Source organism: Bacteroides sp. 43_46, from assembly GCF_001915455.1.
GTDB lineage: Bacteria > Bacteroidota > Bacteroidia > Bacteroidales > Bacteroidaceae > Bacteroides > Bacteroides caccae.
The window spans coordinates 1-57,671 of record NZ_MNQN01000015.1 but is presented as its reverse complement, the minus strand read 5'-3'; the positions used below and the strand labels follow the sequence as shown (position 1 = coordinate 57,671).

Sequence of the window (57,671 nt, the reverse complement as noted above, 5' to 3'; positions counted from 1 at the left end):
TGTCAACGTATTTACAGGCATAGGAATGAAATTGGACAACTACCAAAACGCTACGCTGGGCAATTGGTCTATGTTAGGCTACTTTATCGGCGGTATCGCAACAATCTGGCTCAGCGTAAAAGGAGTGCACTTCAAATACCTCTTTGCCGCCGGATTCCTGTTTTTGGGATTATCCGCCATGTTTATGTATTTCGAGGTACAGGACGCGGGATTATACGAACGGATGAAATATCCCGTCATTATCCGCTCCACGGGTATGATGCTCCTATACTCGCTGATACCGACTTTTGCCACCCAGCGTATGCCCTACAAGTTCCTGTCCTCGTGGATTTGCACGATGCTTACCGTACGCATGGTGCTCGCTCCCTGCATCGGAACCGCCTTATATAGTAATGTGTTGCAGGAACGGCAGCAATACTACATCACCCGTTATGCGCAGAATGTGGATATGATGCATCCCGAAGCGTCCGCCTCGTTTACGCAAACCGTGCAAGGAATGCAATATCAAGGAAAAAGCAAACAGGAAGCCGTCCACATGGCAGCCATGTCCGCTAAAGGACGCATTCAGGTGCAGGCCACCTTATCGGCGGTCAAGGAAATGGCGGGTTGGACGCTGTACGCCTGCCTTTTTTGCATGATATTTGTCGTGATACTGCCCTATCCTAAACGGAAATTATTAACTTAGCGCTGTTTTCAAACGAAACCTGTAATCTCTATCATCATGGATACCCAGCAAGAACGTTTATCGCACCTTGACAATGCGCTATCGAGCAAACAACAAATTTGCAGTTCGGAAGGCGTGCTCCGCTCTTTTCCGTCTGCTTTGCAAAGCCCGTTTATGATAGACGGGGTGGGACTGGTGATTTGCCGCCGGGGAAGTTTTACCTTCATCCTCAATCAGAAATCGTTTTCCGCCAAAGACGGCGATACGCTCTTTCTTCCGAAAGACTCCCTGTTTCAAGTACTGTACGCATCCGACGACGTGGAAGTAGTCATCTTCATTTATCAGACCGATCCCATACGGGATATTATGGGAAATTCGATAGTATCCATGAACCTGTATTCACATCTGGCCACCGAACCGTGCTATGTATGGAACACCGGAGAGGAAGAAGAGGTCTTGAAATACCTGTCGCTACTGGACAATACGCTGAAAATAGAAGAGAACACGTTCAACCGATACGAGCAGAAACTGCTCCTGCTGGCATTGACATACAGGCTTTGTTCGGTCTACACCCGTAAACTCATTGCGGAGAAAGCATCCGTAAGCCACAAGCATGACATCTTTATCCGCCTGGTTCAGTTGATAGAACAATACTATACGAAAGAGCGGGGAGTGGACTTCTATGCGGACAAGCTGTGCCTGTCGCCCAAATATCTTTCGGCTCTGTCCAAGTCTATCTGCGGGTATACGGTACAGGAGTTGGTGTTCAAATCCATCATCCGCAAAAGCATTTCATTGCTCAAGAATACACAGAAGAACGTACAGGAAATCTCCGATTTCTTCAACTTCCCGAACGCATCCTATTTCGGCACTTTCTTCAAAAAACAGACAGGGATGTCGCCCCAACAGTACCGCAGAAAATAGGCAAACGGCAAACCGCCACTACGCTTTCAGCCGAATGACGAAACGGCTGCCTTTTCCCAACTCGCTCCGGACAGTCAGTGTGCCTCCATGAGCCTCTACAAAATCTTTGGATATGGAAAGCCCCAAGCCGCTTCCCTGCACTTTCGTACCGGGTACGCGGAAGTAGCGGTCGAAGATACTTTGGTGATAACGCGGGTCGATACCTTTGCCGAAGTCCTGCACATAGAGCTCCACAAAATTATCTTCCTGCTTTGCACCGATAACGACGCGGCCGTTTTCTTTGGAATAACGAATGGCATTGCTCAATAAGTTAGTGAGCACCCATGCTATCTTCTCGCTATCCACAAACAGCTTCGGCATCTTCTCTTCCGGATATTCCACCTCAATCTGGATATTGAACTTATCAGCCTGTACCTGATTCGCCTTGATGGCATACTCTATCAGTTCGATAGGTTTCGTTATCTTCGGTATCATCTGCAATTTGCCGGCTTCCACTTGCGTCATGTTAAGAAGCTCGCCCGTAATACCCAGCAGGCGGTCGGCGTTCTCCCTGATGCTCTTTGAAAGCTGTTCCTGTTCCTCGTTCAAGGCGCCCACACGATTGTCTTCCAAAAGCTGCAGACTCATAAGGATGGCGGAGATAGGGGTTTTCAGCTCATGCGAAATCGTAGAGATAAAGGTTGTTTTCGCCGTATCCAGTTCTTTAAATTCGGTGATATTCTTCAACAGAATAACATCGCCCAGATTATGGGATTCATCCGTATCGGCATCCGTATTCATAATGGTAATATAGGATGCCTGAAAATAGCTTTCCTTATTATCCGCATAAATCTTCAAAGGCTCTTTCTTCTCGCCCGGATTGATTAATTCCCTCACCAGCCGCCGGAGCAGGTCGTTTTTCAGCGACAGTTCCTCGGCAGAACGACGTATGACATCTTCACGTTTCAGATTCAGTACGGTCAACGCTTCTTTATTGATGAAAAGGATTTCGTGCCCGCGGTTTAAGCCGATAATAGGCTCATGGATGCTGTTTACAATGGCTTCCAGGAACTTTTTGGCAGATAAAATATCATTCAGCGTACTGGTACGATATTCCGTGAGGTGTTCCGCCATGCTGTTAAAGCTATCGGCCACTTCGCGAAATTCTTCGTGCTCGCTCATATCAAGGCGCTTTTCATAGTTATGGTTGGCTATTTCGAGGATGCCTTGCGTCAGTTCCCTGATAGGTTTATTTATGGAACGGGGCAACCATACCAGCAGCACGATACTGGCAAGAATGCAAATGCCGCCCGTTACGGAAATCCACAGCAAGGCGCGCTGCAAGCCGGGCATGGCGGCAGGGCTATCCGGCTCCGTAGCCGTCAGTATCTGGAGATTCACAACCGAGAGGGCTACCAGCAGGATTATCATACCTGCGAGAATGCCTACACTGAGTATCAATTTAGTACGAATGTTCATAACGCTCAAGGAATTAAATTTTATGCAAGTATAATCAAATCTATGTTTGCTTGCGCCAGTTCGCTCACAAATTTTCTATATCTCAGCACCATAAACAAAGATTGCGGCAAAGCGAACGAGGGACTGCCCATACAAACGGTCGTTATCTGTTTCTCTCTGCAAGCCGTAACGATACTGCCCGGCACGTCTTTGGACTGCACCTGCATAACCTCTCCGCCCAATTCGGTCACCAGTTTGAAATGATTCAGCAGATGCCGCTGATTCGCAAGCGCGATGCGGTCGGCGCTCTCCCGGGGAGTCTGTACATAGAGAGCCACAAATGATGTATTATAACGGGTTGCCAGCCGCGCCGCCTTACGGATAATACGGCGCGGCGTCTTTTCATGGCTGCTGATACACGCCATGAACTTCTCATGCCGCACACCGACACTGGAAACCACCACTTCATTCTCCACTTTCTTCTCCACCCTTAACGCCACTTCTTTCAGAGCCAGCTCACGCAGTTGCAGAATATTTTCCGTCTTGAAGAAGTTGTTCAACGCAAGGGCTACTTTATCCGGCTTGTATATCTTGCCGGCTTTCAGGCGGGTTATCAGTTCTTCCGCCGTCAGGTCGATATTCACCACTTCATCCGCTTCTTCCAGCACACTGTCGGGAATGCGCTCCTTTACCTCGATACCGGAAATACCTTGCACTTCTTCATTAATACTCTCGATATGCTGTATGTTGACGGCGGATATGACATTGATACCCTCATCCAGCAAATCCATTACATCCTGCCAACGCTTCTCATTCCGGCTGCCTTCTACATTGGTATGCGCCAGCTCGTCCACAATAACGATTTCCGGATGGATACGGATGATGGCGTCAAGGTCCATTTCCTCGAGTTCCTTGCCCTTATAGAATATCTTACGCCGGGGAATTACGGGCAGTCCGGCCAACACCGCCTCCGTACCGGCGCGTCCATGCGTTTCCACATAACCGATATTCACGTCTACCCCATTATCCAGCAAGTCATGGGCTTCCTGAAGCATACGATAAGTTTTGCCTACACCGGCAATCATGCCGATGTAGACCTTAAACTTACCGCGACGTGATTTCTTAATCAGGTCGAGGAAATGTTGTACGCTCTCTTCCCTGCTCATGGCTTCAGAGTTATACCGAACACCAGGTGCGCATCTTCCATACGGGGATTCCAAATAGCCTGCGCAAATACCGGTATAGCGAACCTATCCGTTACCTTGATGTCTTTCGTGGCTTTCAGCGCCAGATTGGTTACGGCAAAGCCGCTGTTTGGAACTCCGTAAACACCCGAGCCGGCTTCGTAAGGCAGAAAACCGCAAGTGGCATTCAAATCGACGGACTTGATGCTGAACGGATAGTTCAACTCTACATAAGAAGAATAATTCTGTTCTCCCTTCTCATTCTTATCCGCGCCGGCAAACATCGTGTACCAGGCTATTGACAGCGGAAACTTCTCCAACGGCAGCGTATAGGCAAGCCCCGCTTCAAAATGATGGGCCGTCTCATGGCTTTTGAAATTAAAGTACTTATTGCTTCCCTGACCTGCCCACCAAAGACTGGCAACGGACAAGGTCAAACCGGAATCACCGAACGTATAAGCTGCCGTCAAATCTATTTCTTTTGCAGCCTCACCGTCCGAGGAGCTTGTTCCGTCAAAATCGGTAGAGCCCCATGCCGTCAACGAAAAGCCGCCTATCCCAAATCCTAAAGTCGGCTGGAAGCTAACCCCGGTTTGATAAAAGCCGCGCCACACATAGGAACTGACTAAATCACCCTGTATCTTAAACTCCTGCGCCTGTACCTTGTCCACTCCCATAACACTTGCCGCCAAAACGGCGATAAAACCTATTACTGTTACTCTTATCCTATTCATATCTTTCATTATTTTCTTATTTTCCATTTGTTTCTTCCAATGCGATATTCAACTTCAACACATTCACTTTCGCCGTACCGAACAACCCCAGCAACGGTTTTTCAACAGCCTTGTCAACGATGCTCCGGACAGTAGCCTCATCCAGTCCCCTCGCCTCAGCCACACGCTTTACCTGTACATAAGCGCTGGCAGGCGTAATGTCAGGGTCAAGTCCCGAAGCGCTGGCCGTTACCATTTCGGCGGGAACCTCTTTGCGTTGCAAATAAGGATGATGCAGCAAGAATGTATCTATGCGCGCTTCCACCTCCGCAAGGTATTCTTCGTTTGTAGGACCTTTGTTACTACCTGCCGAACTGCTCGCGTCGTAACCGTCACCTGCACAGGAAGGCCGTCCCCAGAAAAAAGTGTCTTCCGTAAACATCTGCCCCACATTGGCGGCGCCCACTACCTTGCCGTTCAGGGTCAAGACCTCGGCATTACCTTTATTCGGTCCTGCAAATTGCGCGAATATCCATAAGACAAGGATATAGAACACGGAAAAGAATACGCAGAAAGCAATGGTTATTTTAACTGATTTCCAAAGAGTTTTCATTTTCTTTCTATTTTAAATTAAAAAAACAAACTGACAAACATATCTATTAACTTGATACCTATGAACGGCGCTATGACACCGCCCAAACCATAAATCAGCAAGTTGCGGCGAAGTAGCGCGCTTGCGCCGATCGGTTTGTACCGGACACCCTTCAATGCCAACGGTATCAGTATGGGGATGATGACGGCATTAAAGATGATAGCCGAAAGAATGGCCGTCTCAGGGCTATGCAACCCCATGATATTCAACGGAGCCAACTGAGGAATGGCCGCCATGAACAGCGCGGGAATAATGGCAAAGTATTTGGCCACATCATTCGCGATGGAGAACGTGGTGAGCGTGCCGCGTGTCATCAGCAACTGCTTGCCTATCTCTACAATTTCAATCAGCTTGGTCGGGTCGTTGTCAAGGTCTACCATATTACCGGCCTCCTTTGCAGCCTGCGTACCGCTATTCATGGCGACACCCACATTTGCCTGCGCCAGCGCGGGGGCGTCATTGGTTCCGTCGCCCATCATGGCAACCAGTTTGCCGGCCTGCTGCTCTTTCCTGATATATTCCATTTTATCCTCCGGCTTTGCTTCGGCGATGAAATCATCCACACCGGCTTTTTCGGCAATGTATTTGGCGGTCAACGGGTTGTCACCGGTTACCATCACTGTCTTCACCCCCATTTTGCGCAGACGCTCAAAGCGCTCCTGAATACCCGGCTTGATGATGTCCTGCAATTCAATGACTCCCAGCACCGCTTTATTGACACATACCACCAACGGAGTACCGCCGTTGCCCGAAATGGCGGCAATCGCTCCTTCCACTTCCTTCGGGAACTTATTCCCCGCGCTTTCCACAATCCGACGAATCGCGTCGAACGCGCCTTTACGTATTTGAGTACCGTCTTGCAGGTCGACACCGGAGCATTTGGTTTCGGCTGTAAACTTAATCATGTGAGCGCCCGCTGTGTTGAGGTCGCGCATACGATGTCCGTTCTCACGTCCCAGCTCGATAATGGATTTCCCTTCCGGGGTTTCATCGGAGAGCGAGGACAGCAGGCAGGCCTCCACAAACACCTTTTCATCAATGCCCGGAGCCGGGTGGAACTTGGTAGCCTTACGATTACCGATAGTGATTGTACCGGTCTTGTCCAGCAGCAACGTATCAATGTCACCGGCAGTCTCAACGGCTTTACCCGACTTTGTAATCACATTGGCACGCAGGGCACGATCCATACCGGCAATACCGATGGCCGAAAGCAGACCGCCGATGGTTGTCGGTATCAGGCAGACAAATAATGAGAGTATGGCCGCAATGGAGATATACGTACCCGGATGGTCGATAGCGGTATAGTCCGCCATCGGAATCAACGTAATACATACGATTACGAACACCAACGTAAAACCGGCCAATAAGATAGTCAGCGCTATTTCGTTCGGTGTTTTCTTACGGGTGGCGCCCTCTACCAGCGCAATCATCTTGTCGAGGAAACTCTCGCCCTGTTGCTGCGTAACCAACACCTTTATCTTATCCGACAGAACCTTTGTGCCGCCGGTGACGGAGCTTTTATCACCGCCCGCCTCACGGATTACCGGAGCGGACTCACCGGTAATGGCGCTCTCGTCAATAGAAGCCAACCCTTCCACAATCTCTCCATCGGCAGGAATCGTATCGCCGGCTTCGCAAATAAAGAAATCTCCCTTTTTGAGACGCGCGCTGCTGACGGTACGCAACTTACCTTCCACCAAGACCTTGGCGGGAGTTTCCTCACGCGTCTTACGCAGGCTGTCCGCCTGTGCCTTGCCACGGGCTTCGGCAATGGCCTCGGCAAAGTTGGCAAACAATAAAGTTACAAACAATATCACAAACACCAGGAAGTTATAGCCGAACGTCCCATATTCCGATGTTCCCAAAGAGAGGATGCAGACCACCAGCATCACCAGTGTCACCAGCTCCACGGTGAACATTATCGGATTCTTTATCATCACCCGCGGATTCAACTTCACGAATGACTGTTTCAAACTTTCCATTACTTGCTCCTTCTGAAACAAAGAAGCTGATTTTTTATCTTTCATAAACATATCTAATTATTCTTATCTCGTTACAAACTGAAGTGTTCGGCAATGGTACTCAACGCATGTGCCGGGAAGAAAGACAGCGCTGCCACGATAAAGATTACGGCAAAAGTCATTACGGCAAAGGTAAACGTATCGGTTTTCAGCGTACCGGCGCTTTCGGGCACAAACCTCTTCTGCGCCAGCAGACCTGCAATGGCGACCTGTCCCACAATAGGAAGAAAACGGCTCAGAATAAGTACCCAGCCGCAGGCATAGTTCCAAAAATAAGTGTTGTCGCCCAAACCTTCGAAACCGGAACCGTTGTTGGCAGCGCACGAGGTAAACTCATAGAACTGCTCGCTCAGTCCGTGGAAACCGGGATTATTCAGCCAACCGCCCTCACTCTCCACAAACCCCGGATGATGCGCAAAGAGATAACAAGACAAAGCCGTACCCACCAGTATCACAAACGGATGAAGCAGCGCGACGATTGTCGCTATTTTCATCTCCCGGGCTTCCACCTTCTTTCCTAAGAATTCCGGTGTACGTCCCACCATCAGTCCGCTGATAAAGACCGCGATAATAATAAACGTATAATAGTTCATCCACCCTACTCCGACACCGCCGAACCAAGTGTTTATCTGCATGTTCAGCATCTCCATCATACCGGACAACGGCATCGTGGAGTCGTGCATACCATTGACGGAACCGTTGGAAGTAACCGTGGTCGTAATGCTCCACAATGCAGTGGCGCCCGCTCCCAAACGGATTTCCTTGCCTTCCATCGCTCCATTGTCCTGTGCGATGCCCATATCATCGATGCGCGGATTACCGTTCATCTCCTGATAGACATTGATACCGACACCCACCAGATAAGCGCAGAGCATTACGCCGTAAATACTATAAGCCAGTTTCATGCGTTTTGTATAGAAGCCCAACGCAAAAACCATAGCCATAGGTATAATCAGGATAGACCAGCACTCGGCGATATTGGACAAGTAGGTAGGATTTTCCAACGGATGGGACGAATTTACGCCGAAGTAACCGCCGCCGTTCGTACCCAACTGCTTGATAGGAACGATGGCCGCCACAGGACCTTGTGAAACGGTTTGTTCTTGTCCTTCGAGCGTAGTCACTTCCATCTTACCGTCAAAGCCCATCGGAGTGCCTTGCGTAATAAGGATAAAGCCGACTATCAGGGAAAGCGGCAACAGAATACGCGTGCAACTCAATACAAGAAAGTTCCAGAAGTTACCGATTGTACTCGTTGTTTTACGGCTGATGGACTTCATAATACCTGCCATAGCCGCCATACCTGTCGCTGCGGTAATAAACTGGAAGAGCATGATGACGAACAACTGAGTGAAATACGTCAGTCCGCTCTCACCGGAATAATGCTGCAAGTTGCAGTTTACCATAAAGCTGATGCAGGTATTGAATGCCTGGTCGGGAGTTTGCGGGCCATTACCGTCAGGATTCAATGGCAGCCACCCTTGACTGACCAACAGCACCATTCCCCAAACAAACCAGAACGCATTCAATATCAGCAATGCCTTGAGGAACTGCTTCCAGTTCATTTCTTCATCGGGATTAACCCCCACTGCCTTAAATATCAATCTCTCTACCGGTTTCATAAAGTCCGACCATGTCTTCTCTCCTTTATAAACCTTTGCAATATACTTTCCCAGTGGATAAGAAATCACCACCAACAGGAAAATCTGTAAAACTACACCTAAAATTTCCGTATTCATTTCTTTAATCTTTTAGAACTTTTCGGGTCTCACCAGAACATACATCAGGTACCCGAACACTGCAACACCTAATACAAATAATACTGTGTACATAATCTTTTCTCTCCTCTTTAAATCTTCTCAAACCAATCCACACATTTCCAGAATAGCCAGAAAGCGAGAAACCCGCTTAACAGGCAGAAAATAAATGAAATCGTTACTCCCATGTTTTTACTTTGTTAAATTAATATTCATGTTTTACCGCCCTCATAATCGCCAAATGCGTGCCAAAAGAGAAGCTAAAAAGATAAGATTCTGATTTCTAAAGGAATAAAACAAAACAGGGACTTACAGAAAAAGAAAACACCCTTCCAAAATGAAAGGGTGCTTATCAAAATAGAAAAGGAATACTGCATGATTCGGGGTTCATCCGGCGGAACCATTTGTTCCAACGGTTGGGAACGAGAGTTCCCCGGCATGAAACGGAGTGTTTCACGGCATGGAACACTTTGTTTCCCGCTGCGGAACACTTTGTTCCATGCCGGGGAACTTTCGGTAAGCTATGGGAAAGGAACAGATTATATCCCGTACTCTTCGATTTTACGGTAGAGGGTGGTCAGTCCGATTTTGAGCAGACGGGCAGCTTCGGTCTTATTACCTTTCGTATATTCCAATACACGGGCGATGTGACGACGCTCCATAGCCGAAAGTTCAAAACTGTCGGGACTGGTTTCATCGGATTGTTCGTAATGTGCGTTCTGTATATCGAGCGGCAAGTCGGCCACGTCCAGCCGTTCACCTTCGCTAACAATCAGACTGCGCTCTATCACATTACGCAGTTCACGGATATTGCCTTTCCAGGGTTGTTGCTCGAGAGCTTCGAGAAAGGCGGGCGTAATTTCCGTAACGGGACGCGCCAACCGGGCGGAGAAGTTCTTCACAAAGGCTTTTGCCAAAAGACGCACATCGCCCGCCCGTTCTCGCAACGGCGGCAGATGTATTTGGAATACGGAAAGCCGGTAGAATAAATCTTCGCGGAAACGTCCTGCGGCAATCTCTTCCGGCAGATTACGGTTGGTTGCGGCAATGATACGCACATTCACGCGGGTAGGTTTGGTATCGCCAATCTTTATATATTCACCCGTTTCGAGAATACGCAGAAGCTTGGCTTGCAGTTCAAATGCCATTTCACCGATTTCATCCAGAAAGATTGTACCATTGCTGGCCTCTTCAAACAATCCTTTCTTGTCTTTCAATGCGCCTGTAAACGAACCGGCCTTATGACCGAACATCTCGCTTTCCAGCAGCTCTTTACTGAAAGAAGAGCAGTTGACCGCCACAAAATTCTGCCCGGCACGCTTACTATTATAATGTATGGCTTGCGCAAAGACTTCCTTTCCCGTACCCGTTTCGCCCGTCAGCAATACAGGCACGTCCGTTCCCGAGACTTTCCGTGCCAGTGAAACGGCATCTTTCAATGCTTTCGAATCACCCAAAACAGAATCGAAAGAATACGTCTGCCCTACTTTCTTTTCCAGTTTCTCCAAGCGGACGTTCATGCGCGCCTTTTCCACGGCACGGCTGACAAGCGGTATAATCTTATTGTTATCATCACCTTTGGTGATATAATCGAAAGCGCCGTTCTTAATGGCCTGTACCCCGTCCGGGATATTGCCGTGCGCCGTCAATAGGATTATCTCGACGTTAGGGGCCGTTTTCTTGATAGACGACACAAGGTCTACCCCATTACCGTCAGGAAGGAATACATCGCACAAGGCCACATCCGGGCTCTGAAGTTCCAACTGCTTCAAAGCAGTCCTGCAATCACCGGCCTGACATACTTCATATCCTTCCAACTCCAACATACGCGACAGAAGGGTACGAATCTGTACTTCATCGTCAACGACTAAAATCTTGCTCATATTTCTCGGATAAGTTTAAAGTGATAAATGGTAAAAACAGGGGATGCGCAAATATAAATGTTTTCCGGGAAACGAACGGCATGTCTTTTGAACTTTTATAAGTGAAGGGGGGCTACATAAGGCTACGGAAAAGTAGTAAATCGCCTTACAATGCATCCTCGGGGGCATTGCAAGAGAACAGAAAAAGAAACTCTCCCTTTCATTTTGGGAATGAGCCTTCTAAAACGAAAAGGCGTACGGTGGCTCCACCCGGCAACGGAAAAAAGAATAACTAAAAAAGAATTAAAAATGAAAGTTTACAAATTCGGCGGTACTTCCGTCGGCACAGTAGAGAGAATGAAACACGTGGCGGAACTCATTTCAGAGTCCGCAACGAAGATTGTAGTCCTGTCCGCAACGGCAGGTACCACCAATCATCTGGAAGAAATCGCAGCCAACCTCTTCAGCCGTGATATAGAACAGGCACACGAGAAAATAACTCGGCTGGAATTCCAGTTCATAGACTTCGCCAACGAACTGTTGACAGACGAGTCCATAAAGCGGGAAGCGATAGATTATATTCTTGACCGTTTCCAGCGGCTCTGGCAATTTATCAACGATGAATTTACCTCGGTCGAGGAAAAAGAGGTACTGGCGCAAGGGGAACTTATCAGTACAGCCCTGCTCCACTTCTACCTGCGGGAACGGAAGATTGCCAATATCCTGCTCTCTGCTTTCGACTTTATGCGTACCGGAACGGAAGGGGAACCGGACTTGAAGTATATAGAGGAAAAACTGCAAGCGCAATTGGCACAGTACCCCGGCATCAATCTTTTTATTACTCAAGGGTACATCTGCAAAAACGCTTATAATGAAACGGATAATCTGAAACGGGGTGGCAGCGACTATACGGCATCACTCATCGGAGCCGCTATCCGCGCAGAGGAAATACAGATATGGACGGACATTGACGGAATGCACAATAATGACCCGCGTGAAGTATCGGGAACCCGTTCCGTAAAACATCTCAGTTTCAACGAAGCCGAGCAACTGGCCTTTTACGGAGCGAAAATATTGCACCCGTTTTGTATCGCTCCGGCACGCAAACGCAATATTCCGGTACGATTGCTCAACTCGATGAATCCTCAGGCAGAGGGGACATTGATTTCGGATTTGCAGGACGATAATATCATCAAGGCCATAGCCGCCAAAGACAATATCTTCTACGTGAAATTCGAATCGAAACACAGTCTGTGCCCTTATCAGTTTATCAGTAAGATTTTTGATACGTTTGCCAAGTACAGAACCCCGCTTTGTCTATTGGTTTCATCCAATCAGGGCGTGTCCGTCGCCATAGACAATAGCGAACGCTTATGCAAAATCCTTGCGGAACTGGAGCAATATGCAAAAATTCTGACGGAAGACCGCATGTCTATTGTATCCGTAGTGGGAAACATACGCTGGCAGTATGCCGGTGTCGAGGCGCAGATTATAGAAGCGCTGGCGGATATTCCGTTACGGATGATTTCGTATGGAAGTAATGACAGCGACGTGGCATTCGTCATTAAGACGGAAGATAAGAAAAAGGCTTTGCAGGCGCTCAGCAATAAGCTCTTTGAGCCGGAAACAGATAAAATCATCAAATAGCAACCCGCCCCTATACATAATGGAGAGGCTATATCAGAATGGATATTCATCAGTACCTCATTCTAATATAGCCTCAACCTGAAAACAACTAACCTATTTTTTACGAAAAGCGTTCAAGCATCTCCATACACATGCGCCCGTTATGATAGGGGCATTTCCAGAAACCCGCCTTATCATCGGCGGTGTTTACCGTTCCGTCGGCACGAACGCTCCAATACCATTCTCCGTTTTGATAATCTATCAGATGTTTCTTGATATACTCCCAGCAGCGGAATGCCTTTTGAAGAGCCACTTCATCATCGAAATGCTGATAGAGATTAATGTGGCCTACCACATTTTCGGCTTGCACCCACCAATGGCAGTCTCTGTCCGTTATCCCCTTGTCGGGGAAAGTCTCGTAAATCATGCTGCCCTCGGATGTCAATCCCTCATCGGCAGCCGCCGCGATGTACTCAACCAGAGGCTCTACTTTCTCCAAGAGCGTTTTATCTCCCAAGACTAAAGCCGCCTCATGAATCAGCCAGGAAGCCTCAATATCATGTCCATAGGATACGATGCGGTATTTGCTCACCCAATCATCATCAAAAAAGAGTTCCAAATGCCCGGTTTGCTGGTTCAGTATTCTATCTGTGAAGAGTAGTATCAAGTTGCGGAGTTGCTTCTCAAGACCGTCATCTTTCCATACCCGATAGAGATTTGTGTAAGGTTCCAGAATATGCAAATGGGTATTCATGGTCTTGCGCTCATTCTCATCCTTGTCGCTAAGCCGCATATCGGAGATTTCGTGCCAATCGCGGGTCAAGGCCTCGCAATAACCGTTCTTTACGGAGTCGAAGCTATATTGTTCGATGCTTCTGAAGAGGCGGATGGCATAGTCCAACGCTTCTTCGTCTCCGGTGGCACGATGATACTCACTCAGACCGTAAATGGCAAAACCTAAAGCATAAATCTGCTTTTTGGTATCCGAGGGACGGCCTGTATAGTCGAGCGACCAGTATATTCCACCCTGTTCCTTGTCGTAGAATTGATCGATAATGACACGTTTGGCACGGGTAGCCGTTTCCAAGTATCCGGGCTTCTTCAACAAACGGTAAGCCGATGAGAACGTCCACAATATGCGGGCATTGAGTACAGCGCCTTTCACAGCCTGCGGTTCCAGTTTATCCGTTCCGGTGATGCGGCCATAGAAACCGCCATGCACCGGGTCTGTCATTTTATCCGCCCAAAACGAAAGGATATTATCTTCCAGTACAGTACGCATCTCTTGCTGCATCCCGCTTAGTATATTCATGCACATCATTTTCTTATAATTGTCTTTTGTGTTCCAGTTCTGTTGTTATATCTTTCATTTTGTTTTCTGTAAGCGGATACATGCTGATGAACACCACACTCAGGATAGTACCTATGGCCGGCAAGAAGCTCAGGAACATCTTGATACCGCTAATCGCTTCTTCACTTTGCACTGCGTTTGCCTGGAAGCCAAAGAATCCGAGCAGCCAGCCGGTTACCGCCGTACCGATAGCCCAACCGAATTTCTGGCTCATGGAAGAAGAGGAGAATATCAGTCCTGTGGCACGGTTACCGGTTTTCAGTTCCGAATAGTCGGCGCAATCGGCATACATAGACCAGAGCAACGGAAAGATGCTACCCGCGCAAACGCTGATTAACGCTTGAAATACAAACATCCATATCAGGTCTTCCTTATCAAACCAATAAAAGATAACGCTAAGTACTGTGGCGATAATCATCGCCCACATATAGGTGTTACGCTTGCCGATGCGGTTGCTGACGGGAGCGGCTGCTATTACGCCTATTATATTGGCAGCCTGCCCCAAAGCGAGGTATAGTCCGCTCAACACGAATGACATGCCGAAGAAAGAGACGGTCGCATAATCTTCCTCTACGACAAAATACTTAAAGTAATAGACAGTAGCGCCATCACGAATGGAGTTGAATACCAAAGCAGCCACACCCGCACCCAATAAGATCCACCAAGGCTTGTTTTTAAACAAATCTTTCAAGTCTTCTTTCAGCGGGTTTTGTGTTTCTTTGATTGGCTTTACCCGTTCTTTAGTCCAGGCAAAGCATCCGAAGAATAACACGATGCATAAGATGGCTATAACAACGACTGCCATAGTCCAGCCCGTCTGCTGATCGGCCAACTCCTTACTGTTGCCGCTGAAAAAATTCACTAACGGCATAAACAACAGCAGGGCTATGAAACTACCGATATAGGCAAAGGTCATTCTATAAGTAGAAAGTGTGTTGCGTTCTTTAGGATTAGGGCTCATTACTCCCAGCAGGGAAGCGTAAGGTACGTTGATGGCAGAGTATATCATCATCATCAACGAATAGGTGACGTAGGCATAAATCAACTTACCGGTCGGGCTCCAGTCCGGAGTAACAAAAGTCAGAATACCGATGATGCCGAACGGGACAGCCAACCACAAGAGATAAGGCCGGAACTTTCCCCAACGGGAGTGTGTACGGTCGGCAACGACGCCGACAATAGGGTCGAAAGCCGAATCCCATATTCTCGTTATCAGGAACATAGTTCCCACCACCGCAGCCGGCAAACCGAAAACATCCGTATAGAATATCATCAGATAGGCGCCAAACAGTTTCCAGAACATGGATGATGCCATATCCCCAAATCCGTAGCCTATTTTCTCTGTAAGTTTTATCATACTGTGTTTATTTAGAAACAACCTGTTGTTTCAATAGTTTCAAATTCTTGTCTATCAATCTCTTCAAAGTCTCTACCGAAGCAGAGGAGTTCAAACCGTCGGCAGGGGTATTCATGCAATAATCCACCAACTTGTCAATGGTGGACGTCGCTACATGCATCCGCGTATCGGAAGAAGCATAATAGATAAATACCGTCCCGTCATCATCGGCAATCCAGCCGTTGGAGAAAAGTACGTTGCTTACATCGCCTATACGTTCTTCGTCCTCGGGAGCCATGAAGTAACCGCCGGGAGCGGCTATCAGTCTGGTCGGGTCGTCCAAGGCCGTCATGTACATATATAGCACATAACGCAATCCGGCGGCACAAGCGCGTACGCCATGCGCCAAATGTAACCATCCCTTAGGAGTTTTGATAGGATGAGGGCCTTCGCCGTTCTTCACTTCTTTAATAGTGTGATAGTAGCGTTGGTCGATAATCTTTTCTTCTTTTACCTCTGCATGCGTTATATCGTCTACCAATGCCCAACCAATACCTCCACCGCTTCCGGTATCGATGAAACCGTCCTGCGGACGGGTATAAAGAGCGTATTTACCATCTACAAATTCCGGATGAAGTACTACATTGCGCTGCTGGCTTTTGGTTTTCAAATCCGGCAGGCGCTCCCAAGTCTTCAAATCTTTGGTACGGGCAATAGCTGCCGTTGCCGTTGCCGAAGACAAATCTCCCGCAGGGGCCGTATCGTCATGGCGTTCCGCACAGAAAAGGCCGTATATCCAACCGTCTTCATGGGCAGTGAGACGCATGTCATAAACATTGGTTGCCGGAATAATGTCTTCGGGCATCGTTATCGGATAGTCCCAAAAACGGAAGTTGTCAATGCCATTCGGACTTTCGGCTATGGCAAAGAATGATTTACGGTCGGCTCCTTCCACACGAACCACCAACAAGTATTTATCATTCCATTTTATGGCACCGGAATTCATCGTGGCATTAATGCTGATTCGTTCCATTAGATAAGGATTACTGTTTTCATCCAAATCGTAACGCCAGAAGATAGGGGTATGGGCAGCTGTCAGTACAGGATATTTATAACGGGTGAATATACCGTTGCTTGTTTCTTGGGGTATATTGGTTCTGGTTATCAACTCTTCATGTAAGCGATAGAGTTCTGCGATTTTCTGTGTATAAGTTTTCATCTAATTTTATATTAGTTTGTTATTGATACAAATTAACTTCTTCTGCAAATAATGTTTTGGGATGCTTATAGAATTCTACGAAATCCGTAGCAGAAACCTGTCCCGGATAAGGAGCATAAAAATGTGTAACCCTTTCACGCGCATTACGCCATACCAACGCATAAGCAAGAGAATATTGGGTTAATGCAGGAAGTAATGTGCCTGTCCACCATTTTGCATCAGGAATCCCCTCATATCCGATTTCTGTTACAGCATATACTTTATCATGGGTTTTACCTATACTATCCAAAATAGCAAGTGACTTATCAAGCTTGGATAGAAAAATATTACGATTAAATTGGTAAGTATCAAGGCCTATAACATCCACCATCTCATCTCCCGGATAACGTTCCAAATACTGAGCTGTGTCTTTAGGTTCAGTCCCCGGAGAATATGCATAGAGTATATTATTAACACCATTTAGCCTAAAATGATTCACTGTCATTTCCCATAAAGCTTTATATTCATCGGGAGTACATAACTGCTCACCCCACCAAAACCAACTACCAGTATTTTCATGCCATGGACGGAAAAGTATCGGGACTTTAACATTATCTGCCGTTTGCAGTGAGCTGATGAAAGCAGACACTTTATCCAGCCATCCTACGAACTTTTGATGATTAATACCACCAGGCAGAATAGACTTTACAACAGTACTGTCTTTTATATCCCAAGCATCTCCACCTGTCATAGGATTACGGGCATGCCAACTTAATGATATCATCCCTCCCCGATAATATTGATTAATTATTTCTTTCTTAATTTTATCAAAAGGTACTTTATCCAAATTAACCGTACTATCCAGTTCTAACTCTCCTAAATCAAAACTGATAACAGCCGGATAATCGCCACATACTCTTTTTACATCTGACTCTCCCTCATCTCCTTCCCAGCCAATGCCATACACAGTATCATCATGATGCCCAAACATAAAACCCCGCAATGATACTTTCTTCAAATTATCCAATAAGTTATTGGTTTCCTTACTTTTGATAGATATATTATTCGTTCCGGCCTTATCCAGAAGGGAATTATATCGTTTTATTATGCGCATAGCAGTATCTGTGTCAAAGACAGAATTAAGCCCCTGTTCTTCTTGTCCCGGGTCACCGACATAGTCATCCCAAGGTTGCCAAAATTCATGTTGAGGTTGTCCAGTACCACCCCATGCCCAAAAATTACACCCCGCCAACACATCTCGCTGTTTCAACGATTGGTATATTTTATCAAAAACAGCACTGTAATATCTATCTCTAGCTGTAGTAGGATCTGTACGGTGATACTTATGATTATCACGAGGCAAGCCAAACTCTTCCAACACAATGGGTTTATTCAATTGGCGAGCAACAATAATATGTTCTGCCATATATTGGGTAGTCAAACTAATAGCTCTTCCTACATTTTGCGGAATACTATCTGCATTTATCCAACGCCAATTTTTAGGCCAGATATGCATTGTAAGATAATCGACATTTTCATCATGATGGATTTCTTCAAACAGAGCCATATCATTTTCACAGCCCATTTTTCCTTCACTCCCAATTGTTATCAAATGATTAGAATCAAGTGTACGAATTAGACGAGTAGCTTTGCTCAGCCATTTAGCAAAAGCTGTTTTTCCCTCACTACTAAAAGCACGTGGTTCATTTCCAACTTGCCAAGCCATAATGGCAGGATCATCAGTATATTTTTTATTAGTATAGCGGTTTGTTCTACTAACTACGGTTCTGATGTGATTAAGAAACAAAGAATGACATTCTCCACATTCTGCATATTGAGCTACATATTTATTAAAAGCATCCCAACCATCAATTCCAGGAATAGGTTCCTTACCATGCCCGGTCCAATTCAGATATTTACTATATCCTCCACTCCATTCCCAGCTATTATTCAGATAGAGAACTGCATACATATCCCTTTTTCCCATTTCTGATAAGAGAAAATCTAATCCTTCAAAAATTGTATCATTATATATACCAGCCTCTTTCTGCAAAGTTGGCATTACCCGAAAAGGTATTCCCTCTTCGCCATCCGCTCCTACAAGAATACGCAAATTGTCCACTCCATTCTCTTTCATCAGATCAAGTTCCCGTACAAGACGCTCACGGTCTCCACCTCTTCCTGTAGACCCTAAAATTGCACCATACCAGTAATTAGCACCAATATAGTAATAAGGTATACCATTTTTTGTAAAGTATCCATTCTCTACCTTAATGAAAGTCTCTCCTAGTTCTTTTTTACCAATACAAGAGACTAAACAGCTCGCCAATAATATCAAGAAGATTATTTTTCTCATAACAGCATTTTTATATTATAAGCAGAGGTTATCAATTAGCCCTATTATTTTTTGAATAACCTTTGTGAGAATTCATACAATTGTTCTCTCCAAAATTCCCATTCATGTCCATAGGCAGCATCATGGAACTCACAATTCACACCATACTTCTTAAGATCCTGAACAAAGGAAACATGGCCTTCATAACGCGGATCTTTAGTACCGCAACTAATCCATAATAATTGAAGTTGCTGATTGATATTCTCCGGATGGTCCATCACTCCGGGAACATACTTATCATGACTGAACTTGCCATCTCCCATTATGCCTGCGCTAAATTGACCTATATAAGAAAATTTATCCAAATTTCGTAAACCAAGTACGTACGCCTGACCACCACCCATGGAAAGTCCGGCTATTGCCCTACTCTCCTTATTTTTTGCAACTCTATAATTGCATTCTATCATAGGAATAATATCTGTGAAAAGTTCTTCTTCTAATGTATTCATTCCTTCAACAGTACTTCCACCCGCCCAAGAGCCGTCTGTAAGCCCATTGGACATTACAACTAACATTGGTCTAGCTTTATCTGCGGCAATCAGATTATCTAAAATTACAGCCGCACGTCCATCTTTTACCCAGCTACTTTCATTATCACCACCCCCATGGCGCAAATAAAGAACAGGAAAATCCCGCGTAGATGTTTTTCTATATTCAGCAGGTACATATACATACATTTCACGTGGTCTTTTTAAGGGAGTAGATATATACTTCAAAATATGAATTTCCCCATGCTGCACATTTTGCAACTCATCATAACGTACAGGATTGCCATGTACTTCTACTACACTTCCATAAACCGAGGTTCCGGCTTTCACTACAGGATTAGCAAAATCAATAGTACGAACACCATCAATTTCAAAGAGATATTGATATAAACGAGGAGATACCGGTTTAATGGTAGTAGTCCATATTCCATGTTTATCTTTCTCCATTGGAGTTGACAATACATCCCATTCATCAAAGATTAAAAGAACATTTTTCGCATTCGGCGCCTTTACTCTAAAAGTTATACTATGATCATCATTGACGACCGGCGAAAATGGTGGTTCAGCCGGTTTCCACCAACCTTCAGTACTAAAAACTTTTTCCCGCCGTTGAGCCATAGTGGTTTGTGTTATCATACACAGAGCCAATATCAACACTAAAATAGACAAAACCTTTACTTTCATCATTTAAAATTTTAATCATAACTAAAAACCAATCCTACACTCTAAAAGGTACCTATTTTTTAAAATAATTCATCAAAACAGTACGTCCCTCTCTATCCGGATCATTTTTTACTTCACATACATCATTAAATATCATTGTTTCTCCGTTCTTTACCGTAAACTCCGGCCATTTCGGCAAAGAGGAACAGTTCGGATTTCCTGTCCGAACAAAACTCAATAACGCATCAGCCATTTTATAGGACAATTTCCGTGGACGACTACCACCACCGGAATGAGTTACCATCAAGTCCGTATTCAAGAACCAAAAACTAATATCCAAACAATGAAACGCACGCATCCTTCCATCAAATAATGAAGGGCAAAATCCAAACCATGCCATATAAACAGGAGCATTCTGCTGCTTTTTAGCTGTTGCCGCTTCAATGACAGATAAACGATTGGAGTGTACTAAGATTAATACTTCTATAGGTTTTGCTTCAGGAAAATTTCGAGAATAAGCGTTATAAATATCTTTTGCTTTCTCGCCATAATGTTCTGATAATCGTTCTATTGCCTGTGCAGCGGTAATCATTTCCTGAGTAGAGTCTGCACGATTTACTCCCCATTCATGGAAAGTTGTGCAAAAAATCATAGGAATATCCAAAGAGGATGAAGAACGGAAAAACTTCTCTTGAGGGAGATGTACACCATCTCCAATCGGACCGAAATTACCTCTGACCATACCAGAAGCTCCTTCTTCTCGCTCCATACGGGCAGAAGCACGATACGCCAATTCCATATAATCTCTCCACGGCATATCTTGAAGCTTGTCTACTTCTGTGGCAGACAACCCCGCTTCCCTGAGTATATACTCGCCCAACAATCGAGAATATTCAGGCTTATTCGCCCTAATGGTCGATCCACTTAATGCCACACCCTTATGAATCAAACCGCGCATTTCGGGCATAGCTGCTAATAGACAAACCTTAGCACCACCGCCAGACTGTCCAATTACCGTCACATTATCAGGATCACCCCCAAAATTAGCAATATTGTCATGTATCCACCGTATGGCTGCAACCATATCCAATAAACCGGCATTACCAGAGTCTTTATATTTTTCTCCAAAAGCTGATAAATCTGTAAATCCGAATACTCCCAAACGATGATTAATGGAACAATAAACAATATCACCATATCGAGTAATATTCTCCCCATTATATCCATCCTGTTCAATACCGTTACCACGTGTAAAGCCTCCCCCATGTAACCAAACCACCACCGGGCGCTTTTTTCCGTCAGCAATACCCTGAGTCCATATATTTAAGCAAAGACAATTTTCACTAATCTCATCATAGTTCCAATGATCAACGAACATATCATATGAAGTGGATGCACGACTATATACATCTTGAGGCGCTGTATTTCCATAAAAAACAGCAGGTCTAACTCCTGTCCACGGCTTATGCTTACAAGGAGGCATAAAACGATTTTTGCCAGAGGTATCAGCAGCGTAAGGAATTCCTAAGAAAGTATAAATACCACGCATTATATATCCCTTCACCTTTCCATACTCTGTATCAGCAATAGCAATATGGTCACCGATCTGAACTTGAGGTCCATCATCTGTAATATCTTTTCTATCTTGAGAAGAGCTATCAGAGACCAATGCTTCCGAAGCCAGTGCAGTGAGAGGTTGGGCACCTAACATAATAGTACCCAATCCTACACTCTTAAGAAATTTTCTTCTATTGATACCCATAATTTTGTTTTTTACCTTACCAAATAAATGTTCCTACAGAACCGGGCGCTAAATGTAAATTTGCAAAACGGCCATTGTACTGTATCTTAGCTGTTTGCTGTGACCAACTATCATTAGCTATGACCAGAACTATCTTCCCCTCAGGAGTTTTAAACGCAACATTTGGCAGTACATCGCTATGTTCAACAACGGTAGCACGACGAATTTCTGCCCGTTCCTCATCTTCCGTAATATCCACTCCCGGATCAAAAGCATCGGTAGACGATATACGGACCGAACCTGGGCGAATAAATTTAGAAGCATGCGCTATGGTATAATATGCTATATTACGGGTTACTTTATCCCCGTCAATAGTAATTGCTCCCTGACACATTGAGCACCCTCCATTATCTGTATGCGGGTCAAACTGCGGGTCCGCTGCATAGTTCCATAAAATAGAATTTTTACTCCAATTACGAGTTACATTCACAATCAAACGTTTGACTGCAGAGGCAATATTAATAGTTTCACTTCCCGGACGTTCTGTCAACATCTGCTCTGTAAAGTAGATATTCTTATCAGGACGTGCCCTATGTACTATATTCATACCACTCATATAACCACGATAATGATGAAAAGCAGAACCATCTACATATTTCGAAGTAACAGGATCACTCAATATAGCTAACGGATAATCCGGCCTATCACAGTTATGATCAAAGATTACTATTTTAGTTTTTAAACCAGCCGCTTTAAAAGCCGGACCCAAATGCTCTCTTACAAATTCATTCTGTTGCTGCCAAAACCATGGCATACTTGGAGTGTTACGAGAATTGAGAGGCTCATTCTGCACTGTAACCACATCAATATTAATACCCTCTTTCGCCATAGCCTGAACATATTTTGTAAAATAACGGGCATAGGCATCATAGTATTCGTTCTTGAGAGCTCCTCCCCGTACATTCTTACTTTCCTTCATCCATACAGGAGCAGACCAGGGTGAAGCCATAATTTTGATATCAGGAACAATTTTCAATATCTCTTTCATGACAGGGATTATATCATCATAATCATGCCCTAGGTCAAACTTTTTCATTTCCAAATCTTTTTTGCCATCCGGAAGGTCATTATAGGAGTATACAAAGTTATTTAAATCAGATGCTCCCAAGGTTAATCGTATATAGCTAAAACCCACATGATTTCCCTCAGTGCCAAACATCTCTTTCAAAATTTGTTCACGTGCTGAATCACTCATATGATGAAGATGGAAAGCACTACCCTCCGTCAACGCAAATCCAAATCCATCTATCGTTTGAAATTCTTGGCGGTCATCTATAATAATTGGCAGACCTTTGCCTTCTTCATTTCCAAAAGTTATTTTTTCCGATTGTCGCTGGAAAAGCATCGAACGGTCAGCATTGGTTACCCATGCTTCAATCTCCTGCGCGCTCAGCGTCCCAACACTATAAGTCAACAATGAGCCTATAGTCAAAATCTTCAAATAATTTTTCTTCATAATATCAATAATTAAAATATTTCATAAACCTTATCTATTCATTCTAACGAAGGGGTTAAAATATATACAACCTCTTTTTCTGCACCTAATGTTATGCCTTTCAGGGTTATAAAGGAAGATGCATTATTAATCTCCAAGGCATCCTTAATAACCAACATGGTCGGATCCATAGCCTGTACTTTATATTTTTGATGCTCTGTAATAGGAATATTAATATCAATAACCAGAGTTGAATGCTCAGGATTAAATAAATACACAAAAATTTCCTTACCGCACTTTACTCCAAAAACATCCACATTTTCTACTTCTATAGATAAAGGCTCAAAAGAGCCATTACCAGCGGCAAGCATTCTATCACTAATTTCTCTAACAGCCCGAAAATAAGGTGTCATACCACGAGCATCGAAATATTCCCACCACCAACTCATAGGAGTAACCGGAGTCGGGGAAAACAAACCATACCACAATCCTCTTTTAAAATCAATATCCATCTCATGAGAGAAATCATCAAAATTTTTCGACCAATCCCATTCCCGGCCAAATTCTCCGATTATATAAGGTTTACCGAATTCCTGAACATATCGTTCTATTTCAGTTGGTATACTGGATGTTTTATTATATATATGCTTTTGGTTAATATCCATATTTTCTATGGAATTTAACCCTTCAATATCCCTATGAGAAATACTAGTAGTAACAATATGGCGATATGGATCTATCTGTTTAATATAAGTGCTCATCTCATCATGCCAATCTACGATAAATTTGCTATCAATTGGATTATTACTATTACGGAATTGTATGTTATCCACTTCATTAATAAATTCCCACATTGCAATCGAAGTACTATATCCCCAACGAGCAACAATATAACGTAATCGATTTTTATACCATGCGCGTGCTTGTTTATCAACAAAGAAGTCTTCAGCAGTATTCACTACTCCACGTTCTTTGATTAAATAACCACCTTGGCCTAAGGTTAACATTATATATAAATTCAGTTCTTCCGACAACTCTATCAAATAATCCATGCGGGCCAATGCATCCGGGTTATAAAATTCATCACTTTTTGTGTACCGACTATTATTAAATGGTCCTTCGTAATCAATCGGCAGGTTCCATGAACATATCCATGTACGAAAGAAGTTCCCACCATTCTTCGCAAATTCCGTTAACAAATAATCGTAGTTATATCGTTCTGACTTTTCATGCAGTTTCTTAAAGAACTTAGAATCATCGTTATCTCTTGATTCCCAACAAATATTTTCCCCTATTCCACGAAAAGGTTGCCCGTTGTCAAATACTAATATCCAACTGGACTTTGTATGCAAAAAGCCGGGCTCAGCAGACTTATTTACTTCAAAACTTTCAACCTTTGAAGTATCTTTCTTTGTGCCACTTTTTATTAGTTGAATTTTATACTGATATATTCCACTTTCCTGAGGAGTATATCTTGCTTTCCAACAAGAAAGATTATTACTCTTTTTTGAGACAAAGTAACAAGGTAATATCTGTTCTTTTTGGGAAGGGGTAGTAATCAACATATCCAATGCAATCTCCTCTTGCATATATGGATTATCAAACTTCTGCACAACTTCAATATCAATTTCTACCTTATCATATTGCTTGTATTGAATAGGATGTATGCTGCTTTTAATTGTTTGTCCAATCATTGGAACATTCATACCCAACAAACAAACTAAAAGAAGTATTTTATTCTTCATGTTCATTTTATATTAAATTGATTACTTATGCCCTATTTGGAAAAGGGGATTGACTAAAAACGGATTTCAACATTATTTTAGCCAATCCCCGCCTCGTTAGTCTGTATAAATAGCTCCAGCACCTTCCCATGCAGGGTCTTGTACCAAAACACCCGCTGAAAGATTCACCTGACTAACAGGTATAGGGAAAAATCCACCTGTTTCTTCAATTCTTTTCTGCATATCCCCCATATTGGCTGTTGTCCACACACCGGCATTACAAATAGGCACTCCATTTTTCTTATCTAATTGTGTACCAGCTATATGCCAACGTAACAAATCATAATAACGAATACCTTCAAAACATAGCTCATATCTACGCTCATTACGTAATGCTTCTTCCGTATATGCTCCTAATGCCGGTAATCCCACTCTATCTCTTACTTGATTAATATAGGAAACATCTTTAGTTAGCTCAGCCAACATCAAAAGCACATCTGAGAAACGCATAATATATGTATCCTGAGTATTATTCTTTCTATAATCATCCGGAGCATTAAACAGAATACAACTATAATTTACATAATCGATACCACCTTCATCGTTTTCTCTTTTAGCATTCATTGCAATGTACTTCTTATTCCAATAACCAGTCTCTTCCATTTGGCCATCTCCTCCCCAAGTATATTTATCCATCTCATTCGGATCTCTCACATCCATAATAGAAGCTTGTCGACGAAGGTCATTAGGCTCATTTGCCTCCCATTCATCCCACAATTGAGGATTGACGGTTCCACCTCCCCATCCTAAACCTAAAGGAAACATCTCGGCACCCGCATCAGCTACCCCCCAACCACGGATAGAGCTATACAATACAAGCTGATTTGCATGATTTTCACCATAAGTATCAGCTAACGATGAATATTTGTAGCTGAATATATTTTCATAATTAGCTCCCTCTTCTTTAATCCAAGTAATATCACCATATTTTTGGGCGTAATCAGCCTTAATTTTTTTCATATATTTATAGTCTTTGGAAGTTTCCTCATTACTATAAGGCCACAATGACCAAAAATTAGGTAAAAGTCCATGCCCACTATTAGTTACAACATCCTTAAGCCAATCAATTACCTGTTCTTTGGAAATACTCCCTCCATCGGCGAGCGGCATATTCTCTTCCTCATAATAACCTGTATAAAACAACCAGGCTCTTGCCATCATAGATTCTGCAGCCCACTTCGTAGCATGACCTAAACGAGACTTATCCATGGCTTGAAATTTTATAGCAGGTATTTTCTCAATGGCAGCCTTAAAATCTGAGGCTATCTGCCCCCAAAGTTCTTCGGGAGTTGCACGAGGCAAATTCACTTGTTCTGTTGTCAGTACTAAAGGAACCGTTCCATAAGTACGGCAAAGATTCATATAAGCATAAGCTCTCAAAAATAAGCTTTCTCCTTCAACAGCCTCTCTATTAACTTCACTGCTCCAAGCAACCATATCCATACTATTCAGAATTGTGTTTACTCTAAAGATGGCAGAATACATCTGCTGCCAAGGATTCTTATATTGATCTTCACCATTACGTTTCAAACGCCCGATAGCTCGATTGTCCCTATCACTCTGCCCAGCTCCGCCAAAACGATCATCAGAAGCCAAATCACTCATAAAAAAGGGATTATTTAATGGTGCTATTTGAACGATAGTCTGATATGTCGCTGCTATTAACATATTAACATCAGCTTCGGTCTTAGGAAAGCTTGAAGAATCTTTTTTCGTCAAATTATCTGTATCCAAGAAGCTCTCGCAACCCATAAACATAAATACAGAAATGCATAATAATAGTATTTTTTTCATCGCTTATTAAAATTTAAGATTGAAACCTATGATTATTGTACGTGGAGAAGGGTAAGAACCAATATCAATACCTGATGCCCAGCTCTTTCCATCGCCATAACCGACTTCAGGATCCATGCCTGAATAGCCAGTAATTGTCAAGAGGTTTTGCACTGCAAAATACAAACGCGCCTTTTCAAGAAACATTTGTGGGAATAATTTCTTAAAATCATATCCAATAGCAAGATTTTGAATACGGAAATAATCACCATCTTTAATATATATATCAGAAATATTCTGCCAATTTAAATGTGAAGTACTCGTTAACCTTGGCAATGTATTAGAAGTACCGTCACCATGCCAACGTCCATATATCTCTGTTGTATAATTATCCAATGGTTCATCTTTATAGTTCCGATAGGACTGAGCAATCTGATTTCCTAAAACAGCAACTGTTGCAATATTCAAATCGAATCCTTTATATTCCATATTGACATTAAATCCCATATTCACCTTAGGATAAGGATTGCCTATCATGGTACGGTCTTTGGAATCAATCTTATTATCATGATTAGTATCCACAAAAATAAGATCACCCGGCTGCACATTATCATATTTAGCACCTTTGTATGCATCAATCTGAGCCTGATTCTGGAAAACTCCCGCTGTTTTATAACCATAGAAGAAACCTATAGGATAACCAACCTGTGCACGATACATTTCATCACTGTTTCTAAATAATGTACCTGTACTACCATAGATAATTTGTTCACTATTATTAATCTTAGTCACTTCATTCTTATTATGTGCTATATTATAACTCAAGCCATAAGAAAAGTCACCTACTTGATCTCTCCAAGTTAATCCCAATTCAATACCTTTATTTTGTACATCGCCACCATTAATATAAGGTGCACCTGCTCCATAACTTGTTAATGCAGGAGCTTTTAACAACCAATCTTTGGTATTCTTTACATAATAATCAAATGTTACACCTAAACGACTTCTCAAGAAACGAGCATCAAAACCTACATTTATCTGTTCAGAAGTTTCCCAAGTCACATCCTCATTGGCAAGAATATCAGGATAAGCTCCTGTAGTAATAGCCCCTTTGTCAGTACCAAAGAAATAACGAGCATTAAAATCAATAGTGGATAAATACTGGAAACCATCAATGGACTGATTTCCATTTTGTCCCCAACTTGCTCTCAATTTAAAGAAATCCATAAAAGAAGTTATACCTTCCATAAAAGATTCATTGGTTAACACCCAGCCTGCTGACACTGATGGGAAATATCCCCAACGCTTTCCACGCTTAAAATTTGACGAACCATCAGCTCTCATTACAAAAGTCAACATGTACTTTTCATTATAATCATAATTCACGCGACCAAAAAATGATGCCATTTTATGAGGAGTAATAGGCGCACCACCAAGAGTTGTCGAACCAGCAAGAATTACCTTGGTGTTATCTAAATAAGCATGCTCAAAATCATTAAACAAAGAATTCTTATTTGAGCCGTTCATACTCATGCCTAAACCGTTATTTTCAACAGATTGCCCCAGTAAGATATCAAAATTATTTCGTCCAGCCGAAAATGTATAATTAATGGTATTTTCAATCATCCAATTCATTCTTGTTGTCATCTGCTGCTGCACTTCATTCTCATTCCTAAAGTTATCACTTGAAAGATTATATACAGGAGCAAATTTTCTATAATTATTTTGTAAATAACGTACCCCAAAACTACTCCTGAACTTTAAATTTTTAATTGGTTGTAGCACAAGATAAGCATTTGCATGAAGACCATAAGTCTTTGTTTCATTTTGCCCATGTTCATAATCCATCATTCCAATAGGATTAGCTCTACTACTATTAAGAGGAATAGCAGTTGTGTAATTACCAGCAGCATCATAAATATCAAAAACAGGATAGGTATTTAATAATCTATAAATGCTATTAGAATCCATATTGCCAATGGCAATACCATTTTTACTACCGGCATGGAAATTAATATTTTCTCCAAACTTCAATATATCCAAATCATTGTGTTTATATAGGGTATGTTCTGAGTTAATGCGAACTGTCGTTCTTTCATAAACCGGAGCAACAGGCTTACCAATAGTACCTTCCTGACTCGTATTCGATATACCCATTGAAAAAACAGAACGTTCACTACCACCACTTATATTTAATGAATGATTTCTAATTAAGGCATTCTTATTTAATGCACTCTCAAACCACTGAGGACCTTCCCAGCCATTCTGAATTCGATCCCAATCAGGAACAAGATTAGCCCAATCTAATGTTTTATTATCATAAGCATATGCCTCATTCATAATTTCAACATACTGTTGTGCGTTCAATAGTTCCGGCTTTTTATATACATTTTGCCATCCAACATAAGTATCTAATGTTATATCCAACTTGCCTGTACGCCCTTGCTTCGTTGTAACTAAAACAACACCATTTGCAGCACGAGCACCATAAATAGCAGCAGATGCCGCATCTTTCAAAATATCAATTGATTCGATATCTGCCGGATTCAAAGAGTTGATATCACCACCTGTAACACCATCTATGATATATAACGGTTCTGAATTACCTACTGTACCAAGACCGCGAACAGCAACCTTAAAACCCTCACCAGGCATTCCGGATACGGAGGTTATATTCACACCTGGAGTTTGGCTGGCTAATGCGCCTAAAGCATTTACAGTATTTAATTTAGTAATATCTTCACCTTTCACTTGTGAAGTAGCACCCGTCACCAACTTTTTCTTTTGGACACCATACCCTACCACAACAACATCTTCCAATTCCAATGCATCAGCTTGTAAAGTAACTTTAATATTTGTTTGATTACCAACTACAATATCTTGAGCAGTATATCCAACGAATGAGAAGACTAGAACAGAGTTCTTATCTGGAACAGAAATTCTAAAATTGCCATCAATATCAGTAATAACTCCAGTAGTAGTCCCTTTAACAATAATATTCACACCCGGCATTGTTAAACCTTCCGTATCAACCACTGTCCCCGTAACAGTGATACCAGATTGCATAATACTTTCAGAAGAAAGACTTATCCTACTATTGGAAGCACTAGCAAAAGCAACACTTACATTAATCAATAACAAAAAAGAGCATAATTTCATAAACAAAGGTATCTTTGCCATCAAAGACCTTGCATCTATTCCATTTACATAATGATTTTGCATGTTTTTCATTTTTTAGGTTGTTTTTTAATGATTATAATTTATATATTAAGTGTACTTCACTCTATCCATTATTTATTTTCCATAGGCATGTCTATTTATATGTTAACGATATCATGTTATATAATTCAAATCTTGCAAGAGAGTATTTTATTTTACATAAAAAACATATTTAAAACTCCAGTCAATCTCCTGCCGAGGAAACAGTTCAATATTAATATAAGGTTCTGGGCAGCACGTTCTCTCCGATGCCCAAAAATGGATTGTAGAATATCTAGCATCTGAGGTAATCTCTACTCCAGCTTTCAACTTTTCATTCTCAACAATAATACTACCCGCGACAGGATTATCATTAATATTCATTACCATCACACTTTCATTAGGAAAAATTGCTCTTGTAAATCCAACTCTATTTTTATCAATATTCAAAATTCTATTTTTATTATCTGAGATACTCTTAACAATGTTCTCCGGAAATGTTACCACTACATTGGAGTCAGTAAACAAATGTCCTATAGTCAAAAAATTATGATTATAAACTTTGGTCTTAATGACTTTTCTTCCTGTATTCTTCAATGTATGTGTTATAAGTAATTCAGGTATACCAACTGTTAGTTCTACACATTTTGTATAACAATAAGAATAGCCTGAAACATCCTTAATCAAATGTCTAAATATTACTTTACGGCCTGTTCGTTCTACAATCCATTCTCCAGGATTAATAATCTCATAAAGTTTAAATCTATCATATTGCTCATTATTAGATTTACGAAGACCACCTATTCCTATTTTTAAAAACTCATCTTCATCCTCAATACATTCATATCCTATTTCATTAAACTCTTCAACAGGACCAGATATCGCATCATTCACTCTTGGATTATGTTTTGAATACCATTGCCCAAAATAATCTATACCTTGATAAATCAAACTGCCAATAATTCCTGACCAATCAAACCGTGTAGCCCTATAAAAACCTTTATCTTGATCAGGCAAATATATTTGAGCAGTTACTATTCCATTTGTTATAGTATGAACAGGGTATTCTTGACATTTTAATTCTCCAAAGAGGAAAAAGACAAAAACTAAAAACAATATCTTTATATGTATAAACTTCATGTAAAAAAGTAGTTACTTTTTTAACTTATATATCCTATCGGTAAAGTCTATCATATCCAAATTGATACTATGCGGATGATTATAGATATCTTTTGCTATTTTTATATTCTCCTTATTTTGAATAAAATACCCCCAAGGCATAAACCATGACCATTTTGGTTGCCTCTCATATACTTCTACCGAAGGTAGATTACCCACCTCACCTAAAGAAATAATTTTACCCTTACCCAATTCTAAGAGTTCATCATGATGTGATTGTTTCCAATCACTATGATAAACATCAGCAGCCAATACGTCTACATACTCTGACCCTGGGTAATAATCAGCATATGGACCGGCCTCATCACCCGGATTATTACGTGGAGCATTAGCATCCCACACCCAAAGCAAATTATTTAATTTATGATAATTTGTAAAATAGTCATACATCGCTATCCATAACTTCTTAAATCCATTTTCACCTGGTTTATTGCACCACCAAAACCAAACTCCATTCATCTCATGAAAAGGTCTCCACAGTACTGGAACACCTGCATTTTGAAGTTCTCTCAGACACATAGCAATTCCGTCCATCTGTTTTTTCCAAATACCATTAAGTGCTGTACCATCAGTTGTCAACTCATCCCATTCTTGCTGACTTGGAAGATTATCAGCCCAGCGCCAAATATCATCACCATTACAATCATCGCCATTAGTTGGCCAACAGCAATGCCACATCAATGTTATAATACGTCCTTCCGAGTGTCTCTTTATAGCAGTATCAATTATTAATTGTCGTTGCTGAATTGGAGATAAGCTAAGCTCTCCACAGGATATCCCCTTATTGCCGGGAACTGTTAAATTCAACGGCCCGCAATGGCGAAACTCGCATTGATTGTTTCCCAATGCATTGAAACTAAAGTCAGAGCCCCATACAACAGGCGTTTTCCCTGTTAGAGAATCCACAACCTGATCATAGCGATTTATATCACTCGCAAAATTATGCATTCCAGTCAACGTATACTTACCTTGTATTGAATACAAAAAATCCAATAATTGAACAGCTTCAGGAATTGCATTCTTATTTACCGGAACGTATCCATTCTTTTTCATTCCAGTGCAACCCATTAGAACCAATAGAATCACAACAAAAAAAAGACTCTTACTTTGTTTCATAACCAATTAGATTAGTGTTAAAAAGTGATATTGCAAATATAGGGGGATTGCAGCAGAGTCTTTGATACTATTTTATCAAAAGCATATACAATTTATTTTTATCACAGACGCCTTCATTATCAATATAATACGATGACAATCAACAATATAATCTATGCTTAAAAACAAATAGAGTATAGGATAGTTATTTAATGAACATACAATTTCCAATGTTTTTATTACAGGATAGCCTTATACTACAAGTTTTTTCTTTCTATAGTTTTCTCTAAATTCTTTTGGAGCACATCCTTTCTTACGCTTAAACATCCTATTAAAATTAGAAAGATTATTGAAGCCGCATTCATAACAAATTTCAGCGATAGACATTACCGAATCTACTAATAAACGAGAAGCAAATCCAATACGGATATCAATAATATAATCAGAAAGTGTTTTCCCCGTACGTAAACGAAAGAAACGACTAAAAGCTACTGGAGTCATACCAACCATATCTGCTAAAGTATTTAAACGGATATTCTCTTGATAGTGTTCTGCAACATATTTTTGTACTCTTTGCACGCGCCTACTATCAGCAAATGTTTCAATTTTGGCAAACGAAGAACTTGATAAAACTTTAGCATCTTCATACAAAGAAAGCTCATAGAGAATACGTAAAAAATTCATTACAGCATAAAATCCTTGTTCTTCAGAAGCCAGTTTATCTAACCAGTTATATACTTTCATAATAGCTTGCATAGGAAAAGAAAGACCGCATTGTGCACGCTCCAACATTCGGCGAATACTATCAAACTGACTTTTATTAATAAAATCTTTAAAGAACAGATTAGATGAAAATTGAATTGTTATTTCACGAATCTCTTTAGAAGTACATTCATGTTGTTCCCATACATGTTCTAACTCTTTCCCTGTAATCAACACCAAATCATAATCACCTATAATTTCAGTAGAATCACCAACAACACGACGTACACCAGAGGCATGTTCAGTAAAATTTAATTCGTATTCTGCATGACAATGAATCGGATAAGTAAACTCTGTTTTCCGACGATCAGCAATATAAAAACAGTCACGTTCAGATAGAGGGGTGATTTCCCGCATTATGTAATTCTGATTTTCCATAGTATTTGATCCGTAATTTTGTTTGTTTAAGAAAGCTTGTAACCCGTTTCCGTTGAACAAAAATAGATTATTTAGTTTATCACAGCAAAGTAACCTTACTGTGATAAACTTTTTTATGTGTTTTTATTTTAATCTCTAAATATTATAAAAGATTACTTTAATCTTCTTATTCCTGTAATTGAGTCAGAAGAACAAAACTCTGCGCTTTTATCTTAATAGAAAAATACTTAGATAAATCGAGCTTCTGTTCTACCGGTATAGGAAAACCATATTGATTAGCAGGCATGTTTTGTTCTTCATATTTAAAGAGTTGAACACCATTCAAATCCTTAGGAATATTTAGCACCACTTCTTTATCTTCATTTCCAACATTTACCAGAGCTATAGTAAACAACCCCTTATACCTGCCTGCAACAGCATAAATGCCCTGTGCAATATCTGATAATGATGTTTTCAGAATTTCGCTTCCTGCTGGAAAATATCGGCACATCAAGGCCCAAGTATAATACCAAGGTCGTATATTCTCTTCATCTGGCTTACTAAACACCTCTTCACCAAGTATATTCCACATTCCCCATATTTTAATATCTTCAGTTTTCCCAGAATCGTTTTTACTATGCATGGCATCATCTAACATCCAAGCAGCTACTCCGGCATATCCACTATTCATAACTTCCATAGCAAGAAGCGGCATATCCAATCCATAAAAATAATCATAAACAAACATATTACAGTCTGACCCTTTTGTGAAAGGATGATTCTCCACCCTATGACGATACTCCGCACCCAATATGCTATCTGCCGGATTCCAATATTTATACCCAGCTTCACCTAATAAAATCTTCTTTCCTTTTGGAATGTGCCGTTTATATTTAGCTAATATCTCCTTATATTCACCGGCACGTACTTGTCCTTGTCCTGGATAGGCATGAATATCATATATACCGATTAGACTATCTACATCCGAAACTGTCTGTTTTACCCAACCCTCGGCATCATAAGGTGATACAGGATTCTTATAATTTACCACAACATCAGGCCCCGCAAAAGACACTTTCTCCAATAATCCCGGATATGTTTTCATTTTCTCATGAAAACGGAATAAGACATTCTTCCATAATTCATAATCGCCATTAGTAGATGCCCAAATTCCATCTGGTTCGTTAAATATGACAAAATGTTTTATACATGAAAATCCTAAATCGGTAACAAGATAATTCAAATAATCAACAGACATATCAATCCACTCTTGATCTTGTTTCATATCCCAAGTAGGCGGATTATACTCGCCATAAATAACCGTTATATCATGTTCTGTACAATACTTTAACAACCGTGAAATAGATTCTATATTTCTATTTTTATCATACTTGCCAGTTTCAACATTATAATAACGATAAGGGCTATTAATCATGCAACGAATATATTGGGGCTTCATATAATCAAGCCTGGAAAAAAGTTTATTCCAGTCTTCATCCGAAATGGTACTACCCCAAGCTTCCGCCTCGTCATACGGGTCCCATTCAGCGCCATTACCTATAAATCCAGTACTAACTACCTCTGGTAATATTGTTATCTGGACATCACTTCTCCTATTTTCGCAAGCGATACACACCATTAAAAACGCTATGGTCAATATAATTTGCCTTATATTCATAGTATCTTTTTTTAATCTATTAATAATCATAACTTACACTCAGTCAACAAAAATGAAAGTAACTCAGAGATTGAGCAAGTAGCCACACAAACATACTTATCCGCCCCGCCATAATATACAAAAAGTGTATCATTTACAATAACATTACCTGTCGGAAATACACAACCATTATAATATCCTTGGGTTTCAAATACCATTTCCGGTTCTAAAATAAAACGCTTTGTCTTAGATATGATTTTCAATGGATTATTCAAATCAAGTAACATTGCTCCGACTCTATAATACCCTCTTCCACCGTGTTCTACGCCATGATAAAGAACCAACCAACCTTTTTCTGTTTTCAAAGGCGGCGTACTACCTCCTATCTTTTCCTCCCAAGTACCTTCTTGACCTGATAAGAGGAGATAACTTTTTTTATTCTCCCAGTTTAAGATATCATCAGAGAACTTCACCCAAATTGAAGGATAATCTACTCCATATTCTTTACCGATATATTGTTTAGGGCGATGCAGCATAACAAATTGCTCATTTATCTTTTCTGGAAACAGAATAACATCACGATCATCCAATACAGGAGAAGTCAAACGTCCTAAACGACGAAAGTCTTTAAAATCTTTAGTAACAGCCAGCCCTGTGTTCCCTAAATTTTTAACGATAGCAGCTGGTGCATATCTCCCACATGCAGGGACAGAAACCTCATCATGAGCAAATTTCCAATATTGTCCGGGGGGTACCGGACGATATGCATAGGTTATGTAATATTCATTATCAAACTTCACAATACGAGGATCTTCCACACAACCGGCATCCGGACCATCCAAACTAGGTGCAAATACTGGTTTATCAGACTGTCTCTCAAAATGGAATCCATCTTTACTAGTAGCCAGTCCTAAACGAATAACATGTTCAGTATCATTCCCTGCCGCACGGTATAACATGTAAAATGTTCCATGATCATAATAAACTCCAGGATTACAAGTTACCAGTGATTCCCATTCATTACCTGGAAATGGAGCCAAGATAGGATTCCCTTCAAATTTCTTCAGTTTCATACATCTTCATAGTTCTATTAAAAAATGATCCAAATAAAAGCACTCAACACAAGTAAAATAGCAGCCCATATCTGATAATTCTTATACCAAGCTGTTCTTCTTAAGTTCACATATTCTTCTTTTAAATCTATAAAAGAAAAAGTGGTATCGATTAACGCCTGCATCTTCGGAACTCCAAAAAACAAACTAGCTACATAAATTACCACCATACTGAATATCAGTAAAAAAGGCACCATTAACAAGAAATGTAAATCTCCAAATATTGCATTCTTATAAAACAACAAAAGAAGAGCTATCAAAAAACCTGAAATTAATCCTATAAAAGCCCCACTTCCATTCACCCTTTTATTAAAAATTCCAAGTAAAAAAGCCGCTACAATAGGTGGAGCAATATAAGAAAGCATTTCTTGATAGTATTTCAAAAGTGACCCAAACTTTCCTATCTGAGGAGCCCACAGTGCCGCAAGTATAATAATTATACAAGAAGCTATTTTTCCTACTAATACCAATTTCTTAGCGTCTACCTCTTTAGTAATTTGTGCATAAAAGTCCATTGTAAACAACGTAGAAGTTGAATTTAAGATCGCACTGATTGTAGAAGTTAAAGCAGACAACAATGCAGCTAACATTACACCTAATAACCCTACCGGCATCAATTGCATTACCATATTAGGATATACCATATCCGGTTTCTCCAGTCCAGGAAATAAATTACGGGCTATCAATCCCGGAACAGCAATAATAAACAACGTACTCATTGTCAGAAAGCCCGTGAAAATTACTCCTTTTCTTCCCTCATCAATAGTTTTTGCACTTAAAACACGTTGTACCAGAGTCTGATTATTTGCCCAAAAATAGATACCCAATACAGGCATTCCTACAATCAAGCCTAACCAAGGAGTTGCATTGTCTGATAACGGGCGAATTAATTTTACTAAAATATCATCATTTGCCCAAAGATTAAAGAAATAATCACCACCTTGCGAAAAGCAAAAATAAGTAAGTAATACTGAACCCAAAATCAAAACGACAGCCTGAATGAGTTCTGCATTAATAGTAGAAGATAGTCCTCCTGGAATAGTATATGAAGCTGCTATAATAGCAAAGACTACAATAATCAGACGCAGATCCACTTCCGGCAATACTAATTTAATAATCAATGCAGCAGCATAAAGAGCTCCGGCTGCATCAAGAAATATATTACCTACAATACAAATAGCAGAAAAGTAATATCGGGAACGTTTATCAAATCGCCTTTCTAAAAACTCAGGAATAGTAAATACCTTTGATCTTATATATAAAGGGAGGAGGAAGACTGCAAAAAAGACCATAACTATAATGCCTGTCAAGTTATAATTGAAAACAGCCAGTCCTGTGTGGTAAGCATCTCCAGACTGTCCAATTAATGTTGTACTGGATATACTGGCTGCAAATAACGAAAGTCCAACCACCCACCAAGGCATCGAGCGTCCAGCCAAAAAATAAGACTGTGCATCTGTACTCTTTCCATTCTTTATTCCCCACCATATTATAAACAGAAGGTAGACTGCTACAATAACAATATCAATAGTTCCGATAGAAAATGCCTCCATGATATTTCAACATTAATTTAAAGGATATAATTTATTTTGCAAAGGTAGAGTATGACACTATAACATTCTGATAGTATATTGTTTAATGATTATACTTTTTTGAATACTTCACTGCTTTTTCATAATTATTTGTAGCTTTGTGCACAAAATAGGCTTGTACCAATGAAAGACATTCAAAAAGAAATAACACCTATCTCTAATGATGATTTATTCATTGTTTTGAATCATCCTGATGCTAAATTCGACTATCCTATACATTATCATTCCGATTTTGAACTAAATCTGGTATTAAATACATATGGAGAAAGAATTATCGGTGATTCCATAGAAAAATTCGGTGAGTTGGATTTAATAATGATTGGTCCAGGACTCCCTCACGCTTGGAAAGGAGAAATTATAGAAGGCAATCATGTAGTAACAATTCAATTTTCAGAGAATCTATTGAACTTCCCTATTTTAAACAAACGATTATTCAGTACAATAAAGCAACTCTTGCACAATGCACAAAAAGGAATTTCCTTCTCTGAAGAAACGATGCTCAGAATGAAAGAGAGAATCCTCCTGTTGACACGTATGCAAGGCTTCCACACTGTATTGGAATTCTTTTCTATTCTGCACGAATTATCTACATCAGAGTATCATACATTAGTAGACAATCTCTACAACACCCTAGATACAGTTCGTACATCAAAAAGCAGAAGGATAGCCAAAGTCTGTAAATATATAGAATTAAACTACCAAGAACCCATTAAATTAAAAGAAGCAGCAGATTTGGTCAATATGTCAGAATCTGCATTTAGCCATTTCTTCAAGAAAAAAACGAACTTCACTTTTATAGAATATGTGACTAACTTACGAATAGCGCATGCCTGTCAAATGCTGACCGAGACTTCTCACACAGTAGCAGAGATTTGTTATTCATGCGGTTTCAATAACTTATCTAATTTTATCCGGACGTTTAAAAAGAAAAAGGGTAATACTCCCAATGAATATAGAATTATTTTACAACAACTACTAATCAAGTACTAACACTTTTACTAAAACCAACAGATATGATAAATCCCACCTATTCCCCGGCCCCCGACAGATACGATAACGGTATGAAATACCGCCGTTGCGGTAAGAGCGGTATCCTGCTGCCTGAAATTTCTTTAGGGTTATGGCACAACTTCGGCGATATCAATACATTTGCCAACTCTCTGTCAATGGCGCATTACGCATTCGACAAAGGTATCACCCACTTTGACCTTGCCAATAACTATGGCCCTTCCTATGGCTCCGCAGAGGAAACATTCGGCATGATCATGAAGAAATCATTTATGCCCTACCGGGACGAGTTATTCATTTCCACCAAAGCTGGACATGAAATGTGGGCAGGACCTTACGGTGACTGGGGTTCCCGAAAGTCTTTAATGAGCAGCCTCAACCAAAGCCTGAAGCGAATGAATTTGGATTATGTAGATATCTTCTATGCCCATCGCTACGACCCCAATACCCCTCTCGAAGAAACACTTCAAACACTGGTTGATATTGTACGGCAAGGGAAAGCACTCTACATCGGTATCTCCAAATACCCTAAAGACAAAGCAGAATTAGCTTATAAATATCTGGAAGAGAGAGATGTTCACTGTCTCCTCTACCAAGGCAGATACAACCTGTTCAACCGCGAGCCGGAAGAAGAAGGCATCCTGCTACAAGCCAAAGAGAACGGTACCGGTTTCATCGCCTTCTCTCCTCTGGCACAAGGCTTGCTTACAGACCGCTACCTGAACGGTATTCCAGAAAACTCGCGCATCGCCAAAGGCGGCTTCCTTAAAAAAGAAGCGCTGACAGAGGAAGTCTTGAGCAAAATCCAAGCACTGAATGCACTCGCTATCCGTCGCGGCCAAACCCTTGCCGAGATGGCGCTCGCATGGATACTGAAAGACGACTTGGTGACCTCGGTCATTATCGGGGCAAGTTCCGTCGGACAATTGGCAGATAATCTGAGAGCGATGGAAAACACGGCTTTCTCCGCAGAAGAATTAGAAAGTATTTATCAGATTGTAAAATAGTTGCGATAAGCCTGCATACAATAGGGTGATGATGTATTTACCATACATTCATCACCCTATTTCTTTATCGTTCGCCGCACATTTAACACATTTATTTTTGAACCTTTTATTTTTTATCTTGTTCTTTCTCCAAAAGCCTAAGGTACCAATAGGGCAGGAATTTATATTTAACCTAAACAATTATAGAAGTATGAAGAAATTTATTCCCTTATTATTAGCGGTCTTCGCAATAGCATTTGTTTCTTGCGAAAAAGACCCCGACATGGATAAGCTGGACAGCAAGTATCTGGTTTATACCAATTATGACACGAAAGCAGACTTCAAAGCTTTCGAAACTTACTACTTACCGGATAGCATCCTTGTTATCGGCAACAGTAAAGACGCCGAATATTGGAAAGACGAAAGCGCGCAGGAAATCCTCAGCGCATACGTTACCAATATGAACAACCGCGGTTATCTCCGTGTGGACAACCGTGAAGACGCCGACCTCGGTTTGCAAGTCAGCTACGTAAAGAGCACTTACTACTTTACAGACTACGGACGCCCCGAATGGTGGTGGAACTATCCGGGCTATTGGGACGCTCCTTACTGGGGTAACTGGGGCGGATGGTACTATCCGTATGCCGTAAACTATGCTTATAGTACCGGTTCCTTCATCACCGAATTGCTGAACCTCGACGCTCCTCAAGGCGAGAAAGAGAAACTCCCTGTTCTGTGGACCAGCTACATGAGCGGATTATTGAGCGGTTCGACTTCTTTCAACACCAAGATGGCCGTAGAAGGCGTAAACCAATCCTTTACACAATCTGCCTATCTGAACAGAATGAGTGCTCAACCGAGATAAGCAGCCAGCTTCTTCTATCCCGATAGCAAGCTATTGTTGAATTTATAAAACAAGAACAAGTATGAAAACATTGAAATATATATCTTTGAGGGCATTCGCCATTGCAGCCCTCGCCCTTGTCTTCGCCATGCCGGCAAAGGCACAGATGACCGATAACGGTTACGCCAACATCGATTGGCAGTTCAACTTCCCCTTAAGCAACCACTTCGCCGATAAAGCCAGCGGATGGGGTATGAACTTTGAAGGCGGTTACTTCCTGACGTCCAATTTTGCTTTAGGAGGCTTCCTTGCTTATCATAGCAATCATGAATATTTCAGCCGTCAGACCTTGCCGGTTGGCGAAAGCGGTAGCTTGAACACCGACCAGCAGCACACCGTATTCCAGTTGCCTTTCGGTCTTGCCACGCGTTACGCATGGAACCGCGGCGGTGCATTCCAGCCGTATGTAGGCGTCAAACTCGGCGCACAATATGCGCAGTTGAAGTCCACTTTCAACGCGTTCGAAACCAACAAAGATACATGGGGCTTCTATGTATCCCCCGAAATCGGCTTCAACGTCTATCCGTGGGCTTACGGTCCGGGTCTGCACTTCGCGGCCTATTATAGCTACGGCACCAACAAAGGCGACCTCTTCACTTACAGTGTAGACGGTGTGAATAACTTAGGCTTACGTATCGGTATCGCATTCTAACATACACACCTAAAGCTTAACAGAATAAATTAATTGTTTCAAAAAAAGGAGAGGCTGCCTGACAATCCAAAGTCAGCCAGCCTCTCCTCTATTTTTTATTCGGACGTGATACCTTACTTCAACACCGCCCGATACATCGCTTCCTGTATTCTCCCCCTAATATCCAGCTTTAGCAGCTTCGAGTTCCATACGTCCGGATAAATACGGTTGCTGAGAAAAACATAAACCAAGCCATTATCCGGGTCCACCCATGCGCAAGTACCGGTAAAACCCGTATGCCCGTACACCGATGCCGGGGCGGAAGGTGCGCAAGGACTTTTTGCAGGGTTCTGCATATCCGGCTTATCGAATCCCAGGCCGCGGCGACAGCTTCTGGCAACCGTAGTGGTAAAGAGCCTGCAAGTTTCCTTACTCAAATAGCGTTTTCCATCCAGTTCACCGCCGTTCAGCAACATTTGATAAATCCGTGCCACTTCCCCAGCCGTAGAGAATAATCCCGCGTTGCCGGAAACACCACCCTGAAAAGCGGCAGACTCATCATGCACGAATCCTTGCAGAGTCGTTTTCCTCAGGAAAGGGTCAACGGACGAAGGAACAATCTCCTCTTCAGGTAAGAACCGTAACGGAAGATACCCGGTGCGCTTCAACCCCATCGGAGTATAAAACTCCTGAGCCAGAAACTCATCCATAGGCATTCCCGCACGCGCCTCAACCAGTTGCTGCAACAGAATAAAGCCCACGCAGCTATAACGATACCGTTTATCCTTCAGAGGGGTATCCGCGATTTTTTGAAGATACTCTTTTTTGAAAGACTTGTTCAGCCAGAGGCTGTCACAAACCTGCAACGTACATTCGGCTGTACGTACTTTCGAAGTCAGTCCCGGACGGAAACGGAACTTCGGATTAGCCCATGTCTGCCGCCCGATACGGGTAGGATGCTGCGCATCCGCCCTTGCCTTGAACAATGTACCATCATAACTGTCCTTGTCGACGGCCTCCAGATAGAACAACAAAGTGGAAGGTAACCCCGACTGATGGAACAACAATTCCCTGACAGTGATATTACGTTTATCCGTATCTTGCAAGTATGGAAGATAATCAGCCACACGGTCTGTCAGGTTCAAGCGTCCTTTATCATACAGCTTCATTACGGCCAATAAGGTAGCCGTGGTCTTCGTCAAAGACGCAATATCATATACGGATGCCGGCGTCACCGGAACAGCGGCTTTATTCTTAGCCGTATTCCATGTATAAGTGCCGAAAGCCTTATTATACATCTCTTTCCCATCCTTCAAAATCACTACCTGACATCCCGGATAGGCGCCTTCCCGTATACCTTCGCGCGCCAGCGTATCAATCCGCGCCAGCAAGCGTGAATCCAGCCCATGCTCTTCGGGTACGAAATGCGGCTCTGTCTGCGGGTTCAGGTCTACCCCCTCTCCGGTAGCAAACAAACCGCCGATACTTGCCGAAAGCCTGCCGTCAGCCACAGCGTCCGCATAGAGTATCCCGGCTACCTGCCGCTGCACATCCTCATCCGAAGAATGAGCCAATACCACCGCTCCGGCGGCCGATATGCCCCGATGTATCTGCAACAGTTGCTTAGCGGGAATGAAGAACACGTACACCACCGGGACATCCGGGGCAAACTCCGCAAAGAAAGACTGATAAGCGGCCAAACGATGCTCGGTGACGCATACCAGAATACGTTTATATTTTGACAGCTTATCCCTCAAAGCCTTACGCCCCGCTGCCGGCAGGTCTTTCCCCAATTGGAACTCTACCGGACGCGTATATCCGGACAGCTGTTTGATGAAAGGCCGTATCTCCGCAGCCGCACCTACATTCAGTACGGCAACATCCTTTATCGACGGGTCCAGCGGCAGCACTTCCGTTGCATTACCCAGCACGGTAATGGCAGCCATGTTCAGACGGCGAATCAAATCACGTGTATAAGGCGTATTAATCCGGGTTCCCAAACCGGAAAGGCGAATCATCGGCTTCTTATTCAGCCCCAAAGCATATTTATAAGTCAACACCTTCCTGCACTTCTCCTCTACCACCTGTTCCGTCAGCTCGCCACGTTTTACGGCAGCCAATACGGCATCCACTTCTTCCTTGATACGCCGTGGAACGAGCAGCAAATCATTGCCCGCTTTCAACGCTTTCAAACAGAGCGACCCATTATTCGACACCCCTTTCATCGCCAAGGCATCCGTAAAGATAAGTCCCCGAAACTTCAACTCGCGTGTCAGCAAGTCATAAACCACATTACGGGAAAGAGAAGACGGCAATCCGCTTTGCGCCTCAAAAGCGGGAACTTCCAGATGCCCTACCATAATACCGCTCAACCCTTCCTGAATGACTTTCTTAAAAGGATACAGCTCCACACTATCCAGACGCGCACGCGTGAAAGGTAACGTAGGAAGCGCCTTGTGCGAATCCACATCCGTATCCCCATGACCGGGGAAATGCTTGGACACCGAGAGTACCCCGCCGTCTTCCAGCCCTTTGGCATAAGCGGTAACCTTATCGGCCACGTTCACCGGACTCTCACCGAAAGAGCGGGTATTGATGACCGGATTCTTCGGATTGATATTGACATCCGCCACAGGGGCGAAATTCACCTGTACACCCAGTTCCCGGCACTGCCTTGCCATCTCCCGGCCGTATTCATAAAGCAAGCTGTCGTTCCGTATGCAGCCCAGCACCATATTCTTCGGAAAGACGGGCGTACCCCGCAAGCGCATGGACAGCCCCCACTCCCCGTCGAACGTAATCAGCAGAGGAATATCCGCCATGCGCTGCGCCTCATTCGTCAGCATAGCCTGGTTCTGCATCAAGCCGCCGGAGAACAGCAGGCCGCCAACCTTGTAATCCTCAACCACCTTACGCAACAACTCCTTGTTGGCTTTATCCTGATAGGGGGCGATTGTATAAATAAAAAGCTGTCCTATACGTTCCTTCAGACTCAGTTTATCCAACACCGAGTCCACCCACTGCCTGCACCGCACGTCATCCAGTACCGGCCTTACCAACAACGGTTCCACGGGAGCCGCAACGGCAGGTGTCGCCGGACACCGTTTCGCATCCGAAGCGAAACGGCCGCAACATCCCATTATCATCAGAACAAATAGTAACAGTCTTTTCATCTACTACTCCTTAGTCAACGTCAAATCCAATTCTCCTACGAAAATACCGCTCTTTCCGGTGTGCAATACCGGGACACTCTTGCCCTCGGCATTCAGGTAAAAGGCCGGCTTCTCCATAAAGGTGTGGGAATGCCCGCCCAGAATTACATCGATACCTTTGGTTTCCGCCGCCAGTTTCTCGTCGCAAACTTCATTCTTTATGCGGAATCCGAGATGAGAAAGGCAGATAACCACATCGCATCCCTCTTGTGCGCGCAGCCGGTCGGTCACTTCCTGCGCCGCGGCAATCGGGTCGTTGTAAACGACGCCTTCGCACTTATCGGCCTGTACCAAGCCTTCCATTTTGGGACTCAACCCAAATACGCCGATTTTCATTCCGTCGCGGTTCAGTACAACGTAAGGCTTCACCAGCCCTTCAAGGACGGTTCCGGTGACATCATAGTTGGCGCACACCACCGGGAAATCGGCCATGCGGAACAAACGCGCCATATTATCCAGCCCGAAGTCAAACTCATGGTTACCGATAGTCATGGCGTCATAGCCCATGAGGTTCATCATCTTGACTTCCACCTCGCCTTGGAAAAGGTTGTAATACGGCGTACCTTGCGAAATGTCGCCGCAGTCAAAGAGCAGGACATCCGGATTTCCGGCACGAAAATCTTTCAGAAAAGTGGCACGGCGCACCACACCGCCCATACCGGCATACCGGTCGGCAGCATGCGGGTCAATCGGTTCGATACGGCTATGGGTATCACTTGTGTGCAGAATGACCAGTTGTTTGGTCTGCTGTGCCGATGCTGTCAGCAATACGCAGAATATCAGCAAGCAATATATAGATATACGTTTCATCGAATTCTCTTTTTTTAGTTTTCCGTTCTTAATCTTCTACCGTGATTCGTCCTTCCATGCGCGAAATAATCTTCTTTCCCGCTGCCGTCTGCCGCTCCACATAGTCCATAAACAGACCACGCAAGGTTGCTCCCGGCGGACAGTCTCTCTTCTCGCCCTGAATAAGGGCGGTCATACCGTCATTGCCGTCGGCCAGATAGTCGATGGTGGCAACCGTGTACAGCTTGTCGTCGACAACCGGCTTGCCGGCTACGGTAGCCCGGAGCAGTTTGCCGTCTTTGGTAATCTGCAATTGTACGCCGCTGACTCCTTCGCCGCCGCGCGCCGCTATATTTTCAAACAGATGGTTCAGATAAACGCCCTTCAGAGTTACCACGCAAAGCGAGTTCTCAAACGGCAGTATTTCGTAGATATTACCGCAGGTAACGGCACCTTCGGTCAGCACATTGCGCAGACCGCCCATGTTCACAAGCCCCATATCGGCAGGTTTTCCGAGCACTTGCGCGGCCGCTCCGCGCAGCACGTCGGCCACCAGATTGGAAAGGAGACTTTCGGGAGCGCCTTTATCCATAGACATTTCGGCAGTGCCCACCACCCGGTACATCATGCTGTCTATCTTTGCCTTATAGGGGGCAAGCAGCGCCATAGCTTCCGTATCGGGATTAACATCATACGTGGAATCCATCGGTTGCATACGTCCTTCCACTTTCGTCACTTCGCAGGCCGAATGGCAAGATGCCAACAAAAACATCATTGCCAACGCTGCGCCGGAAACGAATTTCAAATAACTTTTCTTCATATTTGTTCGTTTTAAATTGCTACAAATATACTTTTCTTTTGCTGTAATCCCAAAGGGGGGATAGTTTTTCTTTCAATCTGACAAAAAAGAAAAAGCGTACATCCCTTTGTCAATCAAAAGAAAAACTCTACCTTTGCACCGCTTTCGCGCAATCGCTGTCAGGACACCGAGTGAGAAGCCTGGTATGTTGCGTTGTAACGATCAAACAATTTAATAATAAGAACAATGGATTTAATTAAAATTGCAGAAGAAGCATTTGCTACCGGCAAACAACACCCGAGCTTCAAGGCAGGTGACACTGTTACAGTAGCATATCGTATCGTCGAAGGTAACAAAGAACGTGTACAGTTGTACCGCGGCGTTGTTATCAAGATTGCCGGACATGGAGACAAGAAGCGTTTTACCGTACGTAAAATGTCTGGTACTGTAGGTGTAGAACGTATTTTCCCGATTGAATCACCGGCTATCGACAGCATCGAAGTGAACAAAGTGGGTAAAGTTCGTCGCGCCAAATTGTACTATCTGCGCGCTCTTACCGGTAAGAAAGCAAGAATTAAAGAAAAAAGAGTCAACGGTTAATTCCGAACTCCTATTTCTAAATAAAAAAGGGAAGCCGATTGATTCGGTTTCCCTTTTTTAATATCTCAAAAGCCCCGTCCCACGGGATGGAATTATTTGTCTCAGGAGACGGATAAATCCATCTCACGAGACGAATGCAACCGTCTCGCAAGACAAAAACATCCGTCCCGCAAGCCGGTTCTCGCGGTGTACACCAACAACACCCCTTCACCCGCTATCCCGTATGGATAAAGGGATGTGAAAGGTGAAGGGGGTACAGGAAAACTTATGTTTCCTACAAGGATATTCTATTTTCGTAGGACGAAAAAGACTTTTCACCATAGGGAAAAATTCGTTCGATACGGTTGGAAATCTCTTTTGATGTACATCAAAAAACAATGCCGCCCTGCCGGAACGTGATGTTCCGGCAGGGCGGCTATACCTTTATTAAAGACTGCGCTTATTTAATATCTCTCAACTCCCAACCCAGTGCACTGGCTCCCAGTACGGCTGCATCAGAGTCTTTCAGCTCGGACATCATCAGTTTTGCCTTGCCTTTGTAAATAGTCAGGACATTGTCATCGATAGCTTTCTGAATAGGCTTGAAGATATAATCGCCTGATTTAGCCAATCCGCCGAACAGAATAATGGCTTCGGGACTGGAGAAAGCGATAAAGTCCGCAAGAGCCTCGCCCAGAATGATACCGGTAAAATCAAAAATATCTTGCGCCAGCTTGTCGCCTTGAACGGCCGCGTCGTACACATCCTTAGACGTGATATTTTCGGCGGGAATGGAACGCAACAAACTCGGTTCGGTACGTGCGGTAAGGAACTCACGTGCAGTACGCGCCACACCGGTAGCCGAGCAATAAGTTTCCAAACAACCGTGACGGCCACATCCGCAAAGACGACCGTTTTCGCGGCGGATAATGGTATGTCCCAGCTCTCCGGCGAAACCGTCGTGTCCGTATACCATCTGGCCGTTAATAACGATACCGCTACCTACGCCTGTACCCAGCGTTATCATGATGAAGTCTTTCATACCGCGTGCGGCGCCATAGGTCATTTCACCGATGGCGGCGGCATTGGCGTCATTGGTCAGCGCGGTGGGAATACCCAGACGTTCTTCAAACATGGCGGCCAAGGGGACTACCCCTTTCCACGGAAGGTTCGGGGCGAATTCGATTGTACCGCTATAATAGTTGCCGTTAGGAGCGCCGATACCGATACCTTTTATTTTATCGACACCGCCATTTGCGATAATCAGCGGAAGAAGATTCTTACATACTTCGTCTACGTAATCTTCCGCCCGTTCATAAGCTCCCGTCTTGATGGAACCACTTGCAAGAATAGTACCACGTGCGTCCACGATACCAAAGACGGTGTTCGTTCCGCCTATGTCAATCCCCACTACATAGGGTTTTTCCATGTTTGAATTCATGATATTTACTTTTTTGTTTAAAGGGTTAGTTATAACATTAATGGTTACAAATTACACAAAGAAAAACGACACTGCAAAATCTTTTTTTAAAAAACTTCGCTCCATTTGCAACTTTTCGTGACATCGGTGCGTCTAATAGTGAAAATTAATAAGAACAAAGCAATAAACAGGGAAAATCGTGATACAACTAAAAGACATCAACAAAACCTATCATAACGGGGCGCCGTTACACGTTCTCAAAGGCATCGATCTCGACATCCGGAAAGGAGAGTTCGTGTCCATTATGGGAGCGTCGGGTTCCGGAAAATCCACGTTACTTAATATATTAGGCATTCTGGATAATTACGATACCGGAGAGTACTATCTGAACGGTACGCTTATCAAAAACCTGAGCGAGAACAAAGCAGCCGAATACCGTAACCGTATGATTGGCTTTATCTTCCAGTCATTCAACTTGATTTCCTTTAAGGATGCGGTAGAGAATGTAGCTCTCCCGCTCTTCTATCAAGGCGTAGGCCGCCGGAAGCGCAATGCCATGGCACTGGAGTATCTGGAGCGTTTGGGACTGAAAGACTGGGCGCACCACATGCCCAATGAGATGTCCGGCGGACAGAAGCAGCGTGTCGCCATTGCCCGTGCGCTGATTACCCAACCCCAGATTATCCTTGCCGACGAACCGACCGGCGCCCTCGACAGCAAAACTTCCGTAGAGGTTATGCAGATTCTGAAGGACTTGCACGAAACGGGCATGACCATCGTCGTCGTAACTCACGAGAGCGGCGTGGCCAATCAGACGGATAAGATTATCCACATCAAGGACGGCGTGATAGGCAGTATCGAAGATAATCCGAATCATGACGCGTCGCCATTCGGCAAGGACGGATATATGAAATAATGACCATCTTATAGCATTACCACATTAACCATGATAGACCTTTGGCAAGAAATATACGGTACCATCAAGCGTAACAAGTTGCGTACGTTCCTCACCGGTTTTGCGGTGGCATGGGGCATCTTTATGCTTATCGTACTGCTGGGAGCGGGCAACGGCATCATCCACGCTTTCGAGCAAAACGCCTCCGAGCGCGCGCTGAACTCCATTCGTCTGGGCGGCGGCTGGACTACCAAGTCATACGAAGGACTGAAAGAGGGACGACGCATCCAAATGGAGAACAAAGACCTCGCCGCAACCGAGAAATACTTTCCGGATAACATTATCACCGCCGGCGCCACACTGCGGCAGGGCGATGTAAACATCAGCTTCGGACAAGAATACATCAATATCTCGCTAATGGGCGTACACCCGAACTACGTGCAATCCGAAGCCATAAAAACCGCAACCGGACGCTTCATCAACCGGAACGATATCAAAGAGCGGCGGAAAGTTATCATTCTTCATAAAAAGTCGGCGGAGATTCTTTTCGGGAAGTCGCATACGGAGCCTGTCGGCCAGTTTGTCAATGCAGGCGGCGTAGCCTACCAGGTAGCCGGACTGTACGAAGACCAGGGCGACCAGAGCAGCGTGGCCTTTATCCCCTTCTCTACCCTGCAAACCATTTATAACAAGGGCGACAAGCTTAACAACATCATCTTCACCACCAAAAACCTCACGAGTGAGGAAGCCAATGAAGCCTTTGAAAAAGAATACCGGAAAGTAATTGCCGCCAATCATCGTTTCGACCCGGAAGATGAAGGCGCAATCTGGATATGGAACCGCTTCACACAGTACATACAGACACAGAACGTTGCCGGTCTGCTTCGTACGGCCATTTGGGTGATAGGTATCTTTACGTTGCTGAGCGGTATTGTAGGTGTATCGAATATCATGCTGATTACCGTCAAGGAGCGCACACGCGAGTTCGGCATACGGAAAGCGCTGGGCGCAAAGCCTTTCTCCATCCTTTGGCTGATTATTGTGGAAAGCGTCACGATTACGACCTTCTTCGGCTACATCGGCATGGTAGCGGGCATCGGAGTGACCGAGTGGATGAATTCCGCCTTCGGCACCCAAACGGCAGACACGGGTATGTTCCAGGCCAGAATGTTCTCCGACCCCACAGTAGACATCGGCATCGCCATACAAGCTACGCTGACTTTGATTATCGCAGGTACGCTCGCGGGATTCTTTCCGGCCAGAAAGGCGGTAAGCATCAGTCCCATTGAAGCACTTAGAGCAGATTAAACGATTATGAGAATAGACATGGATACGTGCGAGGAAATCCTCGTCACGATAACAAGAAACAAGACGCGCAGCCTGCTGACGGCTTTCGGGGTGTTTTGGGGCATCTTTATGCTTGTGGCACTCATCGGCGGCGGACAAGGCATGCAGGAGAAAATGAAATCGCAGTTCGAGGGCTTTGCCACCAACTCCGGATTTATCGCCGCGCAAAAGACGAGTGAGGCTTATAAAGGCTTCCGCAAAGGCCGCCGGTGGGACTTGGAATTGGAAGATGTGGAACGGGTGCGCGGCATCGACGGAATAAAGATAGCCACTCCGTCATTCGCTCTTTGGGGACAAACAGCCGTTTACGGCGAAAACAAATACGAATGCAGCGTCAAAGGCTTGTACCCCGAGTACGAACAGGTAGAACATCAGGAAATGACCTACGGCCGCTTTATCAATGACGTGGATATACGGGAAGCGCGAAAGGTATGCGTCATAGGCAAGCGCGTGTACGAAAGTCTTTTCAGACCGGGTGAGGACCCTTGCGGAAAATATATCAGGGTAAACGGCATTTACTACCGCGTCATCGGCATGTGCTCTTCCGAAGGTAACGTCAACATACAGGGACAGGCTTCGGAAGCCGTCACCCTGCCTTTCACAACGATGCAGCAAACGTACAACCTGGGACAAAGAATAGATGTCGTGTGCTTTATCATGAAACCGGGAGTAAAGGTTACGGATGTAGAACCGGAGATAGAACGTCTTGTCAAAGCCGCCCATTATATCTCACCGGACGACAAACAAGCGGTCATGTTCCTTAACGCAGAGGCAATGTTCTCCATGATGGATACCCTGATGACAGGCACGCGCATCCTTATCTGGATGGTAGGCTTGGGTACCCTGTTTGCCGGCGCCATCGGCGTATCCAACATTATGATGGTTACGGTAAGGGAACGCACTACGGAGATAGGCATACGGCGTGCCATCGGCGCCCGTCCCAAAGACATTCTGCAACAAATCCTTTCGGAAAGCATGGTACTGACCACCGCAGCCGGTATGGCAGGCATCTCTTTTGCCGTCCTTGTGCTGCAAATACTGGAAAGCGCAGCGAATGAACCGGGAATAATCAAGACGCATTATCAGGTGTCCTTCGGGTTGGCTATCGGCACCTGCACCCTCCTCATCGCATTGGGAGTATTGGCGGGACTGGCGCCCGCCTACCGTGCAATGGCCATCAAGCCGATTGAGGCGATAAGGGATGAGTGATACGAGGTGACAGGGTGATAACGTAGAGAAATAAAACAATAATACAATAATAAGATGAAAACAAAGAAGTATCTGAAAATCGCGTCGTTGGTAGTGGTAGCTGCCATATTTATCTGGACATTCGTGTTCTTATATCAGAAGTCACAGCCTAAGGTAAAAGTATATGAGACCATCGTCCCGGAAACAGCCGATTTGGAAAAGACAACCGTGGCTACCGGGAAAGTGGAGCCGAGAGATGAAGTACTCATCAAACCGCAAATCTCCGGTATCATTTCCGAAGTATATAAAGAAGCCGGACAAAGCGTGAAGCAAGGTGAAGTGATTGCCAAAGTAAAGGTCATCCCCGAACTAGGTACGCTGAACTCCGCCGAAAGTCGCGTCCGCCTGGCTGAAATCAATGCCAAGCAGGCCGAAACGGATTTTGCGCGCATCGAGAAGTTATTTAACGACAAGCTCATCAGCAACGAAGAATACGAAAAGGGCGAGGTGAACGTAAAGCAGGCACGGGAAGAACTGCAAACGGCCAAAGATAATCTGGAAATCGTAAAGGAAGGTATCACCAAGAACAGCGCTTCATTCAGCAGCACACTGATTCGTTCCACCATCACCGGACTGATTTTGGATGTACCCATCAAAGTCGGCAACTCCGTTATTATGAGTAACACTTTCAACGACGGAACAACAATCGCTACCGTCGCCAATATGAACGACCTTATCTTCCGGGGCAATCTGGACGAGACCGAAGTAGGACGCGTACACGAAGGCATGCCGGTGAAACTGACTATCGGGGCACTGCAAAACCTGTCATTCAATGCCGTACTGGAATACATATCTCCGAAAGGAGTGGAAGAAAACGGCGCCAACCAGTTTGAAATCAAAGCGGCCGTTCAAGCGCCGGATAGCGTACAAATCCGTTCAGGGTATTCCGCCAATGCGGAAATTGTACTGGAACGTGCCCAAAAGACGCTCGCGCTGCCGGAAAGCACGGTTGAATTCAGCGGCGACAGCACCTTCGTATATGTGTTGACCGACAGTGTACCTCAACAAAAGTTCAAACGCCGGCAAATAGAGGTAGGCATGAGCGACGGCATCAAGATAGCCGTCAAAAGCGGTCTGACTGCCAAAGACAAGGTACGTGGCGCCGAAAAGAAAGATAAATAACCCTCACCATCAGAAGAATCAGGAACACCATGAAGAGAAATATATGCATATCTCTGGCTATGCTGGCTTGTATGCAAATCCAGGCTCAAGAGCGTTGGTCATTACGCCAATGCATAGACTACGCCATCGAACATAATATCGACATCCGCCAGACAGCCAATGCCGCCGAACAAAGTAATGTTGAAGTAAATACCGCCAAATGGGCACGGCTGCCGAACCTTAACGCCAGCGCCGGACAAAACTGGAACTGGGGACGTACGCAGACGGCAATCAAGGACGAAAATACCGGCGATTACTCCACTGTATATGTCAACACGGGCAGTCACGGCACAAACATGTCCGTTTCTACCAGCATTCCGCTGTTTACCGGGCTCGAGATACCCAACCAATATGCTTTGGCCAAGCTGAACCTCAAAGCCGCCCTTGCCGACTTGGAGAAAGCCAAAGAAGATATTTCCATCAACATAGCCTCAGTCTACCTGCAGGTATTGTTCAATGAGGAACTGTACCGGGTATCCTTGGGACAAGTGGAACTGAGCAAAGAACAGTACAACCGTATAGAGCGGTTGGCAGAAGTAGGGAAAGCCTCTCCGGCAGAAGTCGCCGAAGCCAAAGCGCGTGTAGCGCAGGATGAGATGAACGCGGTACAAGCGAACAATGATTACCGGCTGGCATTACTCGACCTCAGCCAACTTATCGAGTTGGAAACACCGGAAGGTTTCCTTTTGGAAGAGCCCGCCGTAAAGATAGAGCTCGCTCCTCTAACTCCGCCGGATGAAATTTTCCAGATAGCATTGGGCAGCAAGGCTTCTATACAGGCTGCGCAGTATCGTCTGGAAGGAAGCAAACACAGCATCCGAATCGCCCAAAGCGGTTATTATCCGCAACTGAGTTTCAACGGAAGCCTCGGTACGAACTACTATTCGACCATCAACCGGACTTTCAGTCAGCAGATGAGTGATAACTTCAACAAATACATCGGTTTCAATCTGAGCGTACCTATCTTCAACCGACTGGCTACACGCAACCGGGTACGTACAGCCCGCCTGCAACGCGAGAACTACTCTTTGCAACTGGATAATGCCAAAAAGAACCTCTACAAAGAAATTCAGCAAGCATGGTACAATGCGGCAGCATCCGAGAGCAAGTATACAAGCAGCAGTACGGCAGCCTCGGCGAGCAAGGCATCCTTTAAGTTGATGAGCGAGAAGTACGAGAACGGAAAAGCGAATGCCGTAGAATATAATGAGGCAAAGCAGAACTTAATGAAAGCGCAATCCGACGAACTCCAGGCCAAGTATGAGTACCTCTTCCGTACCAAGATACTGGACTTTTATAAAGGGGAGCCTATCGAATAAATATAATTTTAGTTGTTGTGTGTTGATAAGCCCCTTTTCTTCTGCGTATACAGAGGGAAAGGGGCTTTTGTCAGTTAAGCCGCACAGACAAGAGTTTAATTTCGTCTTGACGTTCCATTACTTTTTTCCGACGAACGGGAAGAAGAACGTGTCGTACGCGTAGAAGAGGAAGAAGAACCGCCGCTTCTGCGTGAACTGCTATTGCTCTCCACCTGCCTTTTAGAGCTACCGCGCCTTACGCTTTCTTTTTGAGTACTCTGTTCCCGTTTCGGCGCATTCACTTCTTTCCCGGCATCGGAACGGCGTGTCGGGCCGTTGGCGGCAGGACGGCGATTGGACTGTTCCACGCGAGGGCGTGTACCGGAGTTGGGGCGGATATTGACCGAACCGAAATCAGAACGGCGGCTCGTGTGGTACGATTTGTTATCACGGATACGGAAAGAACCGTTATAAGTGGGATGATTGTGCCTTCCCCGATAGTAACTTACATTTTGATAATGGGTACGATAATGTCCGCCACAGTAAGTACGATAATGGTAAGGACGCGGATAATAGAAATGATTCGGATTGGTATAAGTAACATAAATCCGGAAAGACCATCGTCCGCCACTCACATAGACCGGACGGAAAAAATAAGCGGCCTGCATGAAACGGGAATACTGTCTGCTGCTCAGCACCCAGCGCAAATCGTCATTACGTATATCCAGATAATCGTAATAACGATTCAAAGCCCATTCTTCACCCCTCAAGACATCGTCCATTAAATACCGTATACCCGAGATAAAGTCATAATTGATTTCGTACACATCATTATACTGTTCCGTATTCAGTTTCAGCTCATAGGCCATCTTGTCCGTAAGGAAGCGTGTCTCTTTACGCACTTTACTGTTACTCATAGCCGCATGGCAGACAGCGGTACTCATTATTGCGGCAAATAATATAAATAATATTCGTTTCATGGTAGCGTTCTTTACAAGTTTATATTCCATCGGTTCTTTAGTAAAAACAAAAATAGGGGAATATTTTCCCCTATCCTTTTGTTTCTCTCTAATATGTTATAGGGAAAACCCTATCACAATTAGGGGTTAGAGGTATTTACCAGCTCGATGCCATTCTCCTGCAACGATATCAGATGCTTCTTATATAAATCGCCAACTGCTTTCTTAAAGGTTTTCTTGCTGACACCGAATGTATCGTAAATATCCTCGGCAGGGCTCTTGTCATGCAAAGTAATGTGTCCTCCCTGTTCGCGGATATAGTCCAACAAGGTGGTCGCAAAATCTTCCACTTTACCCTGACCCGGTTTCTGGAGTATCAAGTCAATCTTACCATCCTCACGTACCTGCTTTACATAGGCTTTCAGCATCATGCCCGTATGCAGGGGCTGAAATATCTCGCTTTCATACAATAAGCCGCTATATCGGTTCTCAATGATAGCCTTGAAACCCAAATCCGTTTTCTGCCAGATAAGTATGTTGACTTCCTGGCCGGGTGCATAAGGCGCTTTTTCTTTCGACAGGTAACGGTCTACTTTCGCAGAGGCTACAATCCGGTAGCTTTCATCATCCAGATGCGCATGGACTACATATCGTTTCCCAACCTGCATCTTCATCTTCTGCTCACGGAAAGGGACAAACAAATCTTTCATCAATCCCCAGTTGAGGAAAGCGCCGTACTGATTTATCCATGCCACTTCCAGACAAGCGAATTGCCCGACCTGCACCAGCGGCGTCAACGTGGTAGCTACCAGCCGTTCTTCATTATCCAGGTAGATAAACACAGTCAACTCATCTCCCGGCTTGCACTCTTCGGGCACATAACGCGACGGAAGCAGAATCTCTCCTTCTTCACCGCCATCCAGATACATTCCGAAATCGACCTCTTTCACCACCCTCAAAGTATTGAACTTCCCTAACTCTATGCTCATATAAATTATATTTCGTAACGTTTACAGCAAGGATAATGCACAACGGCGCACAACTTATCCCGGCATTCAGCGCAAAGATAAAGATAAGGAATAACTTTTCACTCTAAAAGATAACTTTTTTATATGAACAACTCCGCCTGAAAACGGTTATCTTTGTAACATAGCAATCAACAAAAGCGCTTGTTATTCATCTTTAAACAATATAATTATGGAATTTCTTACAAACGAAAAACTGACCATTGTAGGTGCGGCCGGTATGATTGGCTCCAATATGGCGCAGACCGCAATCATGATGCACCTCACCCCGAACATCTGTTTATACGACCCTTATGCTCCCGGACTGGAGGGTGTAGCGGAAGAAATGTTCCACTGCGGATTCGAAGGTTTGAACCTTACGTTCACATCCGACATCAAAGAAGCCTTGACCGACGCCAAATACGTAGTATCTTCCGGTGGTGCTGCCCGTAAAGCCGGCATGACCCGCGAAGATTTGCTGAAAGGCAATGCCGCCATCGCCGAAGAATTCGGAAAAAATGTAAAAGCTTACTGCCCGGATGTGAAGCACGTGGTTGTCATCTTTAACCCTGCGGATATCACCGGCTTGATTACGTTATTGTATTCAGGGTTGAAGCCATCTCAGGTTACAACACTGGCCGCTCTCGACAGCACCCGTCTGCGCAGCGAGCTTTCCAAACACTTCGGAATTGCTCCCGATAAAATAGAGAACTGCCGTACGTACGGCGGGCATGGCGAACAAATGGCCGTATATGCCTCTACCGCCAAAGTGGATGGAAAACCGTTGCCGGACATCATCGGCACTCCCGCCCTGACAAAGGAACAATGGGCAGAGATACAAACCAAAGTTACCAAAGGCGGCGCTAACATTATCGCCTTACGTGGCCGCTCTTCATTCCAAAGCCCTGCCTATGTTTCCATTGAAATGATTGCCGCCGCCATGGGTGGAAAGCCTTTCCGCTGGCCGGCAGGTACATACGTGCACAGTCACGGTTTCGACCATATCATGATGGCCATGGAAACCGAAATCAATAAGGACGGCGTACATTATAAAGAGCTGAAAGGTACTCCCGAAGAGGAGGCCAAACTGAAAGAAAGCTACGAACATCTCTGTAAGCTGCGTGATGAAGTTATCGGAATGGGGGTGTTACCACCGATTAAGGATTGGCACAGCATAAATCCGAATATAGATTAGACGATTACGCGGAAATCTATACCGATAAATAATACGAATATCCCCTTTGTCCTTATTTAGAAAGTCACAAAGGGGATTTTTCTAATATTTTTCCTCAAAAAGCCTTGTAGTATAAAAAAATCTCTTTATCTTTGCACCCGCAAACGAAAAAGGTGCCATAGCTCAGTTGGTAGAGCAAAGGACTGAAAATCCTTGTGTCCCCGGTTCGATTCCTGGTGGC

At 43.7% G+C, this 57,671-nt stretch carries 44 protein-coding genes and 1 pseudogene (1 of these 45 running past the window's edge); 14 read left to right on the top strand and 31 right to left on the bottom strand.

The features are described 5' to 3' along the window. Positions 1–685 carry the 3' portion of an efflux MFS transporter permease gene (locus BHV72_RS00930; protein ID WP_009122318.1) on the top strand. It extends 956 nt beyond the left edge of the window, so only the last 685 of its 1,641 coding nucleotides appear in the window; its start codon lies beyond the left edge, outside the window; its stop codon occupies positions 683–685. Between the two features lie 36 nt (positions 686–721). Further along, a complete protein-coding gene (locus tag BHV72_RS00925) occupies positions 722–1,588 on the top strand; it encodes a helix-turn-helix domain-containing protein (protein WP_087413427.1) in 867 nt (288 codons plus the stop codon). A gap of 18 nt (positions 1,589–1,606) precedes the next feature. Here BHV72_RS00925 and BHV72_RS00920 read toward each other — a convergent pair whose 3' ends face one another. The 8 genes from BHV72_RS00920 to BHV72_RS00890 form a co-directional block, all read right to left on the bottom strand. Beyond that, entirely contained in the window at positions 1,607–3,046 is a 1,440-nt protein-coding gene (locus BHV72_RS00920; protein WP_087413426.1) for a HAMP domain-containing sensor histidine kinase, read from the bottom strand. A 20-nt stretch (positions 3,047–3,066) separates the two neighbouring features. Continuing rightward, the gene (locus BHV72_RS00915) at positions 3,067–4,191 is read right to left on the bottom strand and encodes a sensor protein KdpD (protein WP_022219355.1); all 1,125 of its coding nucleotides are present in this window, start codon (positions 4,189–4,191) and stop codon (positions 3,067–3,069) included. Further along, a complete protein-coding gene (locus tag BHV72_RS00910) occupies positions 4,188–4,952 on the bottom strand; it encodes a hypothetical protein (protein WP_083554551.1) in 765 nt (254 codons plus the stop codon). Before BHV72_RS00910 ends, BHV72_RS00915 begins: the two co-directional genes overlap by 4 nt. Positions 4,953–4,959: 7 nt before the next feature. Continuing rightward, complete coding sequence (locus BHV72_RS00905) at positions 4,960–5,535, bottom strand: K(+)-transporting ATPase subunit C (RefSeq protein ID WP_009122323.1); 576 nt, start codon at positions 5,533–5,535, stop codon at positions 4,960–4,962. A 17-nt stretch (positions 5,536–5,552) separates the two neighbouring features. Then, on the bottom strand, positions 5,553–7,601 hold the full coding sequence (gene kdpB, locus BHV72_RS00900) for a potassium-transporting ATPase subunit KdpB (protein WP_039950904.1): 2,049 nt from the start codon (positions 7,599–7,601) through the stop codon (positions 5,553–5,555). A 26-nt stretch (positions 7,602–7,627) separates the two neighbouring features. Next, positions 7,628–9,334 carry a potassium-transporting ATPase subunit KdpA gene (gene kdpA / locus BHV72_RS00895; protein WP_087413424.1) on the bottom strand — a complete coding sequence of 569 codons (1,707 nt, stop codon included), beginning with the start codon at positions 9,332–9,334 and terminating at the stop codon, positions 7,628–7,630. A gap of 12 nt (positions 9,335–9,346) precedes the next feature. Then, positions 9,347–9,427, bottom strand: coding sequence for a K(+)-transporting ATPase subunit F (kdpF, locus tag BHV72_RS19540; RefSeq protein ID WP_087426886.1), 81 nt, complete (start codon positions 9,425–9,427; stop codon positions 9,347–9,349). Positions 9,428–9,891: 464 nt separating this feature from the next. Further along, positions 9,892–11,235, bottom strand: coding sequence for a sigma-54-dependent transcriptional regulator (locus BHV72_RS00890; RefSeq protein ID WP_087413423.1), 1,344 nt, complete (start codon positions 11,233–11,235; stop codon positions 9,892–9,894). A gap of 288 nt (positions 11,236–11,523) precedes the next feature. Between BHV72_RS00890 and BHV72_RS00885 the strand changes: the two genes are divergently transcribed. Beyond that, positions 11,524–12,861 (top strand): aspartate kinase, encoded by a 1,338-nt coding sequence (locus BHV72_RS00885; protein WP_087413422.1) that lies wholly within the window; start codon positions 11,524–11,526, stop codon positions 12,859–12,861. Between the two features lie 100 nt (positions 12,862–12,961). Here BHV72_RS00885 and BHV72_RS00880 read toward each other — a convergent pair whose 3' ends face one another. The 17 genes and pseudogenes from BHV72_RS00880 to BHV72_RS00800 form a co-directional block, all read right to left on the bottom strand. Then, positions 12,962–14,152, bottom strand: a complete 1,191-nt coding sequence (locus BHV72_RS00880) for an AGE family epimerase/isomerase (protein WP_164470645.1) — start codon at positions 14,150–14,152, stop codon at positions 12,962–12,964. A gap of 13 nt (positions 14,153–14,165) precedes the next feature. After that, positions 14,166–15,548 carry an MFS transporter gene (locus BHV72_RS00875; protein ID WP_009122329.1) on the bottom strand — a complete coding sequence of 461 codons (1,383 nt, stop codon included), beginning with the start codon at positions 15,546–15,548 and terminating at the stop codon, positions 14,166–14,168. A gap of 7 nt (positions 15,549–15,555) precedes the next feature. After that, a complete protein-coding gene (locus BHV72_RS00870) occupies positions 15,556–16,746 on the bottom strand; it encodes a glycoside hydrolase family 130 protein (protein WP_087413420.1) in 1,191 nt (396 codons plus the stop codon). A gap of 19 nt (positions 16,747–16,765) precedes the next feature. Then, a complete protein-coding gene (locus tag BHV72_RS00865; protein WP_471652350.1) occupies positions 16,766–17,809 on the bottom strand; it encodes a glycoside hydrolase family 26 protein in 1,044 nt (347 codons plus the stop codon). Continuing rightward, a pseudogene (locus tag BHV72_RS19610) lies at positions 17,807–19,081 on the bottom strand (glycoside hydrolase 5 family protein); the annotation flags it as partial. The pseudogene BHV72_RS19610 and the gene BHV72_RS00865, both read right to left, overlap by 3 nt. 44 nt (positions 19,082–19,125) lie before the next feature. Beyond that, positions 19,126–20,295 (bottom strand): esterase, encoded by a 1,170-nt coding sequence (locus tag BHV72_RS00855; RefSeq protein WP_181986691.1) that lies wholly within the window; start codon positions 20,293–20,295, stop codon positions 19,126–19,128. A 49-nt stretch (positions 20,296–20,344) separates the two neighbouring features. Beyond that, complete coding sequence (locus BHV72_RS00850; protein WP_009122333.1) at positions 20,345–22,033, bottom strand: carboxylesterase/lipase family protein; 1,689 nt, start codon at positions 22,031–22,033, stop codon at positions 20,345–20,347. Between the two features lie 16 nt (positions 22,034–22,049). Further along, on the bottom strand, positions 22,050–23,528 hold the full coding sequence (locus BHV72_RS00845; RefSeq protein WP_118467601.1) for a glycoside hydrolase family 30 protein: 1,479 nt from the start codon (positions 23,526–23,528) through the stop codon (positions 22,050–22,052). Positions 23,529–23,566: 38 nt separating this feature from the next. Further along, positions 23,567–25,252 (bottom strand): DUF5060 domain-containing protein, encoded by a 1,686-nt coding sequence (locus BHV72_RS00840; RefSeq protein WP_286853568.1) that lies wholly within the window; start codon positions 25,250–25,252, stop codon positions 23,567–23,569. A gap of 96 nt (positions 25,253–25,348) precedes the next feature. Further along, on the bottom strand, positions 25,349–27,085 hold the full coding sequence (locus BHV72_RS00835; protein WP_087413417.1) for a RagB/SusD family nutrient uptake outer membrane protein: 1,737 nt from the start codon (positions 27,083–27,085) through the stop codon (positions 25,349–25,351). A gap of 6 nt (positions 27,086–27,091) precedes the next feature. After that, positions 27,092–30,286, bottom strand: a complete 3,195-nt coding sequence (locus BHV72_RS00830; RefSeq protein WP_164470646.1) for a SusC/RagA family TonB-linked outer membrane protein — start codon at positions 30,284–30,286, stop codon at positions 27,092–27,094. A 147-nt stretch (positions 30,287–30,433) separates the two neighbouring features. Next, positions 30,434–31,402, bottom strand: a complete 969-nt coding sequence (locus BHV72_RS00825; RefSeq protein ID WP_087413415.1) for a hypothetical protein — start codon at positions 31,400–31,402, stop codon at positions 30,434–30,436. A gap of 12 nt (positions 31,403–31,414) precedes the next feature. Next, complete coding sequence (locus BHV72_RS00820; RefSeq protein WP_009122339.1) at positions 31,415–32,557, bottom strand: glycosyl hydrolase; 1,143 nt, start codon at positions 32,555–32,557, stop codon at positions 31,415–31,417. A gap of 231 nt (positions 32,558–32,788) precedes the next feature. After that, entirely contained in the window at positions 32,789–33,676 is an 888-nt protein-coding gene (locus BHV72_RS00815) for an AraC family transcriptional regulator (protein WP_009122340.1), read from the bottom strand. Positions 33,677–33,842: 166 nt separating this feature from the next. Next, positions 33,843–35,333 carry a hypothetical protein gene (locus tag BHV72_RS00810; protein ID WP_087413414.1) on the bottom strand — a complete coding sequence of 497 codons (1,491 nt, stop codon included), beginning with the start codon at positions 35,331–35,333 and terminating at the stop codon, positions 33,843–33,845. 26 nt (positions 35,334–35,359) lie between these two features. Further along, entirely contained in the window at positions 35,360–36,385 is a 1,026-nt protein-coding gene (locus BHV72_RS00805) for a glycoside hydrolase family 130 protein (protein WP_087413413.1), read from the bottom strand. Between the two features lie 17 nt (positions 36,386–36,402). Beyond that, entirely contained in the window at positions 36,403–37,977 is a 1,575-nt protein-coding gene (locus tag BHV72_RS00800) for a sodium:solute symporter (RefSeq protein WP_087413412.1), read from the bottom strand. Between the two features lie 162 nt (positions 37,978–38,139). Between BHV72_RS00800 and BHV72_RS00795 the strand changes: the two genes are divergently transcribed. The 4 genes from BHV72_RS00795 (at position 38,140) to BHV72_RS00780 (ending at position 41,566) form a co-directional block, all read left to right on the top strand. Next, a complete protein-coding gene (locus tag BHV72_RS00795; RefSeq protein WP_087413411.1) occupies positions 38,140–39,006 on the top strand; it encodes an AraC family transcriptional regulator in 867 nt (288 codons plus the stop codon). Between the two features lie 23 nt (positions 39,007–39,029). Further along, positions 39,030–40,031, top strand: coding sequence for an aldo/keto reductase (locus BHV72_RS00790; RefSeq protein WP_087413410.1), 1,002 nt, complete (start codon positions 39,030–39,032; stop codon positions 40,029–40,031). A gap of 190 nt (positions 40,032–40,221) precedes the next feature. Beyond that, positions 40,222–40,875 carry a DUF4136 domain-containing protein gene (locus BHV72_RS00785; protein ID WP_022219374.1) on the top strand — a complete coding sequence of 218 codons (654 nt, stop codon included), beginning with the start codon at positions 40,222–40,224 and terminating at the stop codon, positions 40,873–40,875. Positions 40,876–40,936: 61 nt separating this feature from the next. Continuing rightward, positions 40,937–41,566 carry a porin family protein gene (locus BHV72_RS00780; RefSeq protein WP_009122347.1) on the top strand — a complete coding sequence of 210 codons (630 nt, stop codon included), beginning with the start codon at positions 40,937–40,939 and terminating at the stop codon, positions 41,564–41,566. Between the two features lie 113 nt (positions 41,567–41,679). On the opposite strand, the gene BHV72_RS00775 is transcribed toward BHV72_RS00780, so the two are convergent. Genes BHV72_RS00775 through BHV72_RS00765 form a run of 3 tightly spaced genes read right to left on the bottom strand, consistent with a single transcriptional unit; the run spans position 41,680 to position 46,366 of the window. Beyond that, positions 41,680–44,718: a serine hydrolase domain-containing protein gene (locus BHV72_RS00775; protein ID WP_087413409.1), complete on the bottom strand. Its 3,039-nt coding sequence runs from the start codon at positions 44,716–44,718 to the stop codon at positions 41,680–41,682. A 3-nt stretch (positions 44,719–44,721) separates the two neighbouring features. After that, positions 44,722–45,567 (bottom strand): bifunctional metallophosphatase/5'-nucleotidase, encoded by an 846-nt coding sequence (locus BHV72_RS00770; protein WP_009122349.1) that lies wholly within the window; start codon positions 45,565–45,567, stop codon positions 44,722–44,724. Between the two features lie 28 nt (positions 45,568–45,595). Then, the gene (locus BHV72_RS00765; RefSeq protein WP_087413408.1) at positions 45,596–46,366 is read right to left on the bottom strand and encodes a 5'-nucleotidase C-terminal domain-containing protein; all 771 of its coding nucleotides are present in this window, start codon (positions 46,364–46,366) and stop codon (positions 45,596–45,598) included. Between the two features lie 225 nt (positions 46,367–46,591). Here BHV72_RS00765 and rplS point away from each other — a divergent pair, with 225 nt between their 5' ends. Next, positions 46,592–46,945, top strand: a complete 354-nt coding sequence (rplS, locus tag BHV72_RS00760) for a 50S ribosomal protein L19 (RefSeq protein ID WP_009122351.1) — start codon at positions 46,592–46,594, stop codon at positions 46,943–46,945. Positions 46,946–47,384: 439 nt separating this feature from the next. On the opposite strand, the gene BHV72_RS00755 is transcribed toward rplS, so the two are convergent. Beyond that, entirely contained in the window at positions 47,385–48,365 is a 981-nt protein-coding gene (locus BHV72_RS00755) for an ROK family protein (protein ID WP_087413407.1), read from the bottom strand. A gap of 178 nt (positions 48,366–48,543) precedes the next feature. On the opposite strand from BHV72_RS00755, the gene BHV72_RS00750 reads away from it, so the two are divergent. Genes BHV72_RS00750 through BHV72_RS00730 form a run of 5 tightly spaced genes read left to right on the top strand, consistent with a single transcriptional unit; the run spans position 48,544 to position 54,314 of the window. Beyond that, positions 48,544–49,260 carry an ABC transporter ATP-binding protein gene (locus tag BHV72_RS00750; protein WP_009122353.1) on the top strand — a complete coding sequence of 239 codons (717 nt, stop codon included), beginning with the start codon at positions 48,544–48,546 and terminating at the stop codon, positions 49,258–49,260. Positions 49,261–49,290: 30 nt separating this feature from the next. Further along, positions 49,291–50,547: an ABC transporter permease gene (locus BHV72_RS00745; RefSeq protein WP_286853556.1), complete on the top strand. Its 1,257-nt coding sequence runs from the start codon at positions 49,291–49,293 to the stop codon at positions 50,545–50,547. 6 nt (positions 50,548–50,553) lie between these two features. Beyond that, positions 50,554–51,795, top strand: coding sequence for an ABC transporter permease (locus BHV72_RS00740; protein ID WP_087413405.1), 1,242 nt, complete (start codon positions 50,554–50,556; stop codon positions 51,793–51,795). 54 nt (positions 51,796–51,849) lie between these two features. Then, positions 51,850–52,956 (top strand): efflux RND transporter periplasmic adaptor subunit, encoded by a 1,107-nt coding sequence (locus BHV72_RS00735; protein ID WP_009122356.1) that lies wholly within the window; start codon positions 51,850–51,852, stop codon positions 52,954–52,956. 29 nt (positions 52,957–52,985) lie between these two features. Beyond that, a complete protein-coding gene (locus BHV72_RS00730; RefSeq protein ID WP_087413404.1) occupies positions 52,986–54,314 on the top strand; it encodes a TolC family protein in 1,329 nt (442 codons plus the stop codon). A gap of 95 nt (positions 54,315–54,409) precedes the next feature. Here the strand turns inward: BHV72_RS00730 and BHV72_RS00725 are convergent, their stop codons facing one another. Together BHV72_RS00725 and BHV72_RS00720 are read right to left on the bottom strand one after the other, a co-directional pair. Next, a complete protein-coding gene (locus BHV72_RS00725; RefSeq protein ID WP_087413435.1) occupies positions 54,410–55,273 on the bottom strand; it encodes a hypothetical protein in 864 nt (287 codons plus the stop codon). Positions 55,274–55,392: 119 nt separating this feature from the next. Then, positions 55,393–56,241, bottom strand: coding sequence for a CvfB family protein (locus BHV72_RS00720; RefSeq protein ID WP_022219383.1), 849 nt, complete (start codon positions 56,239–56,241; stop codon positions 55,393–55,395). A gap of 208 nt (positions 56,242–56,449) precedes the next feature. On the opposite strand from BHV72_RS00720, the gene BHV72_RS00715 reads away from it, so the two are divergent. After that, entirely contained in the window at positions 56,450–57,451 is a 1,002-nt protein-coding gene (locus tag BHV72_RS00715) for a malate dehydrogenase (RefSeq protein ID WP_087413403.1), read from the top strand. Positions 57,452–57,671: the final 220 nt, after the last annotated feature.

Excerpts from the sequence above, each read along its gene's own strand:
- BHV72_RS00730 (WP_087413404.1), top strand. The coding sequence starts at position 52,986 with ATGAAGAGAAATATATGCATATCTCTGGCTATGCTGGCTTGTATGCAA.
- BHV72_RS00880 (WP_164470645.1), bottom strand. The coding sequence starts at position 14,152 with ATGAATATACTAAGCGGGATGCAGCAAGAGATGCGTACTGTACTGGAA.
- kdpB (WP_039950904.1), bottom strand. The coding sequence starts at position 7,601 with ATGAAAGATAAAAAATCAGCTTCTTTGTTTCAGAAGGAGCAAGTAATG.
- BHV72_RS00905 (WP_009122323.1), bottom strand. The coding sequence starts at position 5,535 with ATGAAAACTCTTTGGAAATCAGTTAAAATAACCATTGCTTTCTGCGTA.
- BHV72_RS00735 (WP_009122356.1), top strand. The coding sequence starts at position 51,850 with ATGAAAACAAAGAAGTATCTGAAAATCGCGTCGTTGGTAGTGGTAGCT.
- BHV72_RS00770 (WP_009122349.1), bottom strand. The coding sequence starts at position 45,567 with ATGAAACGTATATCTATATATTGCTTGCTGATATTCTGCGTATTGCTG.
- BHV72_RS00815 (WP_009122340.1), bottom strand. The coding sequence starts at position 33,676 with ATGGAAAATCAGAATTACATAATGCGGGAAATCACCCCTCTATCTGAA.
- BHV72_RS00820 (WP_009122339.1), bottom strand. The coding sequence starts at position 32,557 with ATGAAACAAAGTAAGAGTCTTTTTTTTGTTGTGATTCTATTGGTTCTA.
- BHV72_RS00740 (WP_087413405.1), top strand. The coding sequence starts at position 50,554 with ATGAGAATAGACATGGATACGTGCGAGGAAATCCTCGTCACGATAACA.
- BHV72_RS00850 (WP_009122333.1), bottom strand. The coding sequence starts at position 22,033 with ATGGGTATCAATAGAAGAAAATTTCTTAAGAGTGTAGGATTGGGTACT.
- BHV72_RS00720 (WP_022219383.1), bottom strand. The coding sequence starts at position 56,241 with ATGAGCATAGAGTTAGGGAAGTTCAATACTTTGAGGGTGGTGAAAGAG.
- BHV72_RS00925 (WP_087413427.1), top strand. The coding sequence starts at position 722 with ATGGATACCCAGCAAGAACGTTTATCGCACCTTGACAATGCGCTATCG.
- BHV72_RS00765 (WP_087413408.1), bottom strand. The coding sequence starts at position 46,366 with ATGAAGAAAAGTTATTTGAAATTCGTTTCCGGCGCAGCGTTGGCAATG.
- BHV72_RS00810 (WP_087413414.1), bottom strand. The coding sequence starts at position 35,333 with ATGAATATAAGGCAAATTATATTGACCATAGCGTTTTTAATGGTGTGT.
- BHV72_RS00825 (WP_087413415.1), bottom strand. The coding sequence starts at position 31,402 with ATGAAGTTTATACATATAAAGATATTGTTTTTAGTTTTTGTCTTTTTC.
- BHV72_RS00890 (WP_087413423.1), bottom strand. The coding sequence starts at position 11,235 with ATGAGCAAGATTTTAGTCGTTGACGATGAAGTACAGATTCGTACCCTT.
- kdpA (WP_087413424.1), bottom strand. The coding sequence starts at position 9,334 with ATGAATACGGAAATTTTAGGTGTAGTTTTACAGATTTTCCTGTTGGTG.
- BHV72_RS00795 (WP_087413411.1), top strand. The coding sequence starts at position 38,140 with ATGAAAGACATTCAAAAAGAAATAACACCTATCTCTAATGATGATTTA.
- BHV72_RS00885 (WP_087413422.1), top strand. The coding sequence starts at position 11,524 with ATGAAAGTTTACAAATTCGGCGGTACTTCCGTCGGCACAGTAGAGAGA.
- BHV72_RS00745 (WP_286853556.1), top strand. The coding sequence starts at position 49,291 with ATGATAGACCTTTGGCAAGAAATATACGGTACCATCAAGCGTAACAAG.
- BHV72_RS00830 (WP_164470646.1), bottom strand. The coding sequence starts at position 30,286 with ATGCAAAATCATTATGTAAATGGAATAGATGCAAGGTCTTTGATGGCA.
- BHV72_RS00875 (WP_009122329.1), bottom strand. The coding sequence starts at position 15,548 with ATGATAAAACTTACAGAGAAAATAGGCTACGGATTTGGGGATATGGCA.
- BHV72_RS00725 (WP_087413435.1), bottom strand. The coding sequence starts at position 55,273 with ATGAAACGAATATTATTTATATTATTTGCCGCAATAATGAGTACCGCT.
- BHV72_RS00870 (WP_087413420.1), bottom strand. The coding sequence starts at position 16,746 with ATGAAAACTTATACACAGAAAATCGCAGAACTCTATCGCTTACATGAA.
- BHV72_RS00915 (WP_022219355.1), bottom strand. The coding sequence starts at position 4,191 with ATGAGCAGGGAAGAGAGCGTACAACATTTCCTCGACCTGATTAAGAAA.
- kdpF (WP_087426886.1), bottom strand. The coding sequence starts at position 9,427 with ATGTACACAGTATTATTTGTATTAGGTGTTGCAGTGTTCGGGTACCTG.
- BHV72_RS00910 (WP_083554551.1), bottom strand. The coding sequence starts at position 4,952 with ATGAAAGATATGAATAGGATAAGAGTAACAGTAATAGGTTTTATCGCC.
- BHV72_RS00840 (WP_286853568.1), bottom strand. The coding sequence starts at position 25,252 with ATGAAGAATAAAATACTTCTTTTAGTTTGTTTGTTGGGTATGAATGTT.
- BHV72_RS00835 (WP_087413417.1), bottom strand. The coding sequence starts at position 27,085 with ATGAAAAAAATACTATTATTATGCATTTCTGTATTTATGTTTATGGGT.
- BHV72_RS00920 (WP_087413426.1), bottom strand. The coding sequence starts at position 3,046 with ATGAACATTCGTACTAAATTGATACTCAGTGTAGGCATTCTCGCAGGT.
- BHV72_RS00785 (WP_022219374.1), top strand. The coding sequence starts at position 40,222 with ATGAAGAAATTTATTCCCTTATTATTAGCGGTCTTCGCAATAGCATTT.
- BHV72_RS00775 (WP_087413409.1), bottom strand. The coding sequence starts at position 44,718 with ATGAAAAGACTGTTACTATTTGTTCTGATGATAATGGGATGTTGCGGC.
- BHV72_RS00790 (WP_087413410.1), top strand. The coding sequence starts at position 39,030 with ATGATAAATCCCACCTATTCCCCGGCCCCCGACAGATACGATAACGGT.
- BHV72_RS00800 (WP_087413412.1), bottom strand. The coding sequence starts at position 37,977 with ATGGAGGCATTTTCTATCGGAACTATTGATATTGTTATTGTAGCAGTC.
- BHV72_RS00780 (WP_009122347.1), top strand. The coding sequence starts at position 40,937 with ATGAAAACATTGAAATATATATCTTTGAGGGCATTCGCCATTGCAGCC.
- BHV72_RS00715 (WP_087413403.1), top strand. The coding sequence starts at position 56,450 with ATGGAATTTCTTACAAACGAAAAACTGACCATTGTAGGTGCGGCCGGT.
- BHV72_RS00855 (WP_181986691.1), bottom strand. The coding sequence starts at position 20,295 with ATGATGAAAGTAAAGGTTTTGTCTATTTTAGTGTTGATATTGGCTCTG.
- BHV72_RS00805 (WP_087413413.1), bottom strand. The coding sequence starts at position 36,385 with ATGAAACTGAAGAAATTTGAAGGGAATCCTATCTTGGCTCCATTTCCA.
- BHV72_RS00755 (WP_087413407.1), bottom strand. The coding sequence starts at position 48,365 with ATGAATTCAAACATGGAAAAACCCTATGTAGTGGGGATTGACATAGGC.
- BHV72_RS00845 (WP_118467601.1), bottom strand. The coding sequence starts at position 23,528 with ATGAAGAAAAATTATTTGAAGATTTTGACTATAGGCTCATTGTTGACT.
- rplS (WP_009122351.1), top strand. The coding sequence starts at position 46,592 with ATGGATTTAATTAAAATTGCAGAAGAAGCATTTGCTACCGGCAAACAA.